Below are 57671 nucleotides of genomic sequence, written 5' to 3'. Positions count from 1 at the left end.
TCTGTTCCGGGGTGGGCGGCTGGTACCGAGCCAGTACCCGTTGCCGGGCGAAAGCTTTCTGCTGCAAAACGACCGGGGACGGTTTACCGACGTGGCCGATGCCGTGGCTCCGGAACTCAAATCCATCGGCATGGTGACCGATGCGGTCTGGGCCGACCTCGACGCCGATTCCTGGCCGGACCTGATTGTGGTGGGCGAACTGATGCCGATAACGGTTTTCAGGAATAACCGGGGCCGTCTGACCAGACTCAATGCGTTTCCGCAGTCGGACGGTTTCTGGAACTGCGTCAAAAGCGGGGATTTCGACCACGATGGCGATCTGGATCTGGTGGTGGGCAACACGGGCCTGAACACGCGTTACCGTTGTTCACCGACGGAGCCGCTGAGCGTTTATGCGGCTGATTTTGACCAGAATGGCACGCTCGATGCGGTTTCGTCCTACTACCTGGCCGGGCGGGAGTACCCCATTCCACCGCGGGATTTATTGATGAAGCAAATGCCGTCGATGCGGAAGAAATTTGAGCAGTATGCTGATTACGCCCGGGCCGAACGGAAGGATGTACTGACCAGCGAACAGATTGAGAAAGCGCAAGTCAGACGAGCCTATATGCAGGAAAGTGTCTGGATTGAGAACCGGGGCAAGGGGCAGTTTCAGGTCAAACCGTTGCCACAAGCCGCTCAGTGGGCACCCGTGCAGGACTTTTGGGTGGAAGACTGCAACGACGACGGCCATCTGGATGTGGTGCTGGTGGGCAATGCGTACGATGTGGAACCCGTCGTTGGGCGACATGATGCGTTGGCCGGGCTGGTCCTGCTGGGGGATGGCAAGGGACATTTTACGCCCCAATCGTACGATAAAACCGGTTTTGTGGCCGATGGAGATTGCCGGTCCATCCTCGCGCTGAACGGAAAAGCCGGGCGGTGGCTGATCGTTTCGCAGAACAATGCCCCTCTAAAGGTCTACGCCCGTAGCCCGAAAGCGGGTAGGTCGTTAGCAGAAATACGGAAAGAGTAACAAAACGAGCAGGACTTTGGATTTCAGGCGGGACCTGAGCCATTTCAGCGCCAGTTGAATCAGGTTGGAAACCGATTGCGGAGAAATGTTCATGACCTCGGCCATCTGGTCGCGGCTGAGTTCCTGAAAATACTTCAGGTAAATGACTTCCTGCTGGCGTTTCGGCAGCGAATGCAGGAGCCGCAGGCACTGCCCGGCGGTTTCCAGCGTGGCCTCCTCACGAATAAAAGCTTCTTCCACCGAGAATTCAACTTCAAATTCCGGGTCAGCGCAGCGGTCATCGGGGTCCAGTACCAGGCGGTTGGCTAGAACAACCCGGTGAATTCGACGGCGTAAGGATGCCATCAGGTACGGTTTGGGCGGGATTTCAGAATCCAGCAACGCCCGTTTTTGCCAGACTTCCAGGAAAACATCCTGAATGCAGTCTTTAATCAGTTCCCGGTTGCGGGTAAACTTGCATCCATACAGGAACAGGGGCTGAAAAAACAAATGAACCAACCTTGCGTACGCGGTTGCATCGCCCGAAATTGCCTGCGTCCAGAGAAGGTAATGGTTATCCATCGTTTGTTGAAAAGCCGCCTTTCTATGTGACCTACTGTTTACTTTCGAGAAAAGGCAGTAGAGTATAGTAAAGTTAGCGTGGTAGCGAAGGTAAGGAATTGAAAAGAAAAGATTATGACGAAAGTATGATTTTTTTAGAGTTTACGGCGATGGATTTCCCGTTATCGGCTGGACTAGGATAAAACTGGACCGTTCACGCAAAAGAATAGGTTTTATTTGCGTGAAATAATACAACTCCATCCTTCCGGGTTGTAAAATGCGCGTTTATGATATAGATTTGTTATAAATACTAGCAGAACTTTATTACGATTAAGCGTATGCAACCCATCCAATCCCGAATCTGGGACGGCCAGAAGATGCACTACCTGGCCGGACTCCCCATGACCCCCGAACCTTATCTGACCATCTGGCTCCAGGAAGCCCTGGCCCTGGTCAGTCAACTACCACCCGCCGATGGGCAACCCCAGACAACGGCGTTCGCCTGGCGGCTGATGCGCACCATCGGGCAGTCGGACCGGCGGGGAATCCTGCTGTACGAAAGCGACCTGGTGGAGTGGGACGGACGGATTTTTGAGATTGGCTGGTCGAACCACCGCTGCGGGTACGCCCTGTTTCAACCCCTCGGAACCGGCGAATTCCCGGCTTTTTCACTCAGTGCGCTACACGCCCGCCAGCTTCGGGTACTGGGCAACCGCTACGAAAACCCGCACCTGCTGGAACAACGGTATACGGCGCAGTTGGCCGCCTGACCCTCCATTTCGAATGGACTCGTGATGGCCGTCCTGTGGAACAGGCTGCGGGGTGGCCATCGGCACTTCGCAGGCCGCGTTGAGTCCGTCCGGCCTGCGAAGTGCCAACTGTAAATTGGGTAGCGCATTGGTTGGACATTACCTAGGATGCCATCCAACGCATTGTTGTTTAAATGGTTAGAGCGACGAAGATGGCGTGCGTCTTCTCTTTGTCCTGGGCCGTTTCAAACGCCTGATTAATCTGATCGAGCGAAAAACTGTGGGTAATCAGCTTCCGGGCGTTTAATTTACCTTTAGCCAGCAGATCGAGGCAAATCCGCATTTCGGGATCGATGCCCCACCACGCGTAGCTGGCACTCGGAATAAGCTGAATCTGGGCCATCTGGATGCGTTGCCATTCCAGTTCAATGGCAGTTTTGCCCGGGTCAAAACCGCCAACAATCACCACTTTTCCGCCGATTCGGGCAAACGAGGTGGCTTGCGGCAGGGTAACGGGCATGGCGGGGCCACCGGCGCATTCAAAGGCGATATCCACTCCGCGACCGCCCGTAAACTCCATCACCTTCTGGTAACCGTCCTGCGTCTTGGTGTTCACGACGGCATCGGCACCCAACTCCAGGGCCAGCTGCAACGAAGAATCAACCACGTCGGTTACAATCACATCCGCCCCGTTTGCCTTGGCTAGCTGGAGCTGCCCCAATCCAATTGGTCCCGCTCCAATGACGGCTACCTTGTCGTTCAGTTTGAGGCCGCTAAGCTGAACGGCGTGCAGACAAACCGAAAACGTGTCCAGCAGCGTGGCTTCTTCAAAACTCACGTGATCGGGTAGTTTGTATAAATTCTTGGCGGGCGCGATGAGGTAGCCAGCAAAAGCCCGGGAGACGGTTTCCATGCGCACCTCATAGAGGTGGGGGCAGAGGTTATACTGCTGCGAGCGACACCAGGGGCAGGTCTCATCGCCCAGAAGGGTTTCGATGACAACCCGGTCGCCCGGTTTGACGTTGGTGACGGCATCTCCGATTTCGACGACCTCGCCGGCCAGTTCGTGCCCCATGATTTTGTGAGCCAGGTCCGATTCGGCGTGTTTCCAGTGCCGAAGGTCGGTTCCGCAGATGCCGGCTACCCGAACGCGGGCCAGCACCCAGTCGGGGCGGGGAATTTTAGGGGTTTGCACGTTGGTTACTTCAAAATCGCCCTGGGCTGTTTTCAGTGCAGCCTTCATCATACTTTCCATACGGTTTGGTTTAATTAAGAAAGTCAACGGCCTTGTCGGCTGTAAAAAGTAAGGTGTCGGTGACTAGTTTGTTTAAATAAACCGGCCTGGCTAAACTGTTCTCTCCGGCGCAGAACCGGTAGAATCAGCCAGTGGCCAGGCCGTTTAAGGGAAAGTCCTGATAGACGAAAAAAGTTAGTGCAGAAATGGCGTAAATGAGGCTATGGGATACATTTTGCGGCCTTCTGGAAATGATCCGAAAAAAGCCGCCTGTTGTCTTTCAAAACTTGAATCCAAGACTCGCACCCACCATCCGCAGTTTGGCATTTTCGGCCCTGTACACATCCCGGATGCCGTGGTGATACGAAATATCCAGTGTAATCGGCCCCAGATCAAAGCCAATGCCGCCCAGCAGATTAATTACCGTTTGGTTATAATCCTCGTCGGTTAGTTTAAAATCGTTTTTGTCGGCCTGGAGCAGATACGATAATTCAGCCCCCGCCTGAATCCGGATACCCGTCCGTCTGGATTGCGTCATCAGGGGGCGGTAACCGATCTGGAGCGGAACCTGAATGTAATGCGTATTAATGGTGCTGTTGAGTTGCTTGAGTGAGGTGCCTTTGTCGTCTTTGCTGTAACGTCTGGAGGAAATGCCGACGTATTCAGCGCCCAGCTGGCCAAACAGGCGGCCTCCTCCGCGCACGTATAAACCGAACTGATAGCCCACCCGGGCGCGGGAACCCAGACTATCCTGATCCGTTGAATAAGCAGAAAGATTCGGCCCCATATAAACCCCCACCGAAATGTTATCCCGTTTTGGGGCTTGGGATGGCGCTGCCGGGTGGTGCGGGTCTTGCGGTGCCATGACGGCCTGTTTCTGCCGGGCAATTTCCTGCCGGATGCTGTCGATTTTTTGCCCCTGCGCTTCAATCAGTCTGCGTAACTGCCGGATTTCGTCGGGGGCAGCGGTGGGTGCGGGATAAGCCGCCTGCGGGGCAAGGGCGGGGCCGGGCGGGGAACTGATGACCGGAACCGCAGGCTCCGGAACCGGTGTTGCCACGACAGCCGAAGAAGCGTTTTCTGAAACCGGCGGGCCGGGAAGATCGGGGTTGGCCACTCGTTTTTCGGTTACCCGCTTTTCGTAGATAATGGATTCGGTGCGTTCAATCAGGGGGGCGGGTTGCTGGGCCCGGGCAGAAAATTGAGCGATCAGAAACGACGCTGCCAAAAGAATTCGGTTCATGAGCTTACTGGTAAAGTGAAAAGACGTTATCTTATTGGAAGGATGCGGAGCAAAAAAGTCACATCCCGGAGCCGCCCCTCTGCCAAAAAAGCCCGTCAGAACATATTTTCCCCGAAAAACGGTAAGTCAGGGCCGGTTTTGTCTTATACGGGTAATTCCAAGGATTTTTCTCGTTTTCCGATTACCTGACCAATGATTCAAATCAACAACGCCCTCCAACCGGCTGACTTCACCACCCGACTTCAACAATTCTGGGACTTATCCGCCCAAAAAATCAAACTCATTGATACCCAGTACGATACCGCCAAAGGGTCCCCTGTTTTTACCGTACAGGGCCACTATACCACCCGCGGCTGGACCGAGTGGACCCAGGGGTTTCAGTTTGGCTCGGCCATTCTGCAATTCGATGCCACCGGCGACACCAGCTTTCTGGAAATGGGGCGTCAGAAAACCCTCACGGTCATGGCCCCGCACATCAGCCACATCGGCGTGCACGACCACGGTTTCAACAACGTGAGCACCTACGGTAACCTGCTGCGGCTCATGCGGGAAGGCAAAACGGAGTTCAACGAGTGGGAAAAGAATTTCTACGAACTGGCGCTCAAAATCTCGGGTGCGGTGCAGGCCAGCCGCTGGACGACCATGAAAACCGGCGGCTTTATTCACTCCTTCAACGGACCGCATTCGCTTTTTGTGGATACCATCCGTTCGTGCCGGGCGGTGGTGCTGAGCCACAGTCTGGGCCACGTTTTTCAGGGGGAAGGCGATGTGGTGATTAACCTGCTCGACCGCGCCCTGCAACACATGAAAGCCACCGCCGACTACTCGGTATTTTACGGCGAAGGGCGCGATACCTACGACCTCTGGGGCCGCACGGCGCACGAAAGCGTGTTTAATACCAAAGACGGTAATTTCCGCTGCCCCAACTCCCAGCAGGGCTACACCGGTTTCTCGACCTGGACGCGCGGCCTGGCCTGGGCCATGTGCGGTTTTGCCGAACAACTCGAATACCTGAATACGTTCGAGAAAACCGATCTGGAACCGTTCGGCGGCTGGACGGTGGTGGAAGCCTACTTGCTCAAAGCCGCCCGCGCCACCTGCGATTTTTACATCGAACACACGCCCGCCAACGGCATTCCGTACTGGGACACCGGCGCTCCCGGTCTGGCCAAAATGGGCGACTACCTGAACCGGCCCGCCGATCCGTACAACGATTTTGAGCCGGTGGATAGCTCCGCAGCCGCCATCGGGGCGCAGGGGCTGCTTCGGCTGGGCAAATACCTGTCCGAACGGGGCGACGTAGAAAACGGCTTACGGTACTGGCAGGCCGGGTTAACGGTGTTAGATACGTTGTTTGCCGAGCCCTACCTGAGTACCGACCCGAACCACCAGGGGCTGATTCTGCACTCGATTTACCACCGGCCCAACGGCTGGGATTACGTGCCCGAAGAGAGCAAAATACCCTACGGCGAGTCGAGCATGTGGGGCGATTACCACGCCCGCGAAGTGGCGCTCTACCTGCAACGCGTCCTGAACAACGAACCCTATTACACCTTCTTCGGAGCCCTGGCATGAACCTGACACCGCAACCGGAATCAGCGCCGGGAGAACCGGCGTTCCCGGAATCTCCATTCCGGGACTTTTCAAAACTTTGCGTCCATACCATTACGACTAAGCCGTGGTCGGTGGAGGAAGCCGCCGAGCATTTTGCCCTCTCCGGCATTGGCGGCATTACCGTCTGGCGGGATGCGCTCGCCAACCGCAACATCTACCAGACGGGCCAGCTTCTGCGGGATCATAACCTGACGGTGGTGTCGCTCTGCCGGGGCGGATTTTTTCCGCACCCCGAAGCGGCAGGTCGTCAGGCGGCCATTGACGAAAACCGCCGGGCCATCGACGAAGCCGCCGAACTGGGTGCCCCGCACGTGGTGCTGGTCTGCGGAGCCGTTCCCGGCCAGCCCCTGACCGAATCCCGCAAGCAGATTCGGGACGGTATTGCCGCCCTGCTGCCCCATGCCGAAGCCAGCGGGGTGAAGCTCGCCATTGAACCGCTGCACCCGATGTACGCCGATAACCGCTCGGCGATCAATACGTTAGGGCAGGCCAACGATATGGCCGAGGAACTCAACTCGCCCTTGGTGGGCGTAGCCGTTGATGTGTATCACCTCTGGTGGGATCCGAATCTGGAACAGGAAATCCAGCGGTGCGGTAAAAACGGCCATTTGTTCGCTTTTCACATCTGTGACTGGAAAACCCCGACGGAGGACCTGCTCAACGACCGGGGACTGATGGGGGAGGGCTGCATCAACGTCCGCCAGATTCGGTCGTGGGTCGAAGCGACGGGTTTCAACGGGTTCAACGAGGTCGAAATCTTTTCGAACCGCTACTGGGCCGAAGATCAGAAGGAGTTTCTCGAAAAAATCAAAAACGGCTATTTGTATCATTCATAAAAACCGTCAAACCATTTATTCAACAGTGAAAGAACACAAAGTCGGTATTATCATGAACGGCGTCACGGGCCGGATGGGTACCAATCAGCACCTGCTGCGCTCCATTGCCGCCATTATCAAACAGGGCGGGGTAAAGGTCGGACCGGACGAGGTGATTATGCCCGATCCGATTCTGGTGGGCCGTGATGTCAATAAACTCGAAAAACTGTGTCAGCAGTCGGGCGTAACCAAGATGACGACCAACGTCGATGAGGCCCTGGCTGATCCGCATAACATTATTTATTTCGACGCCCAGACCACGGGCCGTCGGGCTGAGGGTGTCCGCAAAGCCGTGGAAGCCGGAAAACACGTCTATTGTGAAAAACCAACGGCCGTCAGTACCGAAGTGGCGATGGAGCTTTACCATCTCTGCAAGGAAGCCGGACTGAAAAACGGGGTAGTGCAGGACAAACTCTGGCTGCCCGGTTTGCTGAAACTGAAGCGGCTGATTGAGAATGATTTCTTTGGTAAAATCCTTTCCGTTCGGGGCGAGTTTGGCTACTGGGTGTTTGAGGGCCACACCATTCCGGCGCAGCGGCCTTCGTGGAATTACCGCAAGGAAGACGACGGCGGTATTATCGTGGATATGCTGTGCCACTGGCGGTATGTGCTCGACAATGTATTTGGGAAAGTAAAATCCGTGTCCTGTCTGGGCGCCACCCACATTCCCGAACGGATCGACGAGCAGGGAAAACCGTATGTGGCAACCGCCGACGATGCGGCCTATGCGACGTTTGAACTCGAAGGGGGCGTTATTGCCCAATTTAATTCTTCCTGGACCACGCGGGTTCGGCGCGACGACCTGCTGACGCTGCACGTCGACGGCACGAAAGGCTCGGCGGTGGCGGGTCTGCGCGAGTGCTATATTCAGCATTACGGCAACACGCCCAAACCCGTCTGGAACCCCGATATTGAGCAGCCCATCAAGTTTTTTGAGGGTTGGGCCAAAGTACCGGAGCAGGAATTGTTTGACAACGCCTTCAAGGTGCAGTGGGAGCTTTTTCTGAAGCACGTCGTGAAGGACGAACCGTTTCCGTGGGATTTGCGGGAGGGGGCCAAGGGGGTTCAACTGGCCGAAAAAGGCATTGAAAGCTGGGAAAAACGGTGCTGGGTTGACATTCCGGAATTATGAAAAGAGTCGCGTTTGTAACCGGCGGTAGCCGGGGCATTGGCTACGGCGTTGCCGAACACCTGGCCAAAGCCGGTTTTGATCTGGCCATCAACGGTGTTCGGCCCGAAGAAGCCGTTGGCGAGGCTCTGGCCGGTTTGCGGGAACTGGGGGCCGATGTGCTGTATTGTCAGGGCGATATTGCTTCCAAAGAAGACCGCTCGCGAATGATGGAGCAGATCATGGCCCATTTCGGACGGTTGAACGTACTGGTTAATAATGCGGGCGTTGCCCCGAAGGAACGCCGGGACATTCTGGAAGCCACCGAGGAAAGCTTCGAACACGTTCTGTCGACCAACTTGCAGGGCGCTTATTTCCTGACCCAGGCCGCGGCCAACTGGATGATCCGGCAAAAGGCGGAGCAAACCGACTTTACGGGCAGCATCATCAACGTTTCGTCCATCTCGGCCACGGTCGTTTCCGTCAATCGGGGCGAATACTGCGTGGCCAAAGCGGGGTTGAGCATGGCAACGCAGTTGTTTGCCGCCCGGCTGGGCGAGTTCGATATTCCGGTGTTTGAAGTCAGGCCCGGCATCATCCGCACCGATATGACGGCGGGGGTGATCGGGAAATACGACAAACTGATCGACGAAGGCTTAACGGTCCAGAAACGCTGGGGCTTTCCCGACGATGTGGGCCGGGCGGTGGCCGCGCTGGCCCGGGGCGATTTCCCGTATTCAACCGGTCAGGTTATCATGGTCGACGGCGGGATGACGATACCGAGATTGTAAGTTGTAACACAGCGTTAATCAGAGGTTATCTGAGACGCTCTGATTAACCCTGATGTTATCTGATTAACGCTGTGTTACAACTAAATTATATTCTCCTAAACCTCGTAAAAAAATGCAAAACGACTCCCGACGTACCTTCCTCAAAACCGCAGCGACCGGCTCACTGGCCGTGCTGGGGTTGCCCACCATCATCCCGGCCCACGCGTTCGGGGCCAACGACCGCATCCGGGTGGCCGTCATCGGCGTCAACGGGCGCGGAAAGAACCACATTTCCGGCTTTTCCGGTTTGCCCAACGTCGAGGTGGTTACGCTCTGCGACGTAGACAACGTGGTGCTGGCTGAACGGGCCGCCGAGTTTGAGAAAGCCTATTCCCGCAAGGTGAAAACCGAGCCGGATCTGCGGAAAGTCTACGACGACAAAAACATTGATGCCGTTAGCATTGCCACCCCTAACCACTGGCACGCGCTGGCGGCCATCTGGGCCTGTCAGGCCGGGAAAGATGTGTACGTCGAAAAACCGGGGACGCACAACCTGAAGGAAGGCCGAAAGCTGATTGAAGCGGCTTCGAAATACAACCGCATGGTGCAGCACGGGGTGCAGTTGCGTAGTTCGACGGCCATTCAGGAAGCTATCAAGCACCTGCGCGACGGGTTGATCGGGAAGGTGTACATGGCGCGGGGGCTGGTGTATAAATGGCGGCCGGATATTGGCAATCAGGGCACCAGCGCAGTTCCGGCGGGGTTGAACTGGGATCTGTGGCAGGGGCCGGCCAAGGCGCGGGAGTTCAGCAAAAATTACGTACACTACAACTGGCACTGGTTCTGGGAGTACGGCAACGGCGATATTGGCAACCAGGGCATCCACGAAACCGACCTGGCGATGTGGGGGCTGGACGTGGGCCTGCCGGAAGAAATCAGTTCGATGGGCGGAAAGTACCTCTGGAACGACTGCAAGGAAACACCGGAAACGCTGATTTCGACCTACCGTTATCCCAAAGAAGGCAAGATTCTGCAATTTGAAGTACGGCCCTGGATGACCAATCGGGAAGACGGTATTGAGATCGGCAATCTTTTCTACGGCGATAAAGGGTACATGGTCATCAACGGTTACAACGATTACAAAACCTTTCTGGGCAAGGAGCGCACCCCCGGACCCGCCGGGCACGCGGGCGGTGATCACTACCTGAATTTCATTGAGGCCGTGCGCTCGCGCGACAAATCGAAGCTAAATGGCCCGGTTGAAACGGCCCACCTGGCTTCCGGGCTGGCTCATTTGGGCAACATTTCGTACCGGCTGGGCCGCCAGTTGAAATTTGATCCGAAAAAAGAAGAATTCATTGGTGATTCGGAAGCGAATGCCTACCTGAGCCGTCCGTACCGGGCGCCGTACACGCTGCCGAAGAACGTTTAATTGCTGGTTTAACGTGTGGGGTCTACAGCAAGGTGGCTGAACCCGCTTTTGATACCCCGACGTCGAACCTGACCTGTAGACCTTTAACCTTAACGATACAATGGTTGATCAACCGAAAACTGAAAAAAGCCTGAGTAGCCAATTGCTTCAACTGCCGGTAGTCGTAGCCGCATTGGGCTATCTGGTGGATATGTATGATCTGTTTCTGTTCAGTGTGGTGCGGGTGCCGAGTCTGAAAGCGCTGGGCGTAGAGGGCGATCAGCTTCTGCCCGAAGGAATTGCCCTGCTGAACTGGCAAATGGCCGGGATGCTGATCGGCGGTATTTTCTGGGGCATCATGGGCGATAAACGCGGGCGGCTTTCGGTGCTGTTCGGGTCGATTCTGATTTACTCCCTGGCCAACATCGGTAACGGACTGATTAACAGCCTGCCTATGTATGCCCTTCTCCGGTTTGTGGCCGGGGTGGGTCTGGCGGGCGAGCTTGGTGCCGGGGTAACGCTCGTCACGGAAGTGCTGCCCAAACAGATTCGCGGCTACGGAACCATGATTGTCGCCACGATGGGGGTGCTAGGGGCCATTCTGGCTTATTTTGTGGCCGATCTGTTCCAGTGGCGGATTTCTTATTTTGTCGGTGGTGGGCTTGGTCTGATGCTGCTGGTGCTGCGGATCAACGTGTTTGAATCCCGGATTTTTGAAAACGTCAAAGAACGTCAGGTCAAACGGGGCGATTTGCTGATGCTCTTTTCCAGCCGTGAACGGTTTTTAAAATACCTGCAATGCATTCTGGTTGGTTTGCCGATCTGGTTTGTCGTCGGGATTCTGATTACGTTTTCGCCGGAAATCGGGCAGGCCATCGGGCTTTCGGCTCCGGTCGTTGCGGGAAAAGCCGTGATGCTGTCGTTTTCCGGGCAGGTCGCGGGCGACATTGCCAGCGGGATGCTGAGTCAGTATTTCAGAAGCCGTAAAAAAGTCATCGGCGGTTTTATTGTCCTCTCACTGGTTTTCGTGCTGGTATACCTGCTGGCTCCGCTGAAGGATGTGAATACGTTTTACCTGGTGTGTGTGTTTCTGGGTTTTGCCAACGGCTACTGGGCGCTGTTTGTCACGATTGCCGCCGAACTGTTTGGCACCAACCTGCGGGCAACGGTAGCCACCACCGTTCCGAATTTTGTACGGGGCGCCGTCATTCCGCTGACCTCGCTGTTTGTGTACGGGAAAGCCCAGTTTGGTACCTTGAACAGCGCCCTCGCTGTCGGTTTACTGACGGCGGCACTGGCGTTCATGGCCTTGTATTTTATGGAAGAAACCTTCAAAAAAGACCTGAATTATGTGGAAACGGACTAGGCCGTAATCCGGGCGGTTTTCGCAACCGGTTAAGCCTGCGGGACGGCGGACGGTTTCAACAGCGGCAGCGTGACCGTAAAAAAGCCGTCCTGCTCCACAATGGTCGGTTCGGCTTGGCCCAGCAGGCGGTATTTGGCGACAATGTTGGTCAGCCCCACCCGGTTAGAGGCCACCCGGGTGGTTTTGCGTTGCAGGTTGTTGCGGACCCGGAGCCCGTGTTCGGGCGTGAGTTCAATCTGAATCTGCAACGGTTTCCCGGCCAGAATGCGGTTGTGTTTTACGGCATTTTCCACCAGCAGTTGCAGGCTGAGCGGAGGTAGTTGCCGGTCGTGGTAAGCGGGCGGCACATCGAGCGTGAGCGTCACGCCGGTTCCGTGCCGCATCTTCAGCAGGTGGTAGTACGACTGGATAAAGGTCAGCTCATTTTCCAGCGTCGTCAGCGTGTTTTCGTTGGTTTGCAGCAGATACCGGTAGCCTTTCGCCAGTTCATCGACGTATTCTTCCGCCTGTTTGGGTTCTTCACTGATCAGCGACGATAGGGCATTCAGGCTATTGAACAGAAAGTGCGGATTGATCTGGTTCTTCAGCACGTCCAGTTGGTTCAGCAACACCTCGCGCTTGTAGGCTTCGGCCTGCAAACTGTTTTCCTTCCATTTGGTCAGCGAATAAAGACCTTCATACAGTCCGATAAAAAGAATGATGGTGCAGGTTCCCAGCCATAGGTTGTTGGTGGCCAGCTTGTCCGGGTGGAAATTCAGATACGGAATAGCCTGGAAGGTGTAAAACGGAATCAGGGTGGAGGCTCCGATGGTGGTGAGAAAAACCAGAAACTCCAGGACGATACGCGTCAGGGTCTGCCGGATTTGGGGAAACCGCTTCATGATCCGGAAAATCAGGCTCTCCTGAACCACTAACAACGTCATGCAAACCGTGTAGGCAAATGCCGTGGTGGGTAACCAGATTCGCCAGTCGGACAGGTAGCGGTCGCCCATCCAGTTGTAAATTCCGATGGGGGCTGACCAGGAAACCAGGGCCACAAAAATCCAGATTCGTCGCTTCGAAAAGCGCAGCAGAGGATGTTGGAAAATCCGGCGAAATGGCATGAACGGTATGACAGAACTAGAGAACCTGACCGGTGAGCGACGGCGTAAGCTATTTTGTTGGCTAAGATATAATTTTTGCGGGACGGATGCAAAAGGCCCTGTTCATGGCCGAGGGAACAAAATAAAAGCCGAGCCACCGGAAAAGTGGCTCGGCTTAACTCCGGAATCGGGTCGCTTACCGTTTCTCGTTTGAGAATGAATAGGGAAAGGCCGAGGGCTGGGTGCCGCGCTGCTGGTTGGGCGTGGGGCGCATCGTAAACTCAACGGTTCCGCCCTGCAACAGCGCCTGATGGCTCAGCCAGTTGGCCGCATACGGTTTTCCGTTCACCTTGACGGCGTCCACGTAGCGGTTTTTCTCTGAGTTTGTCGGTGCGTTGATAATCAGCTTCTTGCCGTTTTCGAGTTGCAGCGTCGCCTTTTTGAACAGCGGAGCGCCCAGCACGTACTGATCGGTTCCGGGGCAAACCGGGTAAAAACCCAGGGCCGAGAATACGTACCAGGCCGAGGTCTGACCATTGTCTTCGTCGCCACAGTAGCCGTCGGGCGTGGGCAGATACAGGCGGTTCATGGTTTCGCGCACCCAGTACTGGGTTTTCCAGGGCGCCCCGGCGTAGTTGTAGAGGTAAATCATGTGCTGGATCGGCTGGTTGCCGTGGGCGTAATTCCCCATGTCGGCGATTTGCATTTCCCGGATTTCGTGGATCACGCTGCCGTAATAACTCTCATCGAAAACCGGCGGCAGGGTAAAGACCGAATCCAGTTTGGCAACGAAGTTTTTAGGTCCGCCCATCAGCCCGATCAAACCCTGCACGTCGTGGAAAACCGACCAGGTGTAGTGCCAGCTATTGCCCTCGGTAAACGCATCTCCCCATTTAAAAGGGTTAAACGGTTTTTGAAATGTTCCGTCCTGGTTCTTACCGCGCATCAGCCCCGTGGCCGGATCGAAGAGGTTGCGGTAATTCTGGCTGCGTTTGGCAAACCGGTCGATTTCGGCCTGTGGGCGTTTGAGGGCTTTGGCCAGTTGGTAAATCGTGAAGTCGGCGTAAGCGTATTCGAGTGTCCGGGCGGCATTTTCGTTGATTTTCACGTCGTACGGAACGTAGCCCAGCTTGTTGTAATACTGCACACCCCGCCGACCGACGGCATCCAGCGGTCCTTCGTTTTCGGAGTTTTTCAGCACGGCTTCGTACAGCGTGTTGATGTCGTAACCGCGCAAGCCTTTCAGATATGCATCGGCCACAATGGACGCCGAGTTGGAACCGATCATCGTGTTGCGCAGTCCCGGGCTGGCCCATTCGGGCAGCCAGCCGCCTTCCTTATAGGCGTTGACCAGCCCTTCCTGCATCTGGGCGTTGAGCGTAGGGTACATCAGGTTCAGAAACGGGAACAGCGAGCGGAAGGTATCCCAGAAACCGGTGTCGGTAAACAGATAACCCGGCAGCACCTTGCCGTTGTACGGGCTGTAGTGAACCACTTTTTTGCTGGCGTCGATTTCGTAGAATTTACGCGGAAACAGCAGTGAGCGGTACAGGCAGGAGTAGAACGTCCGGGTCTGGTCTACGGTGCCGCCTTCAATTTTAATCCGGCTCAGTTCCTTGTTCCAGGCGGCTTTGGCTTTCTGCGCAACGGTTTCAAACGGGTCCGAGCCGATTTCGTTCAGGTTTAACTCCGCCTGTTCGGGGCTGATGAACGAAGAAGCCACGCGGACGTTGACCACCTCGCCTTTGCGGGTTTTAAAACCAACTACCGCGCCGACATGATCGGCCTGCAATTCAAGAAGCTGACTTTCCGGTTGTTTGCCGCGAAAAACCGTGTGGTGCGCAAACGGCTTGTCGAAAATCAGGACGAAGTAGTTTTTGAAATTGTCGGGAACACCCCCGCTGTTTTTGGTCGTATACCCGATGATTTTGTTTTCGCCGGGAATGATTTTGATGAATGAACCCTTGTCGAGCGCGTCGATGACCACCGAGGCACTATCGGTTTGCGGGAACGTAAACCGGAAGCGGGCGGCCCGTTCGGTCGGCGCAATTTCGGTCGTCACGTTATGATCGGCCAGGTATACTTTATAATAATACGGTCTGGCGATTTCGGACTTGTGCGAAAACCAGCTGGCGCGTTCGTTTTCGTCGAAGCGGATTTTGCCGGTCACGGGCATGATGGCAAACTGGCCGTAATCGTTCATCCAGGGCGAGGGCTGGTGCGTTTGCTTGAAACCCCGGATTTTATCGGCGGCATAGGTATAGGCCCAGCCGTCGCCCATCCGGCCCGTTTGCGGCATCCAGAAATTCATGCCCCAGGGCAGGGCGATGGCCGGATAGGTGTTGCCGTTCGACAGGCTGGGTTTGGAGTCCGTACCCATCAGCACGTTGACGTACTCAACCGGATCGGTAACTTGACTGACGGTTTGGGCCGTCATCGTTTTGGTAAAAATAAGCAGGAAAAGCAACAGAGTTGAAGAAGTGCGCATGAGGCATCAATGGATCAGTACCGTAATATTGGGTGCAAAGGTAAAGACCCGTCCGTTGAAATCCCTATTTCTTATCCGGCTAACTTGAGGTGTTTGAGAATCACCCGCGCGAGGCTGCCGGGGTTATACGGTTTTACCAGAATTTCGTCCAGACCGGCATCGTTGACCCGGTCGCCCACTTCCTGGGCCAGACTGGCCGTGAGGGCAATGATGGGCAGGGTTTCGTTGCGTCGGCGGATGATGCGGGTGGCTTCGTAGCCGTCCATCACCGGCATCTGGAGATCCATCAGAATCAGGCGGTGTCTCGAAGAGTCGAGCATATCGACGGCTTCCTGACCGTTGTTGGCTACATCGACCGATGCCCCGAGCTTACTCAGAATGTTTTTGGCCAGCAAAACATTCATGGCATTGTCTTCGACCAGCAGGATCGTAATTCCGTGCAGGGGCTTGTCGCCGGAGATCAGTTTGTTTTCCTTCGGTTCGGGCCCGGGAGCGGCTGCGCGGGGAAAGCGTTGCGTGAAATAAAAGCGGGAGCCTTTTTTCGGTTCGCTCTGCAATTTGAGTTCTACCTGCTGGACTTGCAGGATTTTTCGGCTGATAGCCAGACCCATGCCCGTGCCGCCGTAGGTCCGCGACAGGGACGAATCAACCTGGGTAAACTGGTTAAAGATCAGTTGCTGTTTTTCGGGGGCAATTCCAATCCCGGTGTCTACAACCGCGAAGGTCAGGGTGCTGGTTTCGGGCTGCTGTTTATCAACGGTCAGGCTCACGGTTACCTGGCCCTGTTCCGTAAACTTGATGGCATTTTCGACCAGGTTGGAAACCACCTGCGCCAGCCGGTTGGGGTCGCCGATGACTTTCGGGGTAAACCGGGGGTCGATGGACAACTGGAGCGAGAGCGATTTTTCCCGGGCGACGGGCTGGAAGGTGGCCACCACATTTTGCAGGATGCGGGCTGGGTCCATCGGAACGGCTTCGAGCGTTATTTTTCCGGCTTCAAACCGGTTGAAATCCAGGATGTCATTAACAATATGAAGCAGGTTGTTGGCCGAAAAGAGCATCACATCCAGGTGTTGCCGCTGATCGGGGCGCGGATTGTCCTGAAGCATTAGGTGATTAAGCCCGATGATGGCATTGAGGGGCGTCCGGATTTCGTGGCTGATGGTACTCAGAAACTCGTTCTTGGCCCGAAGTCCTTCTTCGGCCTGTTCCTTGGCCTGCCGGAGCGTAAAGGCAAACCGGTACGACAGCACCAGGGACTGAAGAAAGAAAAAGCCGATATACCCCAGAAACAGTACGATATCCTCCGGAATGGCAATCTGGAAATATTTCAGAATAATAATAATAAATACCGCCAGTAAAACGCCCGTACTCATCAGTGAATAGTTGGCACCAGGCCGTTTTCGCCGGGCGGCTAGCCAATAAACGTGAAAAGCGTAACCGATGTAAATCGGCATCAGTCCCAGGAACGGATTGATCAGCCGGGTAAAGTAAACGGGCGGCAGCAGGAGGGTTGCTGCGGTAAATGCCAGACAGATACCGGTCAGCAGTCTGATGACGTGGCGGTTGACATCGGTGGGGTAGAGGGAGTTCGTGTAAAGGACAAAGACGGTAATGCTGATAAACAGCGACAGGTATTCCAGGTGGACCAGCAGCGACCAGCTGGCTGTTTCAAACAGGGCATGGAGGGCATAATCGTCGCTGCCCACGATGCGGTAACTATACAGCAGACAGAACAGCGAAAAATAGAGAAGGGAGGTTTCGTGCCGTCCGAATAAAAACAGACCCAGAAAAAACAGGCCGCCCATGAACAGGCAACCGGTGAGCAAATAGTCGAGGGCATACTCCCGGTCCGCAGCAACCTGTAGCACATCGGCGGAGCCTAGAAAGATGGTTTGGTTGGAGCCGCCTTTTGAATGGTGAAAATTGGCCACCTGTAAGAGCAGCCGCAGGGTGTCGGAGGTGGGTGGAATCGACTTGACCTGGGTTGACCAGAAAGGAGTTGTGGTTTCGGGTGTGGTGCCGGGTGTGCCGCTGCGGGTTAGTTCCCGGTCATTTACAAAAAGCCGGTAAGCCGTGAAAATGTCGGGTAGTTTCAACGCCAGCGGTGGCGCTGAGGGGGGGAGCAGAACGGTGAGCGAGTACGTTGCATAACCGTAGGAGGGAAGCGGTTGGTCGTTCCAGGTTTGTGTACTCCACAGTTCGGGGAAATTTCCGTATTCAAACCGGGGTGGGCGCTCGCCCGGATTGAGCAGGGTTTTCCAGTACCATTTCCAGCTTCCGTTTAGTGGAATCAGTTGCTGATTAAACTCGACTGCGCGCAGGTCCAGCACTCCCTGCTGCGCCAGGGGGTATTCCGGTTTCTGATTCTGTGGCGTATGAGCAGAGCAGCCCACCAATAGAATCGCCAGCAGGCTCAGGAGGTAATGGGAAAGGATTTTAAGGGTTTTATCCGAAAAACGGCGTTTCTGCATGATACTGTACTACTTCCTGCGTTGCGTTGTGAATCAGGTGCAATAAAACTTTACAGGTTGATTGACAGAGTTCCCTCAATTATTAGTCCAAAACGAAATGGGATGTATATAATTGTGCGGAAAGTACATCCGTAAAAATACGGAAAAATTTATTATTTGGTTGTCGTCTCCCCGGAATAGTATTATACGAATTTTCCCTGTTGTCCGGCTCTCTCCTGAATTGGACAATAGGGTGGTTGGAGTATACGGAACCGTTCGCAGAAATACGGAGTCGATCGGCTTCGTATCGACTGATCTGAGGGGGTTGACCGGGCCGTAGCGAAAGGATGGTGAACTTGGCCCGGAATTTGCCTCAAATTGCACTTGCTGCGGAAAATGCTTTTATTTGTGCCGATTTTTTTGCATATTTGTATGATAGGCACACCATTGAAAAGGCCTTTCTCCGTTCGGTAGATTTCCCGGAACGGTTCCATTTTTTAACCATCGCTTCGTCCGGATTATCGGACAGAGAATTAACTTCTTATGGCAGAAGAAACAGAAGAGAAAAACGACGCCACCAACATTATTCCCATCAACATTGAAGACGAAATGCGCGGGGCCTACATCGATTATTCGATGTCGGTTATCATCTCCCGCGCCTTGCCCGATGTGCGTGACGGTCTGAAGCCGGTGCACCGCCGGGTGTTATTTGGGATGGCTGAACTGGGTGTAAATTATAACAAACCGTACAAGAAGTCGGCCCGGATCGTCGGGGAGGTGTTGGGAAAATACCACCCGCACGGTGACGCTTCCGTGTACAGCACGATGGTGCGGATGGCCCAGGACTGGTCATTGCGGTATCCGCTCGTGGATGGGCAGGGAAACTTTGGTTCCATCGATGGCGATGCTCCGGCAGCTATGCGGTATACCGAAGCCCGTCTGAAGCGCATCGCGGAAGAAATACTAACTGACATTTACAAAGAAACGGTTGACTTTCAGCCCAACTTCGATGATTCGCTGGAAGAACCCAGTGTGATGCCGGCCAAACTGCCCAATCTGCTGCTGAATGGGTCGTCGGGAATTGCCGTCGGGATGGCCACCAACATGGCCCCCCATAACCTGACGGAGGTGGTGAACGGTATTGTTGCCTACATTGAAAATCATGATATTACCATCGATGAACTGATGGAGCATATCACCGCCCCGGACTTCCCGACCGGTGCTACGATTTACGGCATGGAAGGGGTGCGCAACGCATTCCGGACCGGTCAGGGACGGGTGGTGTTACGCGCACACGCGACCATTGAAGAAAATAAAGGAAAGACGCAGATTATTGTTACCGACGTTCCCTACATGGTTAACAAAGCCATGATGCTGGAGAAAACGGCGGACTTGATCAACGATAAGAAAATTGAAGGAATTTCGGCGTTCCGGGATGAGTCGGACCGCGATGGTCTGCGCGTGGTGTACGATCTGAAACGCGATGCTGTTCCGAACGTGGTGCTCAATAACCTCTATAAGTATACGCAGTTGCAGTCGTCTTTCAACATCAATAACGTGGCGCTGGTAAAAGGCCGCCCGGTGTTGCTGAATCTGAAAGACATGATCCGCTACTACGTGGAACACCGTCAGGAGGTGATTACCCGCCGGACGCAGTACGAACTGCGCGAAGCCGAGAAACGGGCGCATATCTTGGAAGGTTTGCTGATCGCGCTCGATAACCTTGATGCCGTGATTGAACTGATCCGGAGTTCGCGCGATCCGGATGTGGCGAAAAACGGTCTGATCGAGCGGTTCAAGTTGACGGAAGTACAGGCGAAAGCCATTCTGGAACTGCGTCTGCAACGATTGACGGGGCTGGAACGGGATAAAATCATCGCTGAATACGAGGAACTGGCCCGTCTGATTGCCGACCTGAAAGATATTCTGGCGAGCGAAGAACGGAAACTGAGCATTGTCCGGGACGAATTGCTGGAGCTGAAAGCCCGCTACGGCGATGAGCGCCGGACGGAGATCAACATGCTCGGGGATGGCAACATCAGCGACCTGTCGTTGATTGCCGACGAGGAAATGCTGATTACCATTTCCCACGAAGGTTATATCAAGCGGACCCCGTTGACCGAATACCGGGCGCAGAGTCGGGGAGGGGTTGGTTCGCGCGCGGCCAAGACCAAGGAAGATGACTTCACGGAGCATCTGTTCATGGCCACGATGCACAACACGCTGCTCATCTTTACGCAGAAAGGCCGTCTGTACTGGTTGCCGGTGTATGAATTGCCGGAAGGCGCGCGTGATTCGAAAGGGCGGCCGCTGGCCAACTTCATCAACATTGAGTCGGACGACAAGGTGCGGGCGGTAATCAATGTGACGGATCTGAAGAATGCCGACTACATTAATAATAATTATATTGTCATGTGTACCGAGCAGGGAACCATCAAGAAAACCCTGCTGGAAGCGTATTCGCGTCCGCGCCAGAACGGTATCATCGCCATTACGATTAATGAAGAGGAGGGCGACCGGTTGCTGAACGTGTGTATGACCAATGGTCAGAATGACATTATCATTGCGTCGAGCGAAGGAAAAGCCGTTCGTTTCAACGAAAGCCGGGTGCGTCCGATGGGCCGTACAGCCGCCGGGGTTCGCGGTATTGATCTGGAGCCGGGTGTAACAGCTGTCGGAATGGTCTGCATTGGCCGCGACGATGCGCAGTTGCTGGTTGTATCCGAAAAAGGGTTTGGCAAACGGTCTCCGCTCGATGAATACCGGGTGACCAACCGGGGCGCCAAAGGAGTCGGCACATTGAAAGTAACCGACAAAGTAGGTAATCTGGTGGGTATTCTGGAAGTGACCGATGCCGACGATCTGATGATTATTACCAAGGCGGGAACGGCCATCCGGATGCACGTGGATGAGGTTCGGGTCATTGGGCGGAATACCCAGGGTGTGCGGCTGATCAACCTGCGCGACGGTGACGAGATTTCGTCAGTAACCCGGATTGCCCGGGAAGAGGATGAAGAACTGGACGAAATGGACGGGGGGGCCGACGCATCCGCTGAAGGCCCGGAGGACCCAACCTCTGAGCAAATGGCTTGATAATCCCGTATTTTATTCAGTACTTTCCAAAATTATTCAGGTAACCAACGTTCAACCCCAAATTTAAGTCACATGAAAAGACTCTCGTTCTTTCTACTGGCGGGATTTTTATCAGTAGGAGCATACGCGCAGCAGCAAGGGCTCGATGCTCTGACCGAAAAAACTTTCCAGGCGGAGAAAGAAAAAAGCGACAAGGCAATCACGGACGAAAAGTCTTCTGTCAAGCCCAAAACTTGGCTGGATCGCGCTAAGACGTACGAAAACATCGCTACGCAGGCCATCAAACTTGATTCAAACGCTGCCAATGTTGCCTACGAAGCCTACCAGAAAGTTATCGAGCTAGATAAAGATAAGAAATCCGGTGGTCCAGGCAAAATGGCCAAAGAAGCGGAGGAAGCCCTGAAAGGCCAGCCTTTGTTTCAGGCTTTTATGAACTCTGGTATCTATAAGTATCAGGCTAAAAACTTCAAGGATGCGGCTACGCTGATGGCCAGAGCGGGTGAGATTAACCCGAAAGACACCACGGCGGCTTTGTACGCCGGTATCTTCTCGCAGAATGCCGAGAAACCGGCCGACGCGAAAGCCAGTTTCGAGCGTTATATCGCCAATGGTGGTAAGGACGTTTCGGTGTACACCACGCTGGTGAGTCTGTACTATCAGGATAAGGAAATCGAGAAAGCCATCGCCACGATTGACAAAGGCCTGACGGTGTTCCCGAACAACAAAGACCTGAACACCCAGCGGACGAGCATTCTGGTAACATCCGGCAAAATGGACGATGCCGTTGCGAGCCTCAAAGACCAGTTGACCAAAGATCCGAACAACATCAACAATCTGTTGACGCTGGCAGGGATCTATGACGGCAAACTCAGAGATCAGTCTGATGAACTGAAAAAGCTGAAAGGCGACGCGAAGAAAGGCCCGAATGCTACCAAGCAACTGGCGGAGGAGAAAGTGGTTTTGAAAGAGTCGCAAACGGAGCTGGCGCGGTTGACCGCCCGGCAGAAACGCGAACCAAAGAACGTCGATTTGAAAAATCAGATCACCCGCGTGAAGCAGATGATCGCTGATTCACAGACCAAAATTACCGGTCTGGAGAAAGAAGTGCAGGAGCAGGCTCAGCAAAGCCAGGCCGCCGGAAATCAGGAGCAGAAACTCGCGGAGTTGACCAAGTCTGTAGAGGAAACCCGGGGACTGGTGAAAGAGTATTACAACAAGGCGCTGCAAGTCGATCCGAATAACTTTGATGCGAACTTCAACCTGGGTGCGGCTTATTTCAACGAAGCCATCCAGATTCGTGAGCAACTGGGCGCGATGGATATGAAAGAGTACCAGGCCAAAGGAAAGGAAATCGAAGGTCAGGTATGTGGCAAGTTCAAACAGGCGCTGCCGTATTTTCAGAAAGCAAAAGCAGCAAAAGATACCGATCAGGATCTGAACGATAACCTGACGAACCTGCAAAATATTCTGAAGCAGTTCGAAGACAATAAAGTGGTTTGTATCGAAGCCAAATAATCAGGACTTCGTACATCGAGAAGGACAGCCTTTGCAGGCTGTCCTTTTTTTGTGTCTATATAATTAACAGATGAACCGGGAGAGTATGGTCTGGGGAGGAGTTTGGGTTGGCAGGATCCGTATTCTAAAACTCTAGTTAACATAATATAAATTATACAACAAACATTTTACGATCAAGTAAGCATTTAGAATGGCCTATAATAGATTGGTAGTAAGGGTGTTATCTAACAGAGTGTCGATCAATGGTTTAAGGATTCACGTGGAACAAATAGAGCCTTCAGGAGATGATAGAGCCGTAAATCTTTTCGATTTCGTACCAGATTTTGATTCGTATCCAGAATTTTTTCCAGCCCGTGGCCTGTCGGATTTGATCCTGGTACTGATAAGCCACCCGCCGAAGAATTCGCCGGTACGTAACATGCCGGTGCTGGTATTGCCAGCCTTTGCCGAAGATGAGTGATCCGTTCATGACTGCCTGCGTTGGTCAGTGAAAGATACTAAATCCTGAAATATAAATTCGGTATCCCACTGATCATCCGTTTGGGTTGAGGCCGCATACGACCGCCGGATTGTTTCGCCTTTCTGAAATTGAACCGGCCTGGTAAAGACCGGTCCGTCGTACACAAAGGAATGATATTCGCCATTCTCTCCACACGGATCTACCGATGACGGCAACTCAGGCAAAACCGTTTCGTCGAGCTCACGCCCTGCCCAGCTTTCCGGTAGCAGTTTCGCGTTGATACAGACTAGCACGGCTTTGAATCCGGATGCACAGAAATCCCGGATCAACGAAGCCGAATCCCGTTGCCAGAGCGGAAACACGCCCTGTAAACCGACCTCGCCCAGTTGTTGCTCCCGGTATTGCCGCAGGTCTTCCAGGAAAATGTCCCCGTAAATCACGTGCGTCACACCCTGTTTTCTGAATTCGGTCAGCGATTGCTGTACGGCGTTGTTATAGGTTTCCATCGAAACATCGCCCGAAAGTTTCAGCGTATATAACGGTATTCCCAGGGCTTCGGCCTGGGCTTCGATTAAATCCGTCCGGACACCGTGCATCGTAACCCGTCCGAGCGGCTCGTTCACGTTGGTCAGTAACCCGACAACCTCGTACCGGGCCAACTGCTGGCAAAAAAATAAAGCGAGGGCCGCATCCTTGCCCCCGCTCCAACTGATTATGGCTTTGTGCATTGTAGAGACAAACGGGAAAAGACCGCAGACAAAAGAATAAAGACCGTTGGTACGTTCTTCTATCTCCTGTCTTTTCCCGTTTCTGATTTCTATTTAAAATAAAATACCGTTGGAGCAATCTCGGCCTTCACGGAATCAATTAAGGTGCCGGTGGCCTGGTAACGATAGACATAACCCGCCTGTTTGAACGATGGCGTAATGCCCCCGTAGATAACGCCGGAATTGGGTTCAACGGCCATACCGCTGAACAAACGCTTAATAAATGGTGTGGTAGTCGGAACGCTGGTATCGGTTATGGCAAAGCGGTAAACCTCGCCTTTCTCTTTGTAATTATCGGCAGCATCGTAATAACTGTTCACGAAATAAAAATACTGCTTGTCGGCGCTTATCCGGAAACGACTTGCCGAGCGGGCCGGATCCGTACCAATTTTCAGGCGATTTTCAATGGCTTTGGTCTGGGCGTTGATCCGCACCATTTCGCCGGACGAGTACACCCAGAGTTTTCCGTTGGCATCCACCGCGACCGGATTCGGATTGGGGCCAATTTCAATTCCGGTTTTAAGCTGATCGTTGATGGCGTCGATCACCGTCAGTTGGGTAGCGTCACCGGCAGAACCGGCAAACACTTCGTTGCCAACCAGCAGAAGCGTCTCCACTCCTTTTATCGCCGGAATTTTCCGGGTTACGGTATTGGTTGTTAAATCCACCACGGCAATGTAACCGGGATCTTTAAAGAATGTGCCGGTTGATGCATTCCCGGAAACATCCCAGCAGCTTATGTAAACTTTATTGGCGCTCACCCGAATGGCCGACCGTGGGTTTTCGATTTCGGGGGATTTGAGCGTGGCCAGGGATTGAAACGTATTGGCATCGATGATTTCCACTTTATCCTGTCCGGCGGTTGTATTATCGACCAGAATCAAGCCTTTTCCGTCGGATTCCGTGTAATCCTGAAGACTCCCTGTCAGCGAACGCTTGTTAATCTGGTTGAAAATATCGTAGGTTGGTGTGGAGCCGTCGGGCGGTAAATACGTAATGGTTCCGTTGTTGTCCATGAAGTTGCCCTGATTGATCACCAGCACACCCGCGCCGTTTGGCAGCGGCATTGGATCGTCATTGTCTTTGGTACAGGACCAATTCAGGGCGACCAGCAGACTGAGTGCCAGTTTCAGCCGGACCGCCGAAGCGGTGGTTACTTTTTTGATCATTGTTTGGTATGCAGATTACAGATTAATTGAACGGTAAAATGGCGCCCCGGCATGGCGTTGCGCTTCACGTTGAGATAAACGGTATCGAACAGGTTGTTGACCTGCCCCTGAATCCGGGTTGCAACCGGTCCGAGTTTAACCTGGGTTTCGAGCAGTACGTTGGTCAGCACAAAACCTCGTAGAAACTGAATGTTGTCGAAGGTAATGTACTGCCGGGAATTCACCTGGTTCTGGATGGTCAGCCGGGTTTTCCCGTGGGCTACGTAGGCCGAAAGCCGACCCACGTGTTTGGGGACATACACAAGCTGTTTGCCAATGATGTCCTGGGCGTACGTAGAGTAAACGCGTTTCTGGCTGGAGTGCGTCAGGGCATAGTTCAGGCTAAGACCCGATTGCCAGAGCGGACCCGTGTAGGCCACGGAGCCGTTCCATTCCAGTCCGCGGGCGACAACTAACTGGAGGTTTTCGACCCGATAACCGTATTCGGGATTCCAGTACGACCAGTCGTCGATGCGATTGCGGAAAACCGTTGCTTCCGAGGAAAGGCTGATCCGATTGGCGGGAAGCCAGCGGGCCGATAAACCCGCTTCCAGATTAAACCCGTTTTCGGGTCTTAGATTCGGATTGCCTAATTCTTTCCAGTGCCGTTCGTTCAATGTTGGAACCCGATAACTGCGGCCCAGGGAGGCTTTGGCGGTCAGGTGGGTTGTAGCCGATTGAAGAACGGAATATTCGGCCCCTACCGACGGTGTAATCGGCGGATCGAAACGGCTTACGAACGCTTGCCGCAGATTAGCGGAGAAAAGCCACTTTGCTAATTGAATTCGCAGCAACGCAAATACATCCGCACGGTCTTCCTGAATAAGCGAAGAACCGTAACCGTCTACCTGCGTCCAGTAATGCGACCATTCGCCCCCTACCCGCAGCGTAGCGTTCTCCCATGAAAACGGTTTGGTAAACTCTTTTTCAATTCGACTGACTAGTCGATCAGTTTCGGAATGACTCGGTGTATCAAAATTTCCGCGGGCGTAATCGATGATGTCGCGGATATACCCCAGCCGAACTGTTAGCTTATCGGTTTCGTAGGATGAAAGAAACCGGTACGACTGCGAACGGGTTCGTTCCCGAACGGTGGTATCGTAGGGCGAGACAATCAGATCATTATCCGTGAGCCAGATGTTGAAGGAAAGCTGCTGGTTTTTCGCGTTTCGGAAAGATAAATCCTGAATCAGCCCCTTCTGGCGCGTCGTCGAATGCTCGACAAAATAATGGCCCCGTTCGCGGTATGGGAAATCGTTCTTATAATTAGTAAGATTCAGGAAGGTTTTGCCGGCCAGTTGCCAGCGTTTTCCCAGCGCGGTAACAAACCGGACCCCGGCCTGGGTGCCATTGTTCCGAAAACTACCGGTTTGCTGTCCAGCCGACGCCGAAAAACCGGGTTGTTGCCATTTCGGATTACTCATCAGGAGAATACTGCCGCCCACAGCATCCGAACCCACGCAGCTGGCGGAGGACCCGTACTGAACCGCCAGTTGATCAAAACCGGCAACGGGTAGCGTCGAAAAATCCGTTAGACCAACGGTAGGCTGGTTAATATTAATGCCGTTCCAGAGTACGGCGGTATGGTTTGCCGAGGTGCCACGAAACGAAGACGTAGCGAGTTGGCCCGCCCCGTACACCTTAAAAGCGATGGGCGTCGTATACGTCAGCACGTCCGTGAGCGTCTGAAACCGGAACTGTTCGAGCGTCACCGAGTCAATGCGCTGTATTTTCTGACCTACCGAAAACCGTTCGGGTGTGGTGCCCCGAACCGTCACCGTGGGCAACGTCTGGTCAGTATCGTTCGTCTGTCCGTTCGCAGCGAAAAACGAACCGATCAGGAAGGACAGGAAAACCCCGTCTCTACACCGCATACAATATCAATTAAGTAAAATAAAAGAATAGCCTGCGGTCCATTTTGGCGCAGACTCCGGTTGGTACGGTTTCCTTTTCACCCGAAAGAAACGGCGTACGCTAAAAGCTGACAAAGGCAGGTCTCCTGGCTCACCCGCTGATTTCAGCCTTCCCGTCCGGGTTAATGAGGACAGTGGCATGAAGAGGAAATCAGATTCTACGGGTTTACAGTTGCGGGGACAGCGCTGGTTTTGCACCAGCTTCCCTATTAAGCCCTCGCTGACCAACGTCAGGCGGCACCTTTATGGGGCAAAAGTAATGGATTGTGGAGGAATTCCAATCCGGCTGGAGGAAGATAGGAAAAGAAAACCGTTGGCAGGAGTCGATTTCCTGCCAACTCGGAACACAAAGAAGCGGGCGAATTACTTGTTTCGGACAAATCGCAGGTTAAACCGGTAACCTGGACCGGTCGTGCTGTAAAACGCCATGTTGTGCCCCTTTCCACCGGCGCTTTCCTGAATGCTGACGCTATTGCTGTCGGCCAGCCAGAATTCGCTGATATCGCCGTCCATGGGGGCTGATTTTTGATAACTATAACCCGCCGGTTGAGCGTTGAAGCCGGAGCTATTGGTGCCGGGTATGGTAAGCCAGTTGGTTTTCGATACCAATTTTTTGAGGGCATCCTGACCCGTTGCCCGGTTGCCGTTAAAAATAACGCCCTGACTTTCGGCCAGGGTTTTATAATCCTGTAGCGTTGGTATCCGCCAGTTATTGGGTAGAGGAACGGCTTTGGCTTCTTCAAAGGTATAGTAGCGGCCGTATTCGGGCTTTTCGTTTCCGGTCCGGTACGGCGATCCGCCCGGTCCCGCATAATTCTCCGCTGTCCAGAGTTGATTCCCGATGGCGACAACTGGATACGTTTTTCCATTTATTTGAACGGAGGTCGTCAGCGGAGCCGGAATTTCGTTTGGGTTGTTTTGCTCTTTCCTGCAACCCGGGAACGTCATCAGAACACTTAGGAAGAGAATAGACAAAAATGGTGTGGTTGGTTTGTTAATGCTGCGTTTCATTTGGCGATGGTAGCGATATAAAGAAAGACTTTTGATCTTGTCTAAATGATCCCTTCCATCCGGCTGGGGTTGTAATGGAATTTAAGATGATCCCCGAAAATAAACCAACGGTATTCCCGGCGTGATTACGACGGAGAATACTCGCGAAACGTACCATCAGTATAGAAGACCAGAATTCGCTCTATGGTTTTTTCTTCTTTTTGTGGGGCTACAGGCGATTGTGGAGCGGGTAAAGACACCGACGGAGGAGTTGAATTTTCGACAATTTCTGGTTGCTGAACGGTTTTCCGTGCAACAATTGTAGAGGATGCAGAAGACCGTGGATTTACATTTGTTAACGACGGCTGCTCATCTTCCAGAATCCAGTCGTAACCCAGTTCCGGAAAGCGTCGAATGATTTTCTGAATGATATCAAAGCTGGGCCGGTTGCGTCCCGAGAGAATGTGTGATATGCTAGACCGCTGAACACCAATCTCATCTGCAAAGTAGGAAGGGGTCATGTTTTTATCCTTCAACACCTGTTTAATTTTGTCATTTACATTCATAAACTGATATTTTTTACAAATATAAACTACCAATGTCAATAAACAAATGTTAATAGATTTATAATTGTAAATTGTATTAGAAATGTAAATTAATACAAATGTAAATAGGATGTAAATTAAAAAGGCCAACTCACAAATGTAAATTGGCCCGATAGGAAGTGTAAATATGGAATTTACATTTATACAGTTACATTATTTTCGCGCAGGGCATCATTCAGAGAGGTTTTCAAATCCGTGGATTCTTTCCGCTGGCCGATGATCAGGGCGCAGGGAACCTGGTATGATCCCGCCGGGAATTCTTTAGCAATGCTGCCCGGAATTACGACCGAATTCGCCGGTACATAGCCCCGGTATTCGACCGGAGAAGCGCCTGTTACATCGATAATTTTAGAGTTACCTGTAATGGTTACCCCGGCTCCGAGAACCGCTCGTTTACCAATATGAGCGCCTTCTACAACGATGCAACGGGAGCCAATAAAGGCACCGTCTTCAACGATTACGGGCGAAGCCTGGGGTGGCTCCAATACTCCGCCAATACCAACTCCCCCACTCAGGTGAACATCCTTTCCGATCTGGGCGCAACTCCCAACCGTAGCCCAGGTGTCTACCATCGTCCGTTCGTCTACATACGCACCAACGTTCACATAAGACGGCATCAGAATAGCCCCGGCTGCGATAAAAGAACCATAGCGCGCAACCGCTGGCGGCACAACGCGGACACCCTTACTTTTGTATTCCTTTTTCAGCGGAATTTTATCGTGGTATTCAAAAATACCCACTTCCTCCGTCTGCATGGTCTGTGAGACGAAGTACAGTAAGATCGCTTTTTTCACCCATTCATTGACGGTCCACTTCTCCCCTTCAGCACCTGGCTCCGCAACTCGTATTATACCTTTGTCGAGCTGGTCAATCACGGATTTAACAGCCTGGATGGTTTGTGGATCTTTTAATAATGAACGGTCATTCCAGCAATCTTCAATCAACTTATTGTACTCCATAATTCAAATTTTTAACTTTACGGGTGGTTTATTTTATATTAGGTAATTAACTCATTTCCACTAAGTTGCGACTTATCAAGCAATATTATTCTTACTGAATATTTAATATTCTTAATTACCGATCCATACCGATTCAGATCAGAATCATTTTTATGTGGCAAGAGCGTTTCCGAATGATATCCTTTATATCCCTTTTCCTCTAATAATAAATAAATATAATACGTCTGTATTATACGAGAACCTATCCTATCAGCCGGACTACGGATTTAAACAAATCCAGATGCTGGTAATAACGCCCAGTGAATACTGATCCGGCACCTGGGACTCCATATGTGTTCGGTATACGTTTTCAGGAATACGTACCGATAATGAATTGCGGTTGATCGGATTAGATTCTAAACTATTAACTAGTAGTTGGAGAAACTTGTTTTCCCGAGACTGGGATACGGAGTCTCGGCAGACCAGAGGTCTAAAGAAAGACTTTATCCAAAGAAAACTAAGAGGAGTCAAATCAAATTGACGTTAAAATTTGTGCTCTCCACTTCACGAATAAGAATGAAGGACGTGTCATAAAAATAATAAATTATCATCAATTCCCGTCTGTTTAGAAATGCTTTTTATAACTTATCTGTTAGAATTTGTCTCTTTTTCCGCTGCTAATTCCGGCTTTGTCTACTTTGGTCAGATTCTTTGTGGCCACTACTCGTTATGACCTATTCTTTTTCAATCTAGCTAAATACATCTATCAAGTATGCTATAAAAACAAACAATATACTATTATAATTAGTAAAAAACAGATGCATATTTAGTATTTTACTAAAATAAGTACTAAATATAGACATCTATGTTAGTAATTTGCTACTAAAGCCATTGCTATATACTAAACATTTAATCATTCTTTTCGTGCGTCTTTTCGATAAGTGTTTACCCTGCCCCTTTTCCTTTCAATTTGTATTGATATCTTTGCAGCGTTCTTGTTAACCAATTCTATACTATACAATGGGCAAAATCAAAGTCGCCATCAATGGGTTTGGCCGTATCGGCCGCCTGTCTTTCCGAAGACTTCTAGAAAAAGAAAATGTTGAAATTGTTGCTATCAATGACTTAACCGATAACGCAACACTGGCTCATTTGCTGAAATACGATTCTGTACACGGTAAATTCCAGGGCGAAATTGCGTCCGATAGCGATAGCCTGACCATCAATGGCACTCGTATTCACGCCTACGCTGAACGTGATCCGAAAGCATTACCCTGGGGTGACCTGGGTGTTGATGTCGTGCTGGAATCGACAGGACGTTTTGTGGATGAAGCGGGCGCAGGCCAGCACCTGACCGCCGGAGCGAAGAAAGTCGTTATTTCTGCTCCCGCAAAAGGCAACATCCCTACGGTTGTTCTGGGTGTGAATGAAGATACCCTGACGGGCACCGAAACGATTCTTTCCAACGCTTCCTGTACGACCAACTGCCTCGCTCCGATGGCCAAAGTACTCGACGATGTTTTCGGAATCGAAAAAGGGTACATGACTACGGTTCACGCTTACACCGCCGATCAGAACCTGCAGGACGCTCCTCACTCCGACTTGCGCCGGGCCCGGGCAGCTGCTCTGTCAATCGTACCGACGTCAACCGGTGCTGCTAAAGCGGTTGGTTTAGTATTGCCGCAGTTGAAAGGTAAACTGGACGGTTATGCACTCCGCGTACCCATCCCAGACGGTTCAGTTACCGATCTGACCGCCATTCTAAAACGCGAAGCAACGAAAGAAGAAATCAACGAAGCCATGAAAGCAGCCGCTGAAGGTCCGTTGAAAGGAATTCTGGAATACTGCGTGGACGAAATTGTTTCAACCGACATCGTAGGAAACCCTCACTCCTGCATTTTCGATTCAAAACTGACCTCCGCCAACGGTACGCTGGTGAAAATTGTAGGCTGGTACGATAACGAATTTGGTTACTCAAGCCGGATTGCCGATCTGATTGCCAAATTGTAATATTTAAAGGTGAGTCAACAAAAAAGGCGGGTTAATATCCCGCCTTTTTGCATTTTAGGTATTTTATCGAAAAGCCCTTTCGGGTGAATATCTCTTCATATTTGGTTTTGATCCCCAGATGCAGATGATTCATTTCCGAAGCGTACAGATCCCGGGTGGTGATCAGATCCGAGAAACCGTTTGTTGGCAGCGTCTGAACACTAAAATCGAAGAAATCATCGTGATCCGTTTTCAGGTGGAGTATTCCTTCATGGGCCAGGATTTCCCGGTAGAGCGTCAGATAACGGGGGTCGGTCAGCCGGTTTTTTACCTGACTGATGCGCGGCTGGGGATCCGGAAAGGTAATCCAGATTTCGTTTACCTCCTGCTTGCCAAAAAAGTCCAGCAGCTTAAACACATCTGTCCGCAGAAAAGCCACATTCGTTAAGCCTTCGTTGAGCGCCTGTTTACTTCCCTGCGCAATCCGGTCGCCCTTACGGTCAATGCCAATGAAATTCAGGTGCGGATAATGCCGCGCCAGCCCCACGGTATATTCGCCCCGTCCGCAGCCAATTTCAATCACAATGGGATTCGAATTCAGGAAATACCGTTCACGCCAGTTTCCCTTGATGGTTTCGTACAACTCTTTACCCGGTTCCAGCACGTTGGGGCTAACCCGGTTGTGCTCAAATCGGGGCAGTTTCTTTCTACTCACTTTTTACAATTGATTTAATTCGGCCACTACATACGTACTGCCCGTTACCAGAATACAGTCGTCGGGCTGCGCCCGGCTCAAAGCCGTTTTCAGCGCCTGATTCACATCTTTACTTACTTCACCGACCAGACCATGCGCGAGAAATTCCTCGGCAAGCAAATCCGCATCCAAAGCCCGGGGAAGGTCGGGTTGACAAAAATAATACCGGGCCTCTTTCGGAAACAACCGGATAAAGCGCGAAAGATCCTTATCCTTCACAAAGCCGACCACCAGATGCAATTGTCGATACGAAACCGTCTGTAAGGATTCCATCACACTACGAATCCCCGGCTCATTGTGTCCCGTATCGCAGATAACCGTCGGATTGCGCTGCAAAAATTGCCAGCGTCCTTTTAAACCCGTGCGTTCAACCACATGGGCCAAACCGTCCTCCACGGCAACACTGGGTATATGAAGTTTTTCAAAAGTCGGATTCGGATGAAAAGAGGAACTACTGAGCACCTTAAGAACACTCAACACGCCAGCCACGTTTTTTAGCTGGTAGGTACCCAGCAACCCCAGGGCCAGCGGGACCTCTTTTTCATCGAGCGTATCAACGGTGATCTCCCGCCCTCTCCCGCTGACGCCTAAATTATTCACCACGAATAAATCAGAACCAAACAAAAGCGGGCTTCCACACTCCTCCGCCCGGCTTCTGAACACAGCATCCGTCTCAGGATCATGTTCACTCACCACAACCGGCACACCGGGTTTAATGATCCCGGCTTTTTCGTAAGCGATCTGCTCAAGACTGTCGCCCAGGATATCGCTATGATCCCAGCCGATGTTGGTAATCAGCGAGACCAGCGGGGTGATGACATTCGTAGAATCGAGCCGCCCCCCCAGACCTACCTCTATAACGGCAATATCGACGTTCTGACGCGCGAAGTAGTCGAAAGCCATACCAACGGTTACTTCAAAGAAAGAAGGCTTTAAATCTTCGATAAACGCCCGGTGTCGGTCCACAAAATCTGCGACCCCCTTTTCGGGCATCGGCAGACCGTCAATCCGGATTCGTTCCGTAAAGGATTTGAGATGGGGAGACGTGTATAAACCGGTTTTATAACCAGCCGACTGGAGTACGGCCGCCAGCAAATGCGACGAACTGCCCTTGCCGTTGGTCCCTCCTACGTGGATACTCCGAAATGTGTCCTGAGGATTTCCTAAATAATCGCACAGCTTACGAATGTTGTCGAGCCCCGGTTTGATGGCCTTCGCTCCCACCCGGTGAAAAACCGGCAACTGCGCGTACAGATACTCAATGGTTTCCGAATACGTCATTCGGTACTAGTTAGAACGAATGTTGATGGTGTAGGTACCGGTTGAAATCGGCGGAGCCGATGATCCTTTCGGAACCAGTTGCAGTTTATACACCTGTTGTTTATAAAACTCGGTAACCGTCGGACTCAAACGGGTTTCCTTTACCCGAACGTAGGTTACATCGCCTTTATCATCTACTTTAATTTCGAAAACGATTTTACCGCTCTCGCCCGAATTATCCTGCGCAATGCGGGAAGTCGCCAGCCGCCAGCCAGCCATGTTCAGGGATACCCCCGACCCACTGCCACCGGGCGTGCCGTAAAACTGTTTGGCGTTGATATTTCCGTCGGGATTTCCTTTATCACCCACTCCAGAGGCATCATCACCGTTGTTGTTCCCCCCTGTACCCGAGGCTTTACCAACCGTTCCGTTCGAACCGCCCGAGCTGGAACGTTTGTAGAGGGCATTGGCATCCACCTTTTTGGGTTCGGCCACCGGCTCAGCTTTCGGCGGAGCGGGCGTCGGCTTGGGGGTGGTTGAGGTTACTTTCTTCGGTTCGGCTTTCTCCGGAACCGTTACCGGGCTCTCAATCTTACTGGCAATATCCGGTTTCTCGGTAACCACTTTATCGGGCTTGGCATCCACGATCTTCGGAACGGGCGAGGTCGGTGTTTTTTCCACCCGTGAAGTGGTTGTTACTTTCGGGTTGGGCCGGTCCTCTTCCTTCTTAACGTCCTCGGTGTTTTTCGAATCACTGGCTTTGTTATACGTCTGAATCGAGCCACTGCCAACCAGGTCCGTACCGAAGTTCACATCCACATACTGAATCGGCGGGGGCTCAGGAACCGATTGCCACAGCCGGATATACAGCAGCAGAAAGAATAGCAGGGCACACACAGCGAACGATCCGGCTAAAGCCGTAACCCGGTATTCGTTCTCATTTTCCAGCGATACGCGACTCATGGTTCAGATGTTTAGCCAATTAACGAGAAAACCGGTAGACGGTATTGTTCTCCTTGCGGCAAAATTAAAACGAATTAACGAATAGTTCGGTTCATCAACGCAAAAAGGCAGCTATCGGCTGCCTTTTTGACTATATCCTGTCTTAGAAAAATGACTTATTCTACCTTATGCACCCAGGCGCGTGCCCCCGATACCTTGCTTATCTGCTCAATGGCGGCCAGAATTTCATTTTTATCGGGCGAACCCAGGGCCGCAACCTTCACCAGTTCCCGGCTTCTCTTTGGCGGCAGAATATAAGCCGTTTCAAAACCCCGACGGTGTAACTGACGAACCAGCTTACGCGCATTCCCCCGGCTGGCAAAACTGCCGGCGATAGCCAGGTAATACACCTGCGACTTTTTCGGTTCAACCAGGGTCGTCGTCGTGGATACCGGCACGATGGGAGCCTTATTTTCTTCAACCGGAGCGACAGCGGCAGCAACCGGAAGCGTGGTTTCGGCAACGGGTTCCGTTTTAGGCGCAGCTACCGGCACTACAGTTTCCGTTGCGACAGATTCCACGGCGGGCGCAACATCCTCTTGCTCTTCGCCCCGTAATAATTCGAACGGGTTCAGACTACTGACCAGCTGCGAAGATGATTTATTGACGGTAACAATTCCCAGCGAGCAGATCAGCAGCACGGCAGCCGCCCAGGCCAGATACTGCCGACGGCTCTGGATAACGGGCATCTCCACTCCGTTTGCCGGAACTTCTTCGGCTTCCACCGCAATCGGAGCTTCCCGGGGCTGTTGAATCACCGCAGCCGGTTTTACCTCTTCTTCCTCTACAACGTGATTGACCAGCCGGGCCGCGACGGGTTGAAAACCGTACGATTCGCCCTGAAAGTTATGACGGATTTCGGGATCGAACTGGAGCTTACCTTCCTCATTTTCCGAGAATAAACCCAGCCCTTCTATGGCAAAGATTTGCTGCTGACGCACCTGCTGCCGGAGATCATCCACAAACTGCCGAATCACCGGAGCCACCTCATCGCGGCTACAGCCTTCGTGCAGCATCATGTAGTTGATCAGTAAGCCGTCGTCCAGTCTGAGAGCTTCGTTGAAAGCAATCTTCTTGCGGGGCGGCATGTATAACCCGGTATTCTCCACATACATGGCCGGAATATAATGCAGAATGAAGCCCCCCAGCTCGGGAACAACGATACAATCGTACTGGAAAAGCAGTTTTTTGAGATACTCCGAGACAGGTACCATGGACATTTCGGTTAAGCAGTGTCAGAAGCTATACGACAATCCTCCCAGAAAGTTAAGTCCTTGTTGCGGATAATACAAATACCGCTGATAATTACGGCCAATAATGTTATTCAACGAAACAAAAGCTGAAACCTGTTTCCCTAAAAAATAGTCAATTTTCAGGTTTACATCCCAGATCGGTTGCAGGGTGACAATCTGATTGGTAACGAAATTTTTACCCTGCATTCCCTGATAATGGTACAAATCAGCCGTGATAAATAATTTTTTGTTTACAATAAACGAGTTCGACCACGAGCCTGATACCGTCGGCCGGTGCCAGGCGGCTTCCATCCGGCTCAGCGTATAATCGTAGAAATCAGCCCGCAGGGTCGAGCGGAACACTTCTTTGTAGGTGTAGCCTATCTGACCCGTTACCGTCAGCACATGCGAGCGGTTGCCGTCGTAGACGACAAAAAACTTCGACGTATCCGGCCAGGTATTGTTAAAGCCGTAGAAATTGCGGTAACGGGCGTACGACACTTTCCCTTCGTAGGAAACGCTGCCCAGTTCACCCTTGCTTCCCGCGTACAAATCCCAGGTCTTTTCGGTGTTGGCCAGTACCACCTGTGGAGCAAGCCAGCGGTTTTCACTCAGAAAACTCCGCAGCGTATTCCGATTGATATCGCCGTCAACGCCCGCAAAAAAGTGAATATTCCCAGTTGGAACGACATCTACGTCAATCACAGGAAAAGCACGTGTCCGGTTCACATTCAGCCGCTTATCTGTTTCGCTAACAGCGTTAACCCCAAATGTAGCCGTCAAAAATGAATTGGAGTATTTAAAGGTGGGCTTCACCCGGAACAGATTCCGGTTATCCACCGGGCCGTCCGACCGCTGCGTGATGTAGGCATCGGCTGCCAGCAGGGCCACGAAATTATCCGAAATCCCCACGGAAGCTTTCAGGTTCGTTCCCCAGTCGAGTTCGGTGGCTTCGTAATTATCGGCCAGGTTGACAACTCCGGTTTTCAGCGAGTAGTCGATATTTTTATCGGGGTCCACATTTTCAATCCCAATCCGGAACTGGGTCGTGGTCAGTTTCTGGCGAATCGTTTCCCGATCCATTTCCTGCGGACGACGGTATCCGTAGAAATAAAAGGCTTCACGGTCGTACCCCAGGTTGGCCGACAGTTTGAAGGCGTCGGTCTGGTAGTCACCGTTCAGCTTGAGCCGGTTTTCGCTTGTGGCCGAGTTCTTGCCATCGACCGGTCCAATGGACGACGAAAGGTGTTTGAACGAACCGTCCACTGAAATATTATCCATCACCTGCCCGCTCCCGAAGGCTTCCCCGTAGAACGAACCGTAATTACCCGCCCCGGCCTTTACGTAATTGTTGAACAGATTCTGTTGCTCGGACTGAGCCGCCGGAAGCGGCAAAGCCGTTGGCGAAAGTTTGGGGTCGCCCACCGACAGGGGCCGGTCGTTAAACTCATACGTCAGCTTACGCTGGCCGGTCGACGGTTTTATAGACGGTATTTTATTGAAAAGCCGGTTGGCGGGGGGCATTTCAATTTTCCGATTCTTCTCAATGGTAATTTCCTGGTTATCGATCTCGCCTTCGCGCACGGGCGGAGCCGTCGGACGCTGGGGCTGTTGGGCCCAGGCGTTAACCGTGCCAAGCAACAAACTCCCCGTGACTACGGTAATCAGGGCGAGGTGATCAATGGAGGATTTTGATAAAGACATGCAGTTATTCGGGTTGAACCGGTGCGATTCGAATAAAAGTTAGTTGAACGAGATGATGAACTGATTTTAAGATCAGTTCTTATTGTCGATAGCCGCTAGTTTCTGTTTGGCTTCGTTGACGATCTCTGGATTCTCGGCGTTTTCAATGATGGAATTCAGAACGGCCTTGGCCTGCGCAAGTTCGTTCTGGGCCACGTTGTTGTCAGCGACCAGAATGAACCCTTTGCCTTTCCAGTATTCGTGTGTTGCAAAATCAGAATTGAACCTCAGCAGCACGTCGATGGATTCCTTATACTTTTTGGTCCGGTACAGAATGTCCGCAATCCAGTAATTGGCCTCCGCCCCCTGCTCATCTTTGGCCAGCGCAATGGTTTTTTCAAACTCGGTGGTTGCCTGTTTGTAATCGCCCTTCGCATACGCCACTTTACCCAGCGCCAGCTGCGCCCGGTTTTGCGCGCCCGGCACTACGTTGCCCATCGCCAGCACTTCCCGCGCCAGCACCTGCGTAGAGTCGTAATTGCCCGTTGCGTAATAGGTATCCATCAAACCCAGCACCGCCTGCGACTGCTCGTTCTTGCTTTTCGACTGGGCCAGCACCGTGCGGTAGTTCCGAACAGCGCGCGGATAGTTCTTCTGCTGCCGTTCAATATCAGCAGCCCGGGAAGCCGCCCGCGTCACAAAGTCGGACTTGTTATCGCTGATAACGGTGTAATAATACTTGAGTGCATTGGCCTGGTCATTGGTCCGGTAATACGAATCGGCCAGATAATACCGGGCTTCAAACACCAGCGGACTATTGGGATTATCGTCAATAAATTGCTGTAAAGTTGTGATAGCCTGCTGGTACTTCTCATTGAAATATAAACCCTTAGCATTCTCGAACTCAACCTTTTGTAGATCGGTGCTGCCGGGGTTGTTTTTCTTGTACGAGGACAGGGTACTGCTAAATTCATCCGCCCGCCCCGCATCGCTCAGGGCATTCTGTAAGCCGAGCAACGCACCGGAAGCCGACGGGCTACCGCCGTACTGATCCAGAATCCGCCGGTAATCCTGAATGGCGGGTTCGTACAATTGCAGGTTCGTACTGGCCGTTGCCCGCTTGAGCAGGGCCGCCGGAATCAGGTAGCTTTTCGGTTTGTCGTTGATCAACCGGCTAAAACCACGAATCGAAGCCTGATAGGCACCTTTCTCAAAATCGACGTTCGCCATCTGGAACAGGGCATCGTCGGCATACCGGGAGTTTGGAAACTGGGTCAGCACCTTTTCAAACTGCGCTTTGGCCTCGGTATCCCGCTCCATGAACGCCAGAATCATCCCTTTCTGGTAGGCGGCATAATCGCGGTCGATGCGGCCCTGGGCAATGGCGTTATCGTAATACCGCATGGCCTCGTTGTAATTCTTGGTCGCAAAGTAGCTATCGGCCACCCGAACCGTTGCATCTTCCAGCGCCTGCTTATCCGAGGTTCCCGATTTGGAAATAAAATCCCGGAAATACGTAATGGCCTGCGCGTAGTTTTTCTTGTTGTAAGCTGCATACCCCAGCGCATACAGGCTCTTGCCCTGCAATTCGGCGTTGGCGGCTCCGTTGCGGGTCACTTGCTGATACAGCGGAATGGCTTCGTCGTAATTCCGCTGGGCCGAGAACGTTTCAGCTTTCCAGAAAAGCGCGTTATTTTTCAGATCGGCATCAACGGGGTATTTCAGCGATTTATCAAAATTGGCCAGCGCCTGTTCATACCGCTCGGCATTGAAGTCGTTAACAGCCTGGTTGTAGGTGATCCGCTGGTAAGAGGCATTGATGCGCGGAGTCCGGCGTCTCAGCCCTTCGATGTAGGCAATGGCTGCGCCGTAATTGTTGGACGAAAAATACGCTTCGCTCAGCAGTTCGTTCGACTCGTTCTCGAATTTACTGTCGGGGTAGCGTTTCAGGAACTCGGTAAACTCCCTGACGGCATCGCCCCCGTTGTTCAGATCGAGTTGCAGCTTGGCGTGGTTGAACGCTGATTCTTCCTGAATGGCTTTGTTGAACGCCAGCCGCGCCGACTGATCAAATGCATTCAGGGCAAAATTAGCATTACCGGTTTGCAGGTAACTAATCCCCAGCCGATAGGCTGAATATTGAGCGAGGGTATCTTTTCCGGCGGCTACATTCTTGAGCGTCGCAATAGCACCCTGATAATCCCCGGTTTTAAACAGGGCATCGCCATGCCGGAACTGGACCGCCGGCGGAACGCTGCGTCCTTTGATATTGCTGTATTGTTTATAATACGGTATCGCCTTGGCGTAATCCCCTTTTTTATAGAAAACCTCCGCCGTAAACAGCGCCACTTCGGCCAGTTGGGCAGCATTCCCGCGGTTGCGTTGCAGCAGGGGTTGGGAATAGGCCAGCAAATCATCATACCGTCCGCCTTTGTACATCGACTGCACAATCCAGTTCGGCACCTCGTTCTGATAAGTCGGGTTTTTCTCAATCCGGCGGAAATCACCAATCGCTTCCTGGTAATTGCCCTGCCGGAAATTGATTACCCCGGCATAATACGAGGCCGCCGGTGCCTGCTCCAGCCCGGGGTCCTGCTTGATCTGGTTGAGCAGCGGCAACGCCTGCTGCAAATCCTGCTTGGAGTAGTAGGCCATCGCCAGCAGGTATTTGCTCTCGGCCTGTCCGTAGGCATTCTGGTTATTGCGGATGGCTTTCTCCAGAAAGGTAATCGCCCGGTCGTAGTCGCCCTTGTCGAAATAGTACTTGCCCAGATCGCCGTACAACAACCCGGCTTTGGGGTGTTCGCGGTGGTTTTTCACAAACCGGTCCACCTGCACCTCCGCTTCCGGAATGTCCAGATACAGTCCCGTCAGGGCAATGTAATATTCGGCGGATACGGCGTTTTGATCACTGATGTTGGTGATGGGCTTTTTCCGCTCCAGGTATTGCATGAATTCCTGACGGGCAGCCGCGTAATTATTTTTCTCAAACCACTCCAGTCCATTGCGGTACAGAGCATCGGGTTCGGTGTAACTAAGGGTTCTTTGGGCTGATACCGGGATTGATAACACCGAGCAGGTTACTAAAACCGATAATTGGAATGCCTTTCCAAACGGGTTCGGACGCATACGTTGGGGTTAAACAGATTTTATTTATCGTGGTTTCGTTTATACTTTTGAAAGTCGTAAGAACGGGTTTCCACCATCTGAAAACGAAAGTACACGCATTTCCGTATGAAAAAAAATCATTGGCTTTTCTTTTTGCTCTGTTTACCGTTCTGGGGGTTCGGGGCAAATACAACACTTCGATCAACCGAAACGTCTGCTGTTGCCGCTTCTCCCTCAATTACGTATATCCTGTCCATGCCCGAACCGCAAACGCACTATTTCGAAGTGGAAATGCGCCTGACGGGGGCAGCTTCGGGTTCAAAAACGGCGTCCAACGGCTACCTGGATATAAAAATGCCGGTCTGGACACCGGGTTCGTATCTGATTCGGGAATACGCCAAAAACGTGGAAGGCTTTCGGGCCACGGCGGGTAACCAACCCGTACGTTCGGAAAAAATCCGGAAGAACACCTGGCGGGTTTATTCCACCGCCGACCAGCTTTCCATCTTTTATAAGGTGTACGCGTACGAACTGAGCGTTCGAACCAGCTTTATCGATGCCTCCCACGGCTATCTGAACGGTGCCAGTATTTTTATGTACCTGGATCACCTCCGCCAGCAACCCCACCGGCTGGTGATTCAACCGTATAAAGACTGGAAGAAAATAGCAACCGGTTTGCCCGCCGTGCCGGGACAGACCAACACCTACGAAGCCGCCGATTATGACGTGCTGGTGGATAGTCCCGTCGAAATTGGCAATCACCACACCTTTTCGTTTACAGCCGCGGGCGTTCCGCATACCGTGGCGATCTACGGCGACAAGGTTTACGACGACGCCAAACTGGCCGACGACATGAAACGGGTTTGCGAGGAAACCTACCGCGTTATTGGCGAACACCCCTGCAAGGATTACACCTTTATTATTCACCAGACACCTGCGGGCGGGGGCGGTCTGGAACACGCCAACTCCACAACGCTACAGGTTACCCGCAACGCTTTTCTGAACGGAAAGCTCTACCAGGATTTTCTGAGTCTGGTGGCCCACGAATACTTTCACCTCTGGAACGTCAAGCGGATTCGGCCCAAAGCCCTCGGACCGTTCGATTACGAAAACGAAAATTATACGCATTTGCTGTGGGTCGCCGAAGGCATTACCAGTTTCTACCAGACCGCCCTTTTACAGCGCAGCGGTTTCATGAGTTCCGAAGCGTACCTGCGCTCGTTTGCGGGCGAGATTTCGGGAATCGAGAATTTGCCCGGCAACCGGGTTCAGTCCGTGGCCGAGTCGAGTCTGGATGCCTGGATCAAGTATTACCGCCCAAACGAAAACTCGGTCAACAGCACGGTTTCGTATTACAGCAAGGGCAGCGTGCTGGGCGGTTTGCTCAACCTGGCGATTCTGACCAGCACCAACGGCCAGAAAAAACTCGACGATGTACTGCGCCTATTATATAGTACGTATTATAAAAAGGAAAAACGCGGTTTTACGGACGAAGAATTTCAAGCCGCCGTGGAAAAGGTAGCGGGCCGAAAAATGGATGACTTTTTTCAGAAGTACGTATTCGGTACGGAAAAAATCGACTACAACGGTTTTCTGAATCCGGTGGGTTTACAGATGATCGACGCCAGCGCCAGCAAACAGGATGCCTACATCGGCGCCATGACCCGCTTTGCCGACGGCAAATTAACGGTTACGTCGGTCCGGCGCGACTCACCGGCCTGGAACAACGGCCTGAACGTCAACGATGAAATCATTTCCATCAACAACCTGCGAGTTGGCAACGATCTTGATCGAATTCTGGATCAGTACCATCCGGGCCAGACGGTTTCGGTGCAGGTCAACCGCAGCGGGCAGATCAAAACGCTGTCGATGCAACTAACCGGCAATCCGCTGGCTGCGTACCGGATTCAGCCCGTGACCAGTCCGACGCCGGAGCAGATGAATTTATATAAAAAGTGGCTGACGGTTACAGATCACTAATCGAACTCGTGCCGCTCGATGGTGTTCAGGAAATCTTCGTGCATCTGGGCAAACCGGTCGTTTACCCGTTGCAGGAAGGTTTCATCCACCAGCCGGATTACTTCGTCTTCGGAACTCACGTCCATTTCGCTGATCTTGTAGGTTTGTTCATACATTCCCGCTTCGATCTTGATCAGGTATTTGTTATTCCAGACGTACAGCCCCACCCGGAAAGCCGGATGCGGAATTTCTTTTATATACCGCATTTTATTGCAAGTTAACAGTGTTAGATTACGTATTGATTAGCATTTTCATAATCCAATGACCCGATTACTCCGCCATCGGCTTTATGTCTTTTCCGCCTTTATGGTTGGCTGTTCCCTGTTTCTGGCCTGTTCAGACGCGGACAACAGCGAAGCCGTCGTATTTTTTCAGCGGGCAAATTTAGCGCTCAAATCCGGTGAACACCGCCAGGCCATCAAGTTTTACAATGAATCCATCGAAAAAAATCCGGATTTTGCCGATGCCTACAACAACCGGGGTCTGGCCAAATACCGGCTGGGAAATCTGGAGGAAGCATTAACCGATTACAACCAGGCCATTGAAAAAGATGCCGAATTCTGGCAGGCGTATTTCAACCGGGCCGAAGTCCGGGCGGACCTGAACGATCTGAAGGGCAGTGCCGACGACTTAAAAAAGATCCAGACGGTTTATCAGGATTCTTCCTATTATTATGTGCGGCTGGGAAATCTTCAGGTGAAACAGAATGCGGAGCCCGCGGCTCAGGCTTCCTACGAGAAAGCCCTGCAACTGGACCCCAAAAATGCCGAAGCCCTGACCAACCGGGGCGTTTTGTATTTCAACCAGAAGCAGTACGATCTGGCCAAAGCTGATTTTCAGCAGGCCACCCAGCTTAATCCCAAACAGCATTTTGCGTTCAACAACCTGGGACTTATTCTGGGCCGGGAACAAAAATACGCCGAAGCCCTCCAACTGACAGACCGCGCACTGGCCCTGCAACCGACCCAACCGTATTATCTCAACAACAAAGGCTATCTGCTCCTCCGGTTAAATCGCCCGGACGATGCGCTGAAACTGATTCAGCAATCCCTGAAACTCGATGATCAAAACGGCTGGGCACACCGCAATCTTGGGCTGTATTATTTAACACAACAGGTAAGTAATCAAGCCGTTACGGCCTTAAAAGAAGCCGAACGGCTTGATCCGTCCATCGAAAATGTCTATGGCTATCTGGGCCAGGCTTACCAGCAGGCCGGTGATCCGGCGCAGGCGTGTCAGGCGTGGAAACGGGGCGTTACGGTGGGTGACCTGCTGGCAAAAGAAGAAGCAGCACGTCATTGCCGTTAAGCTAGTTGCTATTGAACTCCTGCACCCAGTGTTTGTAGCGGCTAAATTGCTCGGCGTTGGTGCGTCGGTCTGTTTCGATTTCCAGCAACTTAGGGCGATCACTTTCGGTAAAGAAATCCGGTAATGCGGCCTTCAATTCCGAATACGAGGTTACCTTACGGTAAATCATCCCCGCATCTTTGGCAGTATTTTCCGCGGAAAGTGGCTGGCTGGTTTCAAAATACGCATCCAGCTCCGGCTGCCGGGAAGGTCCGTCGATGATCCGAAAAATGTTACCGCCGTGGTTATTGAGTACAATGACGCGCAGATTGTTCGGCACCAGATTGTTCCAGAGAGCGTTCCGGTCGTAAAAGAAAGCCACGTCGCCAATCAGCGCCGTAACGGTTTTCAAGGTCGTCAATGCCGCGCCCACCGCCGTGCTTAAACAGCCGTCGATACCGCTGGTACCCCGGTTGGCAAACACCTCAACCCGCTGATTTTCATCCAGCCCGCTCAGGTTTACATACCGGACCGGCATGCTGTTGGCCACGTGAAGCTGGCTGTCGGTTGGGAGTGCATCCAGCAGCCGTTGCACGACGGCCCACTCGTGAAATACCGTCTCTTCGATGAGAAACCGTTTCACCAAACGCGTCGCTTTGCGGTCCAGGGTCTGCCATTTTTCCTGAAACGAATTATCCGAATCCGTTTCATCATCATTGCTCACAAACCGCTGGTAATCAATGTCCGAAAACAGTTTCTCGAAAAAAGCCGTCGGCTCATACGGTATCAGCCGGGTTAGCGACTGAAACGGATCGGCCAGCCGCGTGTGCGGCTGGATCTGCCAGTGCTGACGGGGCGGGTAACTGCGCAGGAAAAGTTTAAACTGCTTGGAAATAAACGACTGACCGCAGGTAATCAGCAGGTCCGGCCTTCGTTCTTCCCGGATTTTCGTATCCGAAACATTCAGAAAAACGTCGGGCTGGGTAATGAATTCGCCGTTGCGCGGCAGGTTGGAAATCACATCCCCCACGACCGGAATCCGCCATTCTTCGCTTATTTTTTTCAAAATTGCCAGCAAAGCCGGATCGTGCGGCCCTTGCCCAACGGCAATCAGTTTCCGTTCCGCCGACTCCCACTCATCCTGTAACCGGTGCCAGGTTTCCGGCGACAAGGCCGGAGTCGCCGACAGTTGCTCAATCACCCGGACGGGACCAAACTCAAACGTTTCATCGGCTGTCGGATACAAGGGCTCGCGCAGGGGCAGGTTGATGTGAACAGGACCGCGCGGTTCGGTGCGGGCCAGATTGATGGCTTCGTTCGAAACCCGTTCGGCAAACCAGCGGGCGTCGGGATGCACATAGTCGGCGGGGAGCTCGAAGGACTGCTTGACGTGTTTGCCAAAAATGTCGGTCTGGTAAATGGTCTGCCCATCCAGTTGGTGCGTCCACTCCTTCGGTCGGTCGGCAGTTAGCACCAGTAACGGTATTTCCTGAAAGTAGGCTTCGGCAACGGCGGGTGCCAGGTTGTATACCGCACTGCCCGACGTACACACCACAATAACCGGCTGCCGAATCTGCTGGGCAATGCCCACCGCGATAAAACCGGCGGACCGCTCATCGGCCACTACCCGGGTGGTGATCTCCGGATGACGCGCGAGGGCCAGCGTCAGGGGGGCGCTGCGCGAACCGGGTGAAATAACAGCTTGTCGGATTCCCTTCCGAACACATAATTCGACTAAATGAAGCAGGTGCTGATGAATCGCCACAACGGTCTACCGGTTAAAAAACCGGGGTCGCCCGAAAAACCGTGGTTGCAGATCAACTCGGCATTTTTCGGACGACCCCGGCCTATACTCTAAAAAAGAATTACTACCCTAAATAGGTTTTCAGCGCTTTGGAACGTGACGTGTGGCGCAGCCGGCGGATGGCTTTCTCCTTAATCTGCCGAACCCGCTCCCGCGTCAGGTTGAATTTCTCACCAATTTCTTCCAGCGTCATGGCGTGTTCACCATTCAGTCCGAAATACAGGGTGATCACATCCGCTTCCCGTTGCGTCAGGGTTGAAAGCGCCCGCTGCACTTCCTTCCGCAACGAGTCGTTGATCAGACCGGAATCCGGTTTATCTTCGCCGTCATTTTCGAGTACGTCGAGCAGGCTGTTTTCTTCACCCTGCACAAACGGTGCATCCATCGAAACGTGACGACCCGAAATTTTCAGGGTATCAACCACCTCAGCGGCCGAAATTTCAAGCACCGCAGCCAGTTCTTCCGGCGACGGCTCCCGCTCGAACTTCTGCTCCAGGTCGGAGAACGTTTTTGAAATCTTGTTCAGCGAACCTACCCGGTTGAGCGGCAGACGAACAATCCGCGACTGTTCGGCCAGCGCCTGCAGAATCGACTGACGAATCCACCAAACGGCGTAGGAAATAAATTTAAAACCACGGGTTTCATCAAACCGTTGGGCGGCTTTGATCAAACCCAGGTTTCCCTCGTTGATCAAATCACCCAGCGACAAACCCTGGTTCTGGTATTGTTTTGCCACGGAGACGACAAACCGCAGGTTGGCTTTGGTCAGACGTTCCAGCGACAACTGGTCGCCTTCGCGTATTTTCTGCGCCAACTGCACTTCCTCGTCCGGCGTTAGCAGGTCCACTTTACCAATCTCCTGCAAATACTTGTCAAGCGACTGGCTTTCGCGGTTGGTAATCTGTTTGGATATTTTTAGCTGTCTCATGTACGGAATACCGCCTTCCGGCGGTCCGGTTTTATTATCTATTTCATCAGGCGGGAAGCCGTCTCAGTCCAATTAGTAACGAAATCACAAGCTGATCCTGTACATTAAAAGTAACAAATCAGGCTGGATTTTTGTTCACTGGCTTGGGAAGCAAAATTTTGCGCGAGAGACGGTATTTTCCGGTCTTTTTGTCGATGTCGATCAATTTCACCCGGACTTCTTCGCCGACTTCCAGAACGCCTTCCATCGTTTCCAAACGATCCCACTTAATCTCGGAAATATGCAATAAACCATCTTTGCCCGGCAGGAATTCAACGAACGCGCCAAACGGCATGATGGTTTTTACTTTGCCATCGTAAATCTCGCCCACTTCCGGAACCGTGGCAATGCCTTTAATCCGGGAAACGGCTTTATCCATGCTGGTCTGGTTCGTCGCAAAAATATTGACGTAACCCGCATTGTCTTTCTCTTCGATAACAATGGTGGCTCCGGATTCTTTCTGGATTTCCTGAACCACTTTACCACCCGGCCCGATAACGGCACCGATGAATTCACGGTCGATCTTAATCGTAACCGCCCGGGGAGCGTGGGGTTTCAGATCCGGACGGGGAGCCGACAGCGTTTTGTTCATTTCGCCCAGAATGTGCAAACGGCCCGCCCGTGCCTGTTTCAGGGCTTCGGTCAGCACATCATACGACAAACCGTCTACCTTGATGTCCATCTGACAGGCCGTAATCCCTGCTTCCGTACCCGTTACCTTAAAGTCCATATCACCCAGATGATCTTCATCGCCCAGGATGTCAGACAGAACGGCGTACTTGCCGGCATTGTCGGTAATCAGTCCCATGGCAATTCCGGCCACGGGTGCTTTGATTTTTACCCCGGCATCCATCAGGGCCAGCGTTCCGGCGCAAACCGTCGCCATCGACGACGATCCGTTGGATTCCAGAATATCAGAAACGATGCGGATGGTGTACGGGTTATCCGCTTCCGGCGGCAGGACTTTTTTCAAGGCCCGGTGAGCCAGGTTTCCGTGACCGATTTCCCGGCGGCCCGCACCCCGGTTTGGTTTTACCTCACCCGTTGAAAAACCGGGGAAATTGTAATGGAGCAGGAACTTGGAAAAGCCCTGGAACATCGCCTGATCGACAATCTGCTCATCCATTTTCGTGCCAAGTGTTACAGTCGTCAGCGACTGGGTTTCACCGCGCGTAAAGACCGCCGAGCCGTGGGCTGAAGGCAGATAATCAACTTCCGACGTAATGGTACGAATTTCGTCCAGTTTACGTCCATCCAGCCGAATCCGCTCGTCGAGCACCAACCGGCGCGAAGCTTCCCACTGTACATCGTGGAAATAGGTTTTCGCCAGGGCCAGTTTGGCCGAATCTTCCTGGCCATCTGGGAACAGGGTGGCTTTGAATTCTTCGAAAACGGCTTTGAACGACTCGCTGCGAACTTTCTTGTTGTTATTGGCCAGTCGGGCTACGGCATACACCTTGTCGTAGGTCTGCTGATGCACCAACTGACGCAGTTCTTCATCATGCGTTTCGTGGCTGTACACCCGCTTCTGCTGTTTGCCAACGGAGGCTTCCAGTTCTTTCTGGATGGCGCACTGCGCTTTAATGACTTCGTGAGCGGCTTTCAGAGCCTCGACCACTTCCTCTTCCGAACATTCGTCCATATGGCCTTCCACCATACAAATGTCCTTACTGGTAGCCGCTACGATCAGATCCAGCGTCGCCCGTTCCAGATCGGACGTTTTGGGGTTGACCCGGTATTCACCGTCGATTTTTGCTACCCGCACTTCCGAAATCGGACCGTTAAACGGAATATCGGAAACGGCAAGCGCCGACGAAGCCGCCAGGGCGGCCAGCGCATCGGGCTGTACCTCGGGGTCCGCCGAAATCAGGGTAATCATAACCTGCGTATCGGCATGATAATCGTCGGGGAAAATCGGGCGCAGCGCCCGGTCAACCAGCCGGCTAATTAATATCTCGTGATCGCTCAACCGACCTTCCCGGCGCTGAAAGCTGCCCGGAATCCGTCCGGCTGATGCGAATTTTTCCTGATAATCGACGGAAAGTGGCAGAAAATCGACGCCTTCTTTCGCTTCTTTACTCGATACGACTGTTGCCAGCAACATGGTATCGCCCAGCCGAACCACGACGGCACCATCAGCCTGGCGGGCCAGTTTGCCCGTTTCGATGGTGATTGTACGTCCGTCAGGGAGGTTAATGGAGTGTGTGATGATTTGTGACATAACTTGAGAATAAAACGCACAACAGCCGCTTTTTGAACCGATTGCTTCTCCTCAAAGACCGCAATAATTTATACTACTCGCCGACCGCTTGTTCGGACCATCCGAACGGAAAGAACTCACTAAAATAAATCTACTCAACTACGTAAACATGAAATCAGGGAACCTGTTTGAAAGATTCCCTGACCAGTACTGAAGGTTTTACTTCCGAAGCCCTAATTCAGCAATGATGGCCCGGTAACGCGTTATGTCTTTTTTGATCAGATAATCCAGCAACCGCCGGCGCTTACCAACCAGTTTCAGCAGGCCCAGCCGGGTGCCATAATCGTGTTTGTGAGTTTTCAGGTGCTCTGTCAGGTGGTTAATCCGGAATGTGAACAGAGCGATCTGAGATTCAGCCGACCCAGAGTCTTCCGTGGTTCTTTTGAACCCCTGAGCAGCAAAGATTTCTTGCTTTTTTTCGGTATTTAAATACATCGTCAGACAGCTAAAAAGTAATAAAAATTTGAATGAAATGCAAAATTACGTTTTTTTTCGATAGGGTTGGAAATTCTACCGCAGATTTTTTCAGGCCATCTTGGTCTGCACGCGCCCCGCCCGCCAGTCCGAATACCGTTTTTTAATACGTCCCCACCAGATGATGTACACGTCTTTATCGAAAAGCCGGGAATCATTACGGGCCTGCTTCATCAGGTACAAACCGATTGGCAGCAAAATAACATTGGCCATCCAGGCACCGGCCGGCACCCAGATCAACCCATCTTTGGCGTATTTATCCCCCGTCAGGGTCAGGACGTACAGTAAAATAAAGAACAGAATGGAAACCAGCACCGGCACCCCAAAACCGCCTTTTTTGATAATGGCACCCAGCGGGGCACCGATCAGAAACATAATGAAGCAGGAAATGGCCTGCGTAAATTTATGGTGGCTCTCGAGTTCGTAGCGGTTTACGGTTTTGGCCTTCTCTTTCAGGTACGTCTGGTTCGACTCGGCGTACGACAGCATATTACGGGCCTGCGACAAGGCCATGTCCTGCATTTCGCTCTGAAACCGGGCATCGACGGGTCGGGCCAGCAGCGAATCGATCCACTTACCGGGCCGAACCGCAGGCGGAGTAGCCGGTGTTGCGGGGGCTGCGGTACCGGATGACGGAGCCGACACGATTGTGGGCGGAACCGCCGTTACGACGGGTTGTTTGAACTGGTAACTATAATACTGCCGGGACGTTGTGGCCGTATTCGCCAGGCTTGTTTTGAGTTCCTGCTTCAGCGAATCGGTCAGCACGGCCAGTTCGCTCAGGTTTTTCATGTACTCATGGTACTCGAACTGCTGCTCGTCGGTTCGTTTCAACCCGAATGACTCCAGGCTAATCCGAAGTTTGTAGTGCTGAAAACCGTTCCGCATAAACTTGCCCAACGGATTTTGCGTGCCGTTGCTGGCGTACGAAACAGTAGACGAATGATCGGTATACTCGGTATAATCGTTGCCGTTGTAAAGCTCAAAAATCAGGTACTGCTTATCGGGTGTGGTAAACATTCGCCCGGAATCCGCCAGAATAATTTCGCGGTTACCGGTTTCCAGCCCGTTTTCCTGGTGTTTGTAAATGACCAGACCACGCAGCGTTTCGCCGTCTTTCTTGTCGGCCTTGATGCTGTAGCCCGGCAGATCGTTGTAAAAAATCCCTTCCTTTATACTTAAGGTAGCTTTGGAAGATTTGATGTCCCAAAGTAGGCTATAGCCTTTCAGGTTGGCCCAGGGAGCTACGGTATTATTAAACCAGAAGGAAAAAATAGCAATACCCGTGGCCACAATCAGCAGGGGGCGCATGGCCCGGGTCAGAGAAATTCCGGCGCTTTTGAGGGCTGTCAACTCGAAGAACTCACCGAGGTTACCGTAGGTCATCAGGGAGGACAACAAGACGGCCAGCGGTAGCGCAATGGGAATGGTGATGAGGCTGAAATAAACGAGAATTTTACCAAAAACCGCAAATTCAACATCTTTTGACACAAACTGATCGATGTAAAACATCATCAGACGCATCAGGAAAATAAAAACAACTACACAAAGCGTCAATACAAAGGGCCCCCAGAACGACTTCAGTACGAGCTTGTCAATTTTTTTCATCAGCAATCAACTACCCACGATTTCTTTCAACTTTTCAATTAAACTGTTCCAAAGCGATTTAAGTTCGTCGGCATCGGTATTGGAAGAATAATCGATCACCCGCAAAAACGTCGATTGGGTCAGTTCGCTTACATCCACGCGGAAATCAATATAATTATGTTCATCAGCCGTCCCATTTCCGTTCAGAAACTCGAAACGGACGCTTTTATTCTGGCGGAGGGATACCTGCCGGGCCAGATGACTTTCATTATCCCAGAAAAAGTCGTACTGTTGATCCGGACGCACATTAACCTTGTTGGCAAACCATTGAGAAAGCCCGGAAGCGGTGCTGATATAGGGAAAAAGGACTTTCGGAGAGGCCCGAAGTTCATATTCCGCAACAAATTTATATTTTTCCATATCAGTGAGTTTTAATGGGTAACGGGGCAAAGTTAGCAGAATTTTAACACGGTCCTCACAAAGCTGATTTGGAGTACAATTTTTTTTTCTTACTTTTGTGGCACGAAAAATCTGGCGGGGTAGCTCAGTTGGTTAGAGCACAGGATTCATAACCCTGAGGCCACGAGTTCAAATCTCGTCCCCGCTACACGCTAAAAAAACCGCCTTCACCAGGGCGGTTTTTTGCATTTTAGACCAACAGGCACCTTCCGCATCCGGCCTGAAGCACCTGTCAAGCGATGGAAAAAGGCCGAAACGCTTAGTGAAGAATGTCGTACACGAGTTGTTTGAGGATAGCGCCTTCGTTCAGGGTCGGTGCGTCGATGCCTTTCGAAAGCGCGTCGGCCTGGCGAATGGACCGGATAATGTGGGCTACCTTCCACAACGGATACGCCCGGGCGGTTTGCAGGTAATCTTTAACAAAAAAGGTGTGAACGCCCAGTAACGCCGACAGTCCTTTGTCCGACTGGTCGCGGGATGCCTGTACCATCAGGACTTTCGTAAAAAACTGGTACAGGATAATGAGCATGGGCGGCAGCGGATTATCCTTCGGATTGCGGCTGAAATAATCGGCGATCCGGTTTGCTTTCAGCACATCCCGCAGCGTGAGGGCCTTCTGCAATTCAAACACGTTATATTCCTTGCTGATGCCCACCAGCCGCTCAACGGTATCGGCGCTGATTTCTTCACCGGCTTTGAGGTTGATCATTATTTTGTCGATCTCCCCAGACAGCCGCTTGAGATCGTTACCGATGTAATCAAACAGCATCTGAATGGCTTTCAGGCTGATTTTTACATTCTGCTGGCGGCAGTACTCCCCAATCCAGTCGGGCACCTTGTTGTCGTAGAGCTTTTTGGAATTGAGCAGAACGCCTTTCTGCCCGATGGCTTTCGCCAGAGCCTTGCGCTCGTCGAACGCACCGGTATGGCACAACACCAGCACTGTAGACGGCAAAGGCGCTTTGCTGTATTCCTCCAGTAGCGTCTGATTGGCTTTTTCGCCCAGACCGCCCAATTGCTGCGCTTCTTTTACGAGCACCAACTGGCGGTCGGCCATAAACGGATAACGCCGGGCCATGTTAATCACCGCGCCGACCTGCGTATCTTTCCCGAAAACCACAAACTGGTTGAAGCCCTTTTCGTGCTCCGGCACCACGGTTTTTTCGATTTCTTCGGCAATCAGATCGACAAAATACGGCTCCTCCCCGTGCAGCAAATACACCGGGGCGTAATTTTCCTTTCGAATATCCTTCAGAATTTGATCAACAGCCGGACTCATAACGATAGTAGATATACGTTAACAATAGCAAAGTAAAAACCCCTATAAAGCCGGTTCGTCAGCCGCCAGAAAATCAAGGACATGCTGCTGTAACAGGGGAAAAAACTGGCGAAAATACCGTTCAAAACTACGGTAATTGGTGTTTAAATCCTCAATAGCGGTGTCGAGATTCGAGGGGAAAGCCGTCCGGCGGGCAATGCCCTTCAGGCTTCGGTCGATACCGTCCAGCGATTGGTACCCCGTCAGCCAGTCATACTGAATCATGTAATCGCTCATCCGCCGGGCACCCTCCGGTAATTGATCTCGCTGGCTCTGTATAATGTTGTAAAACTGCCGCACGAATAGCGGCAGCGGCTGCCGGGCGATCTCCGAAAACTGAACCGCCAGGAAGTGATCCAGAAACACATCGATGGCGGCTCCGGCGTATTTGTGGCAGCGCGGACGAACCAGAATCCGCATTTCTTCCACCAGGGGGTGCTGATCGGTAAAGGTATCAATCTGCCGGTGCAGCCAGATACCCCGCTGTACCCCGGCGGATAAGCCATGCCGGGGGTGTTCGGGATTTCCTTTGATGAAATCGGCGATAAAATTCCCAATAATCAGGCCCTCGTCGTCGCCCGCCAGGTATGCATGTGCTAGAATATTCATTGATTCAACCGCCTACAGATGCGGGTCGCCCTGCACAAATGCCGCTTCGAACCCTTCGCTCGGCTGGTACTGGACCGTTTCAACACCGAATTTACGCAAAAACTCAACCCCCTCGTCGGTCGGAATACCCTTGTAGCGGGCGTAGGAATGCAGGAAAACCACTTTGGCGATTTTCATGCTGAAAATAATCCGGGCGCAGGCAATACAGGGCGATAGCGTGACAAAAATCGTTGCTCCTTCGACCACCGCCCCGTTTTTGGAGGCATACAAAATGGCATTCTGCTCCGCATGAAGCGCCAGCGAACAACTGCCTTTCGAATCGCGGGGGCAACCCACGCCCGGAAATTCCTCATCACAGTTGTGGGTGCCGGATGGCGGGCCGTTGTAACCGATGGAAATAATCCGGGTGTCTTTCGCCAGTACTGCGCCAACCTGCGCTTTGATGCAATGCGACCGTTTGGAAAGATTAACGGCCAGTTCCATAAAAATATCGTCAAAACGCGGTTTACTCATTGAGCTAGATGAAGCGGATGCAAGTTCAAAGGTAAACGAAAATACCGCATGATCCGCTTCATCTAGCCCGCGTTTTGCATTTCAAGCCGCAGTCTCCTGGAAATCAACCAGTCCGGCTTGTGCGTTACAACCTTGGCCTTCAGTTCGTTAAGCATCGAATACAGGCCAAAATACGTCCGGTTGATATATAAACCGTGCTGCGACCCCCGGGCCACTTTCGAGTTTTTCAACTCCTCGACGTTGGCCAGGTCCTCGGCAAAAGCGTAAACCGTGTCGAAATAGGTATTATCGCCAAAATCAAAGGTCTGCGTAGCGAACGGTTTGCCCAGCAGAACAATCATTTTCTTGAACAGATCGGCAAAAAACGCCTGCTCTTTGGGCGAATCCTCGGGCACAATAAACTCCAGATTCCGGAAAATTTCCATCGTGGCCCGGTCATCGTCGAGCGTGTCGAAATTAATCAGCCGAAAATAATTATCGTAGAAAAAATCCGGAATCACCTTCACACAGCCGAAATCGATCACGCCCAGGGTGCCGTCGGGGCGCATCAGGAAATTACCCGGGTGCGGGTCGGCATGAACCTGCCGCAGGTCGTGAATCTGGTAATTATAAAAGTCCCACAACGCCTGCCCGATGCGGTCACGAATTTCGGGCGACGGATTGGTTTTCAGAAAATCTTTCAGGTGAAAACCGTCCAGCCAGTCCATCGTCAGAATGCGTTTGCTCGATAGATCGGGGTAATACGTCGGAAAAACCAGGTTAGGAATCGACGCACACTGCTCCGAAATATACATCGAACGGGTTAGCTCCAGTTCATAGTCGGTTTCTTCCAGCAGCTTCGACTCGACCTCACCCATGTAGCGGTTGATGTCCTTTTCGTTCAGGTTCAGCAGCCGGATCGCCAGCGGTTTGGCAATCCGCAAATCTGAACTCACGCTGTCGGCCACGCCCGGATACTGCACCTTGACTGCCAGTTTTTTGCCGTCTTTCCAGGCCTGATGCACCTGCCCGATCGAAGCCGCGTTGACGGCGTTCATGTCGAACTGGTCGTAAATCTGCTGGGGTGTTTTACCGAAATACGTACGAAACAGCTTGACCACCAGCGGCCCCGACAGCGGGGGGGCCGAATACTGCGACATGGCAAACTGATCGATGTAAGCGCGTGGCAGAATACTCCGATCCATGCTCAGCATCTGGGCCATTTTCAGGGCGCTACCTTTCAGTTCGCTCAGGGCCTTGTAAATATCCGTTGCATTATCCTGGTGCAGTTCCTCCTTGGTTAATTCAGGGTCGAGCAATTTTTTGCCGTAATGCTTCAGGTAATTTCCGCCCACCTTCACCCCTGCTTTGACAAACTGACTGGCCCGGGCCACCTTGCTGGTCGGAATATGATTTTGCGTCTTCATCTCTAAAGTGATGAATAATGAGTTACAAACGATGCCTGAAAGCGGACAAACCGCCGTCCTTCATCGTTGCGGCTTCATCATTCCGTTACCGATTGTGATAAATAAATTTGGCCAGATCAAACAGGGAATCCAGCGGGGAGCGGCCAATCAGATCAAAAGCCGTGTTGACCGATTTTTCGATTGCCGTGTCGGTTTTCTCAAAGTTTTTGCTGACGTCGTTCACCCAGAACTGGAGAATAAACAGGGTTTGCGCCCACAACCCGTCGGCGTACCGGTCGGCCAGAAAAGGCCGCGGTTCAACTTCCTTGCTTTCCCGCCCTTCGGCCAGCAGGTCGCGAACGTACTCGTAATAGGCTTCTTTAAACGGTTGCAAAATCCGGGGCGACTGCCGGTTCATCCGCACCTTCGCCACGGGCGACACCGTAGCCATCCCCTCCCGAATCCGGTTGTAACTAAACACCGCAACACTGCGCTGGGCCTTGAGCACTTCAATCCAGGTGTAGTAAAAAGCGAGCAGCTTTTCGCGCACGGAATAAGTCTGGTAAACCGGATCGGCTTCCAGGGTGTCGAGCGCCTGTTTGAAAAAGCCCAGCCAGATGTCGGCTTCAATGGATTCGAAAGACGTGTATTCCTGGTAAAATTCGGCTTCCGAAAGCTTCAGTTTTTTCGCTAACTGAAAAATACTGGGTGGTGGGGTTCCGTTTTCCAGCACAAAATCGGTGTAGGCTTTACGGATTTTTTCCTGTTTGTCCATACCTGAAAAACGTAGGGTTCAGCAAAAAAGTTTAGCTTTTCATGTTTACAAACTGCAAAGAAATGTCCAGTTCGGCCCGGCGCAGCATGGCAATAACGGCCTGCAAATCATCGATTTTTTTGCTCGTCACCCGGACCTGGTCATCCATGGCCTGTGCCGTTATTTTAGGAAAGCTGTCTTTGATCAGTTTCAGAATCTTGCGCTGCTGGTCCTTGTCGAGTCCCTGCCGGACTTTCAGATCCCGGCGCAACCGGTTTCCCGACGGCTGGGGTTCGGCCGAAAAGTCCAGACTCCGCCCATCGACGCCCTGTTTGACCATCCGGGCCAGCAGAATATCCTCCACCGACTTGAGACTCATGTCGTTATCGGTTTCAATCCGGATGTTCAGGTCTTTTTTGTTCAGGTCAACGCTGGTTTTGCTGTTCCGCAAATCATACCGGTTCGCAATTTCCTTAACCGCTACATTGATGGCGTTGTCCAGGGTTTGCATATCTACTTTGCTGACAATATCGAAAGAAGCCATGACGTGTTTGTTGTAATTTCTGGAAATGTCGCAAATGTAAACGCATTTCCAGAACCAACAAGCAACGGCTCCCCGCCGAATCAGAATTTGAAGACATAGGCTCCCTGCTGCCGGACAGAATGGCACGGGATGCCCCGGTGCCGGGCTTCGGTCAGTAACCGATCCGTCAGCGGAGTTTTGCTCGAATCGTCAAAAATAATGTGCCGGGCGGCCACGCGTCCTTTCAGATCGTTCCACGACTGCACGGCATTGCGGCTGATGATGGCAAAATCCACCACGGCCGGTAAACGCCAGCCCTCTTTTTTCGGAATGCGATGAACCAGCAGAATGCTTTTCCCCTGCCACGATACCAACGACACGGCTTTATTCTGATAAAACGGCAGTTGCCTCGGCGTACGGTCGGGCTGCGCATAGGTGATCCGGCTCACGCCCAGACTATCCCAGGTGTTGCGGACGTAAAAGGTCACTTCCCGGCTGGTGTCATTGCGTGCTTCCGGGGTCAGAAACACCGCCGAAGTTCCTTCCACAAAACTGATGGCCGATGTATGCGGGACAAAATGCACGATCAGTAACCGCTGTTTTTTTCGTAAAATCGTGGTCCAGCCCACCGATGCCGTTAACAGCAGCGCACTGACCACCATCACCCACCCGTACCGCTTTTCGCGCCGGACCAGCCAAATAATCCCAAAAAGAATAAGCGCATAGAGCAACAGCAGTTCCCAGGGCGTGGCTGTAAGTGGTTTCAGGATGGAGAAAGGCAGTTTTTCCGTCCATAAAATAGCTTGATTCAGCAGCCACATCGCCCCGAACAATACCTTCCCTACGGCCAAACCAACGTACGGTATCCAGCCCACCACCAGCAGGCCCATCGCCAGAATCAGCACCAGCGAAGAAAGGGGAATCACCACCGGATTGGCCAGCCAGAAGTAGGTCGGGAACTGGTGAAAGTAAAACAACCCCAGCGGAAAAGTCAGCAGCTGGGCGACCAGCGCCACGGCGGTGAGCTGCCAGAGCCAGTCGGCCCAGCGGTACCGAAATGTAATGCTCTGATACAGACTGCGGTGCCACAGCAGTAAGCCGCCAACAGCCAGGTAAGAAAGCTGAAAACCGGCGGTGGTCAGGGCGTAAGGGTCCATCAGCAGGATCAGAAACGCCGAAGCCGCCAGCGTATTGAGCGGGTTGTTAGACCGTCCGATGGTTTGTCCGATCAGCAGCAGCGAAAACAT

Annotated in this window: 46 protein-coding genes, 1 tRNA gene and 1 riboswitch (2 of these 48 running past the window's edge); of the genes, 14 read left to right on the top strand and 33 right to left on the bottom strand. The window is 52.3% G+C overall.

The features are described from left to right. Positions 1–1015, top strand: partial view of a VCBS repeat-containing protein gene (locus LX87_RS11045; RefSeq protein WP_111628246.1) — the final stretch only. 2330 nt of this gene lie to the left of the window's left edge; the window shows 1015 of its 3345 coding nt (coding positions 2331–3345); its start codon lies off the left edge, out of view; it ends in the stop codon at positions 1013–1015. Here LX87_RS11045 and LX87_RS11040 read toward each other — a convergent pair. Further along, entirely contained in the window at positions 992–1576 is a 585-nt protein-coding gene (locus tag LX87_RS11040; protein ID WP_111628245.1) for an RNA polymerase sigma factor, read from the bottom strand. The two genes, LX87_RS11045 and LX87_RS11040, sit on opposite strands and share 24 nt — an antisense overlap. Before the next feature lie 317 nt (positions 1577–1893). On the opposite strand from LX87_RS11040, the gene LX87_RS11035 reads away from it, so the two are divergent. Further along, the gene (locus LX87_RS11035) at positions 1894–2325 is read left to right on the top strand and encodes a YopX family protein (RefSeq protein WP_111628244.1); all 432 of its coding nucleotides are present in this window, start codon (positions 1894–1896) and stop codon (positions 2323–2325) included. Positions 2326–2494: 169 nt separating this feature from the next. On the opposite strand, the gene LX87_RS11030 is transcribed toward LX87_RS11035, so the two are convergent. Next, entirely contained in the window at positions 2495–3550 is a 1056-nt protein-coding gene (locus LX87_RS11030; RefSeq protein WP_229310619.1) for a zinc-dependent alcohol dehydrogenase, read from the bottom strand. A gap of 268 nt (positions 3551–3818) precedes the next feature. Then, positions 3819–4781: a porin family protein gene (locus LX87_RS11025; protein WP_111628242.1), complete on the bottom strand. Its 963-nt coding sequence runs from the start codon at positions 4779–4781 to the stop codon at positions 3819–3821. Between the two features lie 192 nt (positions 4782–4973). On the opposite strand from LX87_RS11025, the gene LX87_RS11020 reads away from it, so the two are divergent. The 6 genes from LX87_RS11020 to LX87_RS10995 all read left to right on the top strand — a co-directional run bounded on the left by LX87_RS11020 (position 4974) and on the right by LX87_RS10995 (position 11925). After that, entirely contained in the window at positions 4974–6356 is a 1383-nt protein-coding gene (locus LX87_RS11020; RefSeq protein WP_111628241.1) for a glycoside hydrolase family 88 protein, read from the top strand. After that, positions 6353–7231: a sugar phosphate isomerase/epimerase family protein gene (locus LX87_RS11015; RefSeq protein ID WP_111628240.1), complete on the top strand. Its 879-nt coding sequence runs from the start codon at positions 6353–6355 to the stop codon at positions 7229–7231. Before LX87_RS11020 ends, LX87_RS11015 begins: the two co-directional genes overlap by 4 nt. A gap of 25 nt (positions 7232–7256) precedes the next feature. Next, positions 7257–8402 (top strand): Gfo/Idh/MocA family protein, encoded by a 1146-nt coding sequence (locus LX87_RS11010; protein WP_229310618.1) that lies wholly within the window; start codon positions 7257–7259, stop codon positions 8400–8402. Beyond that, the gene (locus LX87_RS11005; RefSeq protein ID WP_111628239.1) at positions 8399–9169 is read left to right on the top strand and encodes a 3-ketoacyl-ACP reductase; all 771 of its coding nucleotides are present in this window, start codon (positions 8399–8401) and stop codon (positions 9167–9169) included. The genes LX87_RS11010 and LX87_RS11005 overlap by 4 nt, the downstream gene beginning before the upstream one ends. Positions 9170–9281: 112 nt before the next feature. Next, positions 9282–10580 (top strand): Gfo/Idh/MocA family oxidoreductase, encoded by a 1299-nt coding sequence (locus tag LX87_RS11000; RefSeq protein ID WP_111628238.1) that lies wholly within the window; start codon positions 9282–9284, stop codon positions 10578–10580. A 100-nt stretch (positions 10581–10680) separates the two neighbouring features. Next, a complete protein-coding gene (locus LX87_RS10995; RefSeq protein WP_111628237.1) occupies positions 10681–11925 on the top strand; it encodes an MFS transporter in 1245 nt (414 codons plus the stop codon). A gap of 29 nt (positions 11926–11954) precedes the next feature. On the opposite strand, the gene LX87_RS10990 is transcribed toward LX87_RS10995, so the two are convergent. The 3 genes from LX87_RS10990 to LX87_RS10980 form a co-directional block, all read right to left on the bottom strand. Beyond that, positions 11955–13028: a sensor histidine kinase gene (locus LX87_RS10990; RefSeq protein WP_111628236.1), complete on the bottom strand. Its 1074-nt coding sequence runs from the start codon at positions 13026–13028 to the stop codon at positions 11955–11957. Between the two features lie 175 nt (positions 13029–13203). After that, entirely contained in the window at positions 13204–15495 is a 2292-nt protein-coding gene (locus LX87_RS10985; protein ID WP_111628235.1) for a GH92 family glycosyl hydrolase, read from the bottom strand. A gap of 71 nt (positions 15496–15566) precedes the next feature. Continuing rightward, positions 15567–17969: an ATP-binding protein gene (locus LX87_RS10980; protein ID WP_111628234.1), complete on the bottom strand. Its 2403-nt coding sequence runs from the start codon at positions 17967–17969 to the stop codon at positions 15567–15569. 522 nt (positions 17970–18491) lie between these two features. Between LX87_RS10980 and gyrA the strand changes: the two genes are divergently transcribed. Together gyrA and LX87_RS10970 are read left to right on the top strand one after the other, a co-directional pair. Then, on the top strand, positions 18492–21041 hold the full coding sequence (gene gyrA, locus LX87_RS10975) for a DNA gyrase subunit A (RefSeq protein WP_111628233.1): 2550 nt from the start codon (positions 18492–18494) through the stop codon (positions 21039–21041). 72 nt (positions 21042–21113) lie between these two features. Next, positions 21114–22556: a tetratricopeptide repeat protein gene (locus LX87_RS10970; protein ID WP_111628232.1), complete on the top strand. Its 1443-nt coding sequence runs from the start codon at positions 21114–21116 to the stop codon at positions 22554–22556. Positions 22557–22833: 277 nt separating this feature from the next. Here the strand turns inward: LX87_RS10970 and LX87_RS10965 are convergent, their stop codons facing one another. The 7 genes from LX87_RS10965 to LX87_RS10935 all read right to left on the bottom strand — a co-directional run bounded on the left by LX87_RS10965 (position 22834) and on the right by LX87_RS10935 (position 29458). Continuing rightward, complete coding sequence (locus LX87_RS10965) at positions 22834–23025, bottom strand: hypothetical protein (RefSeq protein ID WP_111628231.1); 192 nt, start codon at positions 23023–23025, stop codon at positions 22834–22836. Beyond that, the gene (locus LX87_RS10960) at positions 23022–23744 is read right to left on the bottom strand and encodes a Dph6-related ATP pyrophosphatase (RefSeq protein WP_111628230.1); all 723 of its coding nucleotides are present in this window, start codon (positions 23742–23744) and stop codon (positions 23022–23024) included. Before LX87_RS10960 ends, LX87_RS10965 begins: the two co-directional genes overlap by 4 nt. An 89-nt stretch (positions 23745–23833) precedes the next feature. Further along, complete coding sequence (locus tag LX87_RS10955; protein ID WP_111628229.1) at positions 23834–24952, bottom strand: DUF5074 domain-containing protein; 1119 nt, start codon at positions 24950–24952, stop codon at positions 23834–23836. Further along, positions 24949–26865 (bottom strand): TonB-dependent receptor plug domain-containing protein, encoded by a 1917-nt coding sequence (locus LX87_RS10950; protein ID WP_111628228.1) that lies wholly within the window; start codon positions 26863–26865, stop codon positions 24949–24951. Before LX87_RS10950 ends, LX87_RS10955 begins: the two co-directional genes overlap by 4 nt. Positions 26866–26963: 98 nt before the next feature. Further along, a riboswitch (cobalamin riboswitch) is annotated at positions 26964–27164 on the bottom strand. A gap of 103 nt (positions 27165–27267) precedes the next feature. Then, on the bottom strand, positions 27268–27915 hold the full coding sequence (locus tag LX87_RS10945) for an FISUMP domain-containing protein (RefSeq protein WP_111628227.1): 648 nt from the start codon (positions 27913–27915) through the stop codon (positions 27268–27270). Between the two features lie 125 nt (positions 27916–28040). Then, positions 28041–28460, bottom strand: coding sequence for a helix-turn-helix transcriptional regulator (locus tag LX87_RS10940; protein WP_111628226.1), 420 nt, complete (start codon positions 28458–28460; stop codon positions 28041–28043). Positions 28461–28639: 179 nt separating this feature from the next. Further along, a complete protein-coding gene (locus LX87_RS10935; protein ID WP_111628225.1) occupies positions 28640–29458 on the bottom strand; it encodes a 2,3,4,5-tetrahydropyridine-2,6-dicarboxylate N-succinyltransferase in 819 nt (272 codons plus the stop codon). A gap of 999 nt (positions 29459–30457) precedes the next feature. Between LX87_RS10935 and gap the strand changes: the two genes are divergently transcribed. After that, entirely contained in the window at positions 30458–31447 is a 990-nt protein-coding gene (gene gap, locus LX87_RS10930; protein ID WP_111628224.1) for a type I glyceraldehyde-3-phosphate dehydrogenase, read from the top strand. Between the two features lie 31 nt (positions 31448–31478). Here the strand turns inward: gap and trmB are convergent, their stop codons facing one another. The 6 genes from trmB to LX87_RS10900 form a co-directional block, all read right to left on the bottom strand. Continuing rightward, positions 31479–32141 carry a tRNA (guanosine(46)-N7)-methyltransferase TrmB gene (gene trmB / locus LX87_RS10925; RefSeq protein ID WP_111628223.1) on the bottom strand — a complete coding sequence of 221 codons (663 nt, stop codon included), beginning with the start codon at positions 32139–32141 and terminating at the stop codon, positions 31479–31481. A 3-nt stretch (positions 32142–32144) separates the two neighbouring features. Further along, a complete protein-coding gene (locus LX87_RS10920) occupies positions 32145–33461 on the bottom strand; it encodes a bifunctional folylpolyglutamate synthase/dihydrofolate synthase (RefSeq protein WP_111628222.1) in 1317 nt (438 codons plus the stop codon). Between the two features lie 6 nt (positions 33462–33467). After that, positions 33468–34403: a hypothetical protein gene (locus LX87_RS10915; RefSeq protein ID WP_111628221.1), complete on the bottom strand. Its 936-nt coding sequence runs from the start codon at positions 34401–34403 to the stop codon at positions 33468–33470. Positions 34404–34558: 155 nt separating this feature from the next. Continuing rightward, positions 34559–35656, bottom strand: coding sequence for an HU domain-containing protein (locus LX87_RS10910; protein WP_170139344.1), 1098 nt, complete (start codon positions 35654–35656; stop codon positions 34559–34561). 21 nt (positions 35657–35677) lie between these two features. Next, the gene (locus LX87_RS10905; protein ID WP_229310617.1) at positions 35678–37378 is read right to left on the bottom strand and encodes a TonB-dependent receptor; all 1701 of its coding nucleotides are present in this window, start codon (positions 37376–37378) and stop codon (positions 35678–35680) included. A gap of 72 nt (positions 37379–37450) precedes the next feature. After that, the gene (locus tag LX87_RS10900) at positions 37451–40486 is read right to left on the bottom strand and encodes a tetratricopeptide repeat protein (RefSeq protein WP_111628219.1); all 3036 of its coding nucleotides are present in this window, start codon (positions 40484–40486) and stop codon (positions 37451–37453) included. A gap of 105 nt (positions 40487–40591) precedes the next feature. Between LX87_RS10900 and LX87_RS10895 the strand changes: the two genes are divergently transcribed. Continuing rightward, positions 40592–42445 carry a M61 family metallopeptidase gene (locus LX87_RS10895; RefSeq protein ID WP_111628218.1) on the top strand — a complete coding sequence of 618 codons (1854 nt, stop codon included), beginning with the start codon at positions 40592–40594 and terminating at the stop codon, positions 42443–42445. Here the strand turns inward: LX87_RS10895 and LX87_RS10890 are convergent. Next, a complete protein-coding gene (locus tag LX87_RS10890; RefSeq protein WP_111628217.1) occupies positions 42442–42690 on the bottom strand; it encodes a hypothetical protein in 249 nt (82 codons plus the stop codon). The two genes, LX87_RS10895 and LX87_RS10890, sit on opposite strands and share 4 nt — an antisense overlap. A gap of 55 nt (positions 42691–42745) precedes the next feature. Between LX87_RS10890 and LX87_RS10885 the strand changes: the two genes are divergently transcribed. Beyond that, a complete protein-coding gene (locus LX87_RS10885; RefSeq protein WP_111628216.1) occupies positions 42746–43792 on the top strand; it encodes a tetratricopeptide repeat protein in 1047 nt (348 codons plus the stop codon). Between the two features lies 1 nt (position 43793). Here LX87_RS10885 and menD read toward each other — a convergent pair whose 3' ends face one another. From menD to LX87_RS10855, 6 genes are all read right to left on the bottom strand, one after another. Next, the gene (gene menD / locus LX87_RS10880) at positions 43794–45536 is read right to left on the bottom strand and encodes a 2-succinyl-5-enolpyruvyl-6-hydroxy-3-cyclohexene-1-carboxylic-acid synthase (RefSeq protein ID WP_111628215.1); all 1743 of its coding nucleotides are present in this window, start codon (positions 45534–45536) and stop codon (positions 43794–43796) included. A gap of 103 nt (positions 45537–45639) precedes the next feature. Next, entirely contained in the window at positions 45640–46503 is an 864-nt protein-coding gene (locus LX87_RS10875) for a sigma-70 family RNA polymerase sigma factor (protein WP_038118528.1), read from the bottom strand. 118 nt (positions 46504–46621) lie between these two features. After that, positions 46622–48763, bottom strand: coding sequence for a polyribonucleotide nucleotidyltransferase (gene pnp / locus LX87_RS10870; RefSeq protein WP_111628214.1), 2142 nt, complete (start codon positions 48761–48763; stop codon positions 46622–46624). Between the two features lie 198 nt (positions 48764–48961). Then, entirely contained in the window at positions 48962–49237 is a 276-nt protein-coding gene (gene rpsO, locus LX87_RS10865) for a 30S ribosomal protein S15 (RefSeq protein ID WP_111628213.1), read from the bottom strand. Between the two features lie 90 nt (positions 49238–49327). Next, positions 49328–50884, bottom strand: a complete 1557-nt coding sequence (locus LX87_RS10860) for an LptF/LptG family permease (RefSeq protein WP_111628367.1) — start codon at positions 50882–50884, stop codon at positions 49328–49330. 6 nt (positions 50885–50890) lie between these two features. Beyond that, positions 50891–51283 (bottom strand): START-like domain-containing protein, encoded by a 393-nt coding sequence (locus LX87_RS10855; protein ID WP_111628212.1) that lies wholly within the window; start codon positions 51281–51283, stop codon positions 50891–50893. Positions 51284–51396: 113 nt separating this feature from the next. On the opposite strand from LX87_RS10855, the gene LX87_RS10850 reads away from it, so the two are divergent. Then, positions 51397–51470: transfer RNA gene (locus tag LX87_RS10850), tRNA-Met, on the top strand. 111 nt (positions 51471–51581) lie between these two features. Here the strand turns inward: LX87_RS10850 and holA are convergent. From holA to LX87_RS10815, 7 genes are all read right to left on the bottom strand, one after another. Further along, positions 51582–52601, bottom strand: coding sequence for a DNA polymerase III subunit delta (gene holA / locus LX87_RS10845; RefSeq protein ID WP_111628211.1), 1020 nt, complete (start codon positions 52599–52601; stop codon positions 51582–51584). Between the two features lie 42 nt (positions 52602–52643). Beyond that, positions 52644–53249, bottom strand: coding sequence for an acyl carrier protein phosphodiesterase (locus LX87_RS10840; protein ID WP_111628210.1), 606 nt, complete (start codon positions 53247–53249; stop codon positions 52644–52646). 12 nt (positions 53250–53261) lie between these two features. Further along, on the bottom strand, positions 53262–53762 hold the full coding sequence (locus tag LX87_RS10835) for a deoxycytidylate deaminase (RefSeq protein WP_111628209.1): 501 nt from the start codon (positions 53760–53762) through the stop codon (positions 53262–53264). 62 nt (positions 53763–53824) lie between these two features. Beyond that, positions 53825–55168, bottom strand: coding sequence for an ABC1 kinase family protein (locus LX87_RS10830; protein ID WP_111628208.1), 1344 nt, complete (start codon positions 55166–55168; stop codon positions 53825–53827). Between the two features lie 85 nt (positions 55169–55253). Continuing rightward, a complete protein-coding gene (locus LX87_RS10825; RefSeq protein ID WP_111628207.1) occupies positions 55254–55922 on the bottom strand; it encodes a TetR family transcriptional regulator C-terminal domain-containing protein in 669 nt (222 codons plus the stop codon). Positions 55923–55953: 31 nt separating this feature from the next. After that, the gene (locus tag LX87_RS10820; RefSeq protein ID WP_111628206.1) at positions 55954–56445 is read right to left on the bottom strand and encodes a YajQ family cyclic di-GMP-binding protein; all 492 of its coding nucleotides are present in this window, start codon (positions 56443–56445) and stop codon (positions 55954–55956) included. Between the two features lie 80 nt (positions 56446–56525). Beyond that, positions 56526–57671, bottom strand: partial view of a ComEC/Rec2 family competence protein gene (locus LX87_RS10815; RefSeq protein ID WP_111628205.1) — the 3' portion only. The gene runs 948 nt beyond the window's last position; the window shows 1146 of its 2094 coding nt (coding positions 949–2094); the start codon falls outside the window, past its right edge — the gene reads right to left on this strand; the stop codon is at positions 56526–56528.

Source organism: Larkinella arboricola, from assembly GCF_003259745.1.
Taxonomy (GTDB): Bacteria; Bacteroidota; Bacteroidia; order Cytophagales; family Spirosomataceae; genus Larkinella; species Larkinella arboricola.
The sequence above is the reverse complement of the archived record's forward strand: the minus strand, read 5'-3'. Positions and strand labels throughout refer to the sequence as shown.

Bases quoted from the DNA above. Each gene is read 5' to 3' on its own strand.
- LX87_RS11040 (WP_111628245.1), bottom strand. From the start codon at position 1,576: ATGGATAACCATTACCTTCTCTGGACGCAGGCAATTTCGGGCGATGCA.
- LX87_RS11035 (WP_111628244.1), top strand. From the start codon at position 1,894: ATGCAACCCATCCAATCCCGAATCTGGGACGGCCAGAAGATGCACTAC.
- LX87_RS11030 (WP_229310619.1), bottom strand. From the start codon at position 3,550: ATGATGAAGGCTGCACTGAAAACAGCCCAGGGCGATTTTGAAGTAACC.
- LX87_RS11025 (WP_111628242.1), bottom strand. From the start codon at position 4,781: ATGAACCGAATTCTTTTGGCAGCGTCGTTTCTGATCGCTCAATTTTCT.
- LX87_RS11020 (WP_111628241.1), top strand. From the start codon at position 4,974: ATGATTCAAATCAACAACGCCCTCCAACCGGCTGACTTCACCACCCGA.
- LX87_RS11015 (WP_111628240.1), top strand. From the start codon at position 6,353: ATGAACCTGACACCGCAACCGGAATCAGCGCCGGGAGAACCGGCGTTC.
- LX87_RS11005 (WP_111628239.1), top strand. From the start codon at position 8,399: ATGAAAAGAGTCGCGTTTGTAACCGGCGGTAGCCGGGGCATTGGCTAC.
- LX87_RS11000 (WP_111628238.1), top strand. From the start codon at position 9,282: ATGCAAAACGACTCCCGACGTACCTTCCTCAAAACCGCAGCGACCGGC.
- LX87_RS10995 (WP_111628237.1), top strand. From the start codon at position 10,681: ATGGTTGATCAACCGAAAACTGAAAAAAGCCTGAGTAGCCAATTGCTT.
- LX87_RS10990 (WP_111628236.1), bottom strand. From the start codon at position 13,028: ATGCCATTTCGCCGGATTTTCCAACATCCTCTGCTGCGCTTTTCGAAG.
- LX87_RS10985 (WP_111628235.1), bottom strand. From the start codon at position 15,495: ATGCGCACTTCTTCAACTCTGTTGCTTTTCCTGCTTATTTTTACCAAA.
- LX87_RS10980 (WP_111628234.1), bottom strand. From the start codon at position 17,969: ATGCAGAAACGCCGTTTTTCGGATAAAACCCTTAAAATCCTTTCCCAT.
- gyrA (WP_111628233.1), top strand. From the start codon at position 18,492: ATGGCAGAAGAAACAGAAGAGAAAAACGACGCCACCAACATTATTCCC.
- LX87_RS10970 (WP_111628232.1), top strand. From the start codon at position 21,114: ATGAAAAGACTCTCGTTCTTTCTACTGGCGGGATTTTTATCAGTAGGA.
- LX87_RS10965 (WP_111628231.1), bottom strand. From the start codon at position 23,025: ATGAACGGATCACTCATCTTCGGCAAAGGCTGGCAATACCAGCACCGG.
- LX87_RS10960 (WP_111628230.1), bottom strand. From the start codon at position 23,744: ATGCACAAAGCCATAATCAGTTGGAGCGGGGGCAAGGATGCGGCCCTC.
- LX87_RS10955 (WP_111628229.1), bottom strand. From the start codon at position 24,952: ATGATCAAAAAAGTAACCACCGCTTCGGCGGTCCGGCTGAAACTGGCA.
- LX87_RS10950 (WP_111628228.1), bottom strand. From the start codon at position 26,865: ATGCGGTGTAGAGACGGGGTTTTCCTGTCCTTCCTGATCGGTTCGTTT.
- LX87_RS10945 (WP_111628227.1), bottom strand. From the start codon at position 27,915: ATGAAACGCAGCATTAACAAACCAACCACACCATTTTTGTCTATTCTC.
- LX87_RS10940 (WP_111628226.1), bottom strand. From the start codon at position 28,460: ATGAATGTAAATGACAAAATTAAACAGGTGTTGAAGGATAAAAACATG.
- LX87_RS10935 (WP_111628225.1), bottom strand. From the start codon at position 29,458: ATGGAGTACAATAAGTTGATTGAAGATTGCTGGAATGACCGTTCATTA.
- gap (WP_111628224.1), top strand. From the start codon at position 30,458: ATGGGCAAAATCAAAGTCGCCATCAATGGGTTTGGCCGTATCGGCCGC.
- LX87_RS10920 (WP_111628222.1), bottom strand. From the start codon at position 33,461: ATGACGTATTCGGAAACCATTGAGTATCTGTACGCGCAGTTGCCGGTT.
- LX87_RS10915 (WP_111628221.1), bottom strand. From the start codon at position 34,403: ATGAGTCGCGTATCGCTGGAAAATGAGAACGAATACCGGGTTACGGCT.
- LX87_RS10910 (WP_170139344.1), bottom strand. From the start codon at position 35,656: ATGGTACCTGTCTCGGAGTATCTCAAAAAACTGCTTTTCCAGTACGAT.
- LX87_RS10905 (WP_229310617.1), bottom strand. From the start codon at position 37,378: ATGTCTTTATCAAAATCCTCCATTGATCACCTCGCCCTGATTACCGTA.
- LX87_RS10900 (WP_111628219.1), bottom strand. From the start codon at position 40,486: ATGCGTCCGAACCCGTTTGGAAAGGCATTCCAATTATCGGTTTTAGTA.
- LX87_RS10895 (WP_111628218.1), top strand. From the start codon at position 40,592: ATGAAAAAAAATCATTGGCTTTTCTTTTTGCTCTGTTTACCGTTCTGG.
- LX87_RS10890 (WP_111628217.1), bottom strand. From the start codon at position 42,690: ATGCGGTATATAAAAGAAATTCCGCATCCGGCTTTCCGGGTGGGGCTG.
- LX87_RS10885 (WP_111628216.1), top strand. From the start codon at position 42,746: ATGACCCGATTACTCCGCCATCGGCTTTATGTCTTTTCCGCCTTTATG.
- LX87_RS10875 (WP_038118528.1), bottom strand. From the start codon at position 46,503: ATGAGACAGCTAAAAATATCCAAACAGATTACCAACCGCGAAAGCCAG.
- pnp (WP_111628214.1), bottom strand. From the start codon at position 48,763: ATGTCACAAATCATCACACACTCCATTAACCTCCCTGACGGACGTACA.
- rpsO (WP_111628213.1), bottom strand. From the start codon at position 49,237: ATGTATTTAAATACCGAAAAAAAGCAAGAAATCTTTGCTGCTCAGGGG.
- LX87_RS10860 (WP_111628367.1), bottom strand. From the start codon at position 50,884: ATGAAAAAAATTGACAAGCTCGTACTGAAGTCGTTCTGGGGGCCCTTT.
- LX87_RS10855 (WP_111628212.1), bottom strand. From the start codon at position 51,283: ATGGAAAAATATAAATTTGTTGCGGAATATGAACTTCGGGCCTCTCCG.
- holA (WP_111628211.1), bottom strand. From the start codon at position 52,601: ATGAGTCCGGCTGTTGATCAAATTCTGAAGGATATTCGAAAGGAAAAT.
- LX87_RS10840 (WP_111628210.1), bottom strand. From the start codon at position 53,249: ATGAATATTCTAGCACATGCATACCTGGCGGGCGACGACGAGGGCCTG.
- LX87_RS10835 (WP_111628209.1), bottom strand. From the start codon at position 53,762: ATGAGTAAACCGCGTTTTGACGATATTTTTATGGAACTGGCCGTTAAT.
- LX87_RS10830 (WP_111628208.1), bottom strand. From the start codon at position 55,168: ATGAAGACGCAAAATCATATTCCGACCAGCAAGGTGGCCCGGGCCAGT.
- LX87_RS10825 (WP_111628207.1), bottom strand. From the start codon at position 55,922: ATGGACAAACAGGAAAAAATCCGTAAAGCCTACACCGATTTTGTGCTG.
- LX87_RS10820 (WP_111628206.1), bottom strand. From the start codon at position 56,445: ATGGCTTCTTTCGATATTGTCAGCAAAGTAGATATGCAAACCCTGGAC.